Raw genomic sequence first — 55,823 nt, forward strand, 5'->3', positions numbered from 1 at the left:
GCATCGGCCTGCTTGTCGATCTAACACAACGAAAAACCCCGGAACATCGCTCCGGGGTTTCCTCCTTTGAGATCGGCATTCGCTCAAATCTTCCCGGAGCGCTGCAGCGTCATCATGTAGACGTCGTAGCTGTATTCGGCGACCTGGGTGTAGAGATAGTGCTGGCCGCGGAAGCCCTTGATCGATTCCCAGATCTTCTTGAAGGTCGGGTTGTTGGCTTCCATCTCGGCATAGACCTCGTTGGCCTTGTCGAAGCAGGCATTCATGATCTCGGTGCTGAAGGGTCTAAGCTTCGCCCCTTCGGCAACGACCCGCTTGATGGCAGCCGGGTTCAGATAATCGTATTTCTGCAGCATGTTCGCGTCCGTCGCCTGCGCGGCCGTGCGCAGCAGCGATTGATAGGCCTTCGGCAGGCCTTCATAAGCCGCCTTGTTGAACATGACGTGCACGGTCGGGCCACCTTCCCACCAGCCGGGATAATAGTAGTAGGGCGCGACCTTGTAGAAGCCGAGTTTCTCGTCGTCATAGGGGCCGACCCATTCGGCCGCATCGATCGTGCCTTTTTCGAGCGCCGGATAGATGTCGCCGCCGGCGATCTGCTGCGGCACGACACCGAGGCGTTCGACCACCTTGCCGGCAAAGCCGCCAATGCGCATCTTCAGGCCCTTGAGATCAGCAAGCGTGTTGATTTCCTTTCGGAACCAGCCGCCCATCTGCACGCCGGTATTACCGGCCGGGAAGCCGATCAGCCCCTGCGTCGCCAGGAATTCGTTGAAGAGATCGATGCCGCCGCCGTGATATTGCCAGGCATTCATGCCGCGGGCGTTGAGCGCGAAAGGAACGGCAGCTCCCAAGGCCCAGACCGGATCCTTTCCCCAATAATAATAGGCGACCGAATGGCAGGCCTCGACGGTTCCGGCCGAGGTCGCGTCGGCCGCCTGCAGGCCAGGCACGATTTCGCCTGCCGCAAACACCTGGATGTTGAAATTACCGTCTGTGGCCTCCGACACATATTTCGACAGCACTTCGCCGCCGCCATAGATCGTATCGAGCGATTTCGGAAACGACGATGTCAGGCGCCAATTGATCTTCGGATTGCTCTGGGCAATGGCCGGAGCAGCAAGCGTTGCGGCCGCTGCCACCGAACCCGCACCGGCGACGCCGGCCTTGCGCAGAAATGAACGACGATCCATCTATTACTCCCCCCGGATACGAGCGGGCGGGCTCGCCCGCTCTTCGTGATCACGGCTGCAGCTAATCACGCCCCTCGACGCGTTTCAAGCGTATCGGAAGCTCGTGCAACCATTGATTTTTGCTCGAACCCGGAAGAGGGGCGGCCTAGAGGTTTTTGCCTTTCACGATCGTTTCCCGCAGGAAGCTGTAGCCCAGCGGCGGCCGACGCGCGTCGAGGATTCGCGGTCGATGGAGCCGAAATAGGCGATTTCGTCACGGCCGAGCCAGGTCGCGTGACTGCGCACGGCCGGCGTGTCGAAGCCGCCTTCGACGATGCTCTTCGTCTCGCAATCGAATTCGAGCATGCGAATGGGATCGGAGCCGCCATCGGAAAGGCAAAGCAGCACGCGCGTCGGCTCCCAGGGGCAGGTGATGGCGCCGCGCCAGAGCCATTTCCTGTCTTCCTGCGCACAGAAAGCATCGAGATCGAAGATCGGTTCCCACGGCGCATCGGCCAGGGGTGTGCGATCGGCCGGCAGCCGATACCAGCGACCGAGCGGATGATCGGCGCTGCGATGAAAATCGAACAGCCAGTTGCCGCGCCGAGTGGTGGTGATCAGCCGGTCCTCGCGTTCGATCATGTCCTTGATCGCGATGCGATCCGCCTCGAATTCCGGCGTCTTCAGCCGCTCGGAGTCCGCATCCATTTTGGCGACGAATTGCAAGGTTTGCGGATCGTCGTCGCGTTCGAGGTGGAGGTGCATGGCGGCTCCGGATTCTATTGCTGATGGTGATGAGGCATCAACAAACCAAAATACGGGCGCTGAAGCAACCGTGCTTCCCCGCCCCGTATTGGTCATAGATTTTTCGGTATCGACCCGGTTCAGCGGACCATCTTGGTGCCGGCCTGTGCGACGAGATTGGTCGCCGCACCCGGTTCGCGCTTGTATTTCAGCGTGACGACCTTGTAGCCCTCATTCTCCAGCCTGCTCAGGAGAGCAGGCAGCATCCTGACAGTTCGCTGGTGAATGTCGTGCATCAGGACGATACCGCGGCCGCGCTGATGGAGCTGCTTCATGGTGCGATCGACCAACGAGGCGGGCGTCGAGGTGAAGTAATCCTTGCTGTCGATATCCACGTCCATGACGATCATGTCGCGGGCCGCGATGGCGGAGCGCAGGCGCTTGGAGTCGGCGAGATAGGGGAAGCGGAAGAAGGGAACATCCGTGCCGATCGCCTTGGTGACGGCATCCTTGCCGCGGGCGATCTCGGTCATCGCCGCGTCGAAGGTCATCTTGTCGAGATCGGGATGGCGGAAGGTGTGGCTGCCGATCGCATCGCCGTGCGCGAGCACCTCACGCGCCGTCGCCGGATGCGCCTGTGCCATTTCGCCGACCATCATGAATGCCGCCTTGACACCGAATTTGTCGAGCGTGGCCAGAATGCGTTCCGTCTTGCCGGGAGCCGGGCCATCGTCGAAGGTCAGAATGACCTCCTTGTCGGCGAGCCTGATATCCTTGAGCGAGGAAACTTCCAGCGTGCGGCCGGCGAGATTGTGCGGACCGTTCATGCCGGCCAGGTCATCGCGGGTTTCGAGATCGGCAACGAGCCATTTCTTCGGCTCCATCTCGATGGGATCGTTGGCTTTCAGAGACTTGTGGCGCGGCTCTTCGGCGGCATAGCTGCTCTTCAGCGACGCTTCATTGCCTGGCTTCGTGGCGCATCCTCCGAGAGCCAGGGACACGGCAAGGCCAGCCAGCAACAGACGGTAGTTCATCAGAATCGCTCAACACTATGTCTATGAAAGTTGAGCGCATATTCTGCAGTTATGGTTAATGATCGGTTAGGAGCGACCGCGAATTCCTTAACAAGCAGTCAGCTTCAGCCGGCCATGCCGCTTTCATATTCCGATGAAAGTTCCAGCCACTGCACCTCGGCTGCCGCAAGCTTCTCGGCGGCATCGGCGCGCTGCTTTGCCTTTTCCACAGCCTTTGCCGGCGCCTTCTCGTAGAGGGCGGGGTCCGCAAGTTCTGCATCAAGAGCCTGAATCAATTTCTCAAGCTTGCCGGTCAAGGATTCGATTTCGTTGATCTTCTTCTTGAGCGGCGCCAGCGACGCGCGCCGATCGGCGTTGAGCTTGCGCTGGTCGGCCTTGGAAACGGAATCGTCGATGCCGTTCGGCTTGGTCTTCTCGTCCTTCGACTTCGGGCTGGCGACGACGAGGCTGCGGTATTCTTCAAGATCGCCGTCGAAGGTCGAGACAGTGCCGTCGCGCACCAGCCAGAGACGATCGACGGTGGCTTCGATCAGATGGCGGTCGTGCGAGATCAGGATGACGGCGCCGGAATAATCGTTCAGCGCCTGGATCAGCGCATTGCGGCTGTCGATATCGAGATGGTTCGTCGGTTCGTCGAGGATCAGCAGGTTCGGTGCGTCGAAGGCGGCAAGGCCCATGAGAAGGCGTGCCTTCTCGCCGCCGGAGAGATCCTTGACCTGCGTGTCCATCTTCTCCGTCGCCAAGCCCATCTGCGCGACGCGCGCGCGCACCTTCGCCTCCGGTGTCTCAGGCATGCGGCGGCGGACATGCTCGACGGCCGTCTGGTTCGGAATGAGATCGTCGAGCTGATGCTGAGCAAAGAAGCCGATCTTCAGGTTCGGTGCCAGCCTGACTTCGCCGCTCTCCGCACCCAGTCGGCCTGAAATGAATTTCGCAAAGGTCGATTTGCCGTTGCCGTTGGAGCCGAGCAGGGCGATGCGGTCGTCGGCATCGATGCGCAGGTTCAGGCGCTTGAGGATCGGCTTGCCGGGCTCATAGCCGACAGCGCCGCCGCTGATCGCGACGATCGGCGAGGCAGGCTGCTTTTCGGGTTCCGGAAAGCTGAAGCCCATCACATGGTCTTCGATGACGGCGGCGACGGTACCCATCCGCTCAAGCGCCTTGATGCGCGATTGCGCCTGCCTTGCCTTCGAAGCCTTGGCCTTGAAGCGGTCGATGAAGCTCTGCAAATGCTTGCGCGCTGCGTCGTTCTTCGCCTTCGCCTTCATCTGCAGCTCATCGGCTTCAGCCTTCTGCCGCTCGAACTGGTCATAGGAGCCGCGATAGAAGGTGAGTTTCTTCTGGTCGAGATGCACGATGGAGTTGACGGCCGTGTTCAATAGATCGCGGTCGTGCGAGATGATGATGACCGTGTGAGGGTAGCGGCGAATATAGTCCTCAAGCCAGAGCGTGCCTTCAAGGTCGAGGTAGTTCGTCGGCTCGTCGAGCAGCAGCAGATCAGGCTCGGAAAACAACACGGCCGCAAGAGCCACGCGCATGCGCCATCCGCCGGAGAAGGAGGAGGCGGGGCGCTTCTGCGCTTCGTGGTCGAAGCCGAGGCCGGCGAGGATGCTCGCGGCACGTGCTTCGGCCGAATGCGCATCGATATCGGCAAGCCGCGTCTGGATATCGGCGATGCGGTGCGGATCGGTCGCGGTTTCGGCTTCCGCAAGCAGTGCGGAGCGTTCCTTGTCCGCCGCGAGGACGATATCGATCAGGGGTTCCTCGGTGCCGGGGGCCTCCTGCGCAACCTGGCCAATGCGGGCATTGCGCGGGATCGAGACCGAGCCGCTTTCGGCAGCAAAATCGCCGGTGATGATCCTGAACAGCGTGGATTTGCCAGCACCGTTCTTGCCGACGAGGCCAGCCTTCGTGCCCGCCGGAAGCGTCACGCTGGCATGATCGATGAGAAGGCGGCCGGCAATGCGGGCGGAAAGGTCTGAAATCGAAATCATGGCGCGGTTTTGGCCGAACTCGACGCCGAAGGCAAGAGCGCGAAGTCGCTTAGGCGCCAGCCTTTTGCGAGGGCTTCGCGAGGTTGGCGCAGTTGCGCAGCCGCTCGGTCAGCTCAGTTTCGTAGAGCATGAGATTGCTGAGAGAGGCATTGAGGCTGTCGAGGGCGGGGTTCGCATTCGCTGCCGTTTCGGTCTCGCGGCTAAATCGCTGTTTCTTCATCAGCCCCTTAGCGAGCTGATCTGCGACTTCGCGGAGCATTTCGGCAGCATCGCTTTCCGATTTGCGCGCCACCAGCCCGCAATGGCTGACGAGACGATACTTCAGGCCGATTTCGTCGAGCCCGCTTTGTGAGGGAAGGGGGCCAAGCGCCTCGATTTCTTCGGCAAGACGTCGATCCTGCCCGTAAAGCGCCTCGTGAAAGAGCTGATAGTTGCGCGGCAGGTTCTTGACCTTGAGCCGCGTCATGAAGCGGCCGATGATCTCAAGCTCGGTTTCCGTTTCATCATTATCGATGGAATATGCCGAAACGCTTGTTTGCGAGTTCTTCATGCCTGCTTCTGACCGTGAGCTGATATATCTTATCAATCTGCAGGTCGGCAGGTTAAGGGAACATGAACAAAATGCCTTATTCACGCTGCGTCGCAATAAAATGAGGCAGGTGCTCAACGCTTTGGCGAAAGCGGAAAACAGCAATTCGCTTTTCGTTCACATCCAGCGTGTTCCTTCACTGCGCAGGAAGTTCAGCAGGTCCAGCACCAGCGACGGCTTGCCCATGGATGTGAGGATGGTATGGCACTGACCGCGGTGGTGAGTGTGGTGGTTGAACATATGTGCTACCGCCGCATGGAGGGGAACGGTGATGGCGCCCGGTCGAAGGATCGAGGTATAGGTGAGATCGACGGCAAGCGCGTCGGCATCGAGTGTTTCCAGCCAGGTGATGATATTTCGATCTTCCACCTCCCGTAAGCTGTAGAGTCCTTTAAGCGTGTCGTGAAGGACGGTCTCGAGTGACGCCGGCACCCCGCCGGTGCCGTTGAAACGGTGCATCCACAGCCGATCCGTGACAAGCAGATGGTTCAGCGTTCCGTGGAGCGAACCGAAGAACGCGCCGCGATCCTCGTGGAATTCCGCGTCGCTGAGGTCTGCCGCGGCGTTGTAGACCTGAACATTGGCCCAACGATTGTAGTCGGCAAGCATCCTGAAATGTTTGAGCATATGACCTCTCCTCAATGGTGCGGCGATGTTGCCGCCGAGTTTGCGAATAAACCGTCGCAATGCCATCGGTCGATTGCGAATCGGATGCCTGGACTGTGACAGCGGCGTGAAATTGGCCCATCCCCCTTGTTTTCGGGCCTTGGGGCAGGTAAAGACCGCCCACTTTTCTCTGATTACAAGGAACGGACCCATGGCGATTGAACGTACTTTCTCGATGATCAAGCCGGACGCGACGAAGCGCAACCTGACCGGCGCCATCACCAAGGTTTTTGAAGACAACGGCCTGCGCGTCATCGCCTCCAAGCGTGTCTGGATGAGCAAGCGCGAAGCTGAAGGCTTCTACGCCGTTCACAAGGAACGGCCGTTCTTCGGCGAACTCGTTGAAGGCATGACCTCGGGCCCGACCATCGTTCAGGTTCTCGAAGGCGAAAACGCCATCCTGAAGAACCGCGAAATCATGGGCGCGACCAACCCGGCCAACGCTGACGAGGGCACGATCCGCAAGACCTTCGCTCTGTCGATCGGCGAAAACTCCGTTCACGGTTCGGACGCTCCGGAAACGGCTGCCGTCGAAATCGCCTACTGGTTCTCCGAAACCGAAATCGTCGGCTGATTTAGCCTTTCAGCTTCAGCGCTGAACGATTTGAAATGACTCATGAAAGCCGGGACCTCGCGTCCCGGCTTTTTTCATGCCGGGCAGGCGGCATCATGTCCATAATCGGCGCTGCCATCGCCCTTGAAGACATCTGGATTGGCGGTATAGACCGGGCCGACGACCAGTGGCTTCGTCGGCAGCACGGTCTGGTCCAGATCGGATTTGACCTCGGTCTTGATCGTCTGGATCGTCTTGTCGCTGGCATCGACCAGCTTGATCGAGACGGAGTAAGGGCGGTCCTTGCGGACGCAATGGAGATCCGGACTTTCCAGCGTGATCTTGTCCCAGAATGTATAGATCTTCTGGTTGACGACAAGCGGATCGCCGCCGGCTGGGTTTTCGAATTCCGCGATCGCCTTTGTTCCCTCGGGGATCGGGGCGATCTTCTTGAGCGTGATCATGTAGCTCGCGCTCGCCACCCGGTAGTTGAAGATGAAGAGACGGCCGGTGAGCTGGGTCGGGCCTTCGTCTTCCTTCCTCTGGCAGCCGGCCAGCGCCAGGCCGGCGATGATCCCGACACTTATCGTCGTCAGCATAACCCTTCTTATTGTCATGGCGCAGTCTCCTCCTTCTTGCGCCGGTAGTGCCGGCTGGCTTTGGCCCGGTTGCCGCAGACTGCCATGTCGCACCAGGCGCGGCTCTTGTTCTTGCTGCGGTCGATAAAAAGCCAGCCGCAGTTGCGGCATATTTTCATTCGTTCCGGATCGGGCATGGCGATGAGGCGCAGCGTCGAATGCACGGTTGCGGCATCGAGCCCATCGGAGGACGCGCGCTTCAGGACCCCAGCCAATGCCGCAAGCAGATCGGCGAGCAGCAGATCGGCAGCCTCCCCAAGGACGCGTGCCCGGAAATAACGATCGATCAATTCGCGGAGTGCGATGAAATCGGTTCGGTTTTCCCGCTTCACCGGCAGGATATCGCCGAAGAGAGCCCGTTCGGCGCAGAAATTGGCTGCCGCCTTCGGAAAGCTATCCATCTGTCCTGCCGCCTCGAAACGGTCGATCCGGCGCTCGTCGTCATGGCGCAGGATCACGCTGTTGGCGACATCGAGCGCAAGCGCGCCACCGGAAAAGCGATGTGGGGTCCAGGTAAAGCTCATAACAAAAATTATAACTGGTAAAATGATTTTTGCCAGTTACTATTTGCTGGTTCTTCGGAGGGGTGGAATGGCCTATCTTCTGCAGCAATTGGCGAATGCCGTTCCGCTCGCTGCACTTTATGCGACGCTGGCCTTCGGCTATTCCATTGCCTTCGGGGTCATGAAGCGGGCCGATATCACCTATGGCGCGCTCTTCGCCTTTGCCGGCCAGATGCTCGTGCTCTTCACGGACGTCGGTTATACGAAGATGTATCTCATCCTGCCGGCTGCCTTTGCTTTCGGGGCCGTGATCGCCGTCGGCTATACGATCGGCACCAGCTTTCTGGTCGGTCGGGCGATCATGCTACCGCTATCGCGCAAATCGCCGAACACGGTCATCGTCGCAGCACTCGGCATGATGATCATCCTGATGGAAACGGCGCGGCTTGCCTCGAACACGCGCGGCATCTGGCTGCCGCCCTTCCTGAACGATGCCGTCGTCTTCTGGGATAGCGGCGATTTCCGCGTGACGCTGACGGAAATCCAGCTGCTCAACACCGTGCTGATGATCCTCGTTATCTTTATAGGTGCCTATGTCCTCAAATGCACCGGATGGGGCCGCATCTGGCGGGCCGTTACAGATGACGCGCTTGCAGCCGAACTGTGCGGCGCCAGCGCCAGCCGTGTCTTTTTGACGGCCTATGTCGCCTCCGCTATGGTCGCGACCATCTGCGGTCTGCTCGCCACTTCCTACTACGGAACCATGGATTTCGGCGCAGGGCTGATGTTCGGGCTGAAGGTGCTGATGATTGCGGCGGTCGGCGGCTATTCCGAGCCGCTGAAGTCGGCCGGCGGGGCTGCGCTCCTCGGCCTGACGGAGACGATGTGGGGAGCTTACGGTCCGTTCCTTTGGCGCGATTTCGTCATCTTCTCGTTGCTGGTGCTGCTGCTGGTGTTGAGCCGCCGTGAACGAGTGGTGCCCTGAAGCCTACTTGTTACCAGCCCACTTGGCCCGCGCGGCATCGTCGGCATCCTTGGCGGAAACCCAACCGCCTTGCGTGCCATCCTTGCCGTGTTCCTTCTTCCAGAATGGCGCGGAGGTTTTCAGGAAATCCATGACGAAATTGGCGCCGTCGAAGGCGGCCTGGCGATGCGGTGCCGCGGCAATGACGAGCACGATGTTCTCGCCGGGCGCGATCTTGCCGTAGCGATGGATAGCGGTGAGGCCGAGAAGTTCGAAACGCTCGATGGCGAGCTTGGCGATGCGGGTGATCTCCGCTTCCGCCATGCCGGGATAATGTTCGAGTTCGAGGGCACCGAGCGCGCCCCCTTCGTCACGACAGAGGCCCGAGAAGGTCACGACAGCGCCGATATCGCGCCGCCCGTCGGTCAGCCGATCGATCTCCGCCTGGAGATCGAAATCCTCGCGCTGAACGCGGACTACCGGCTGAATAGCCATCGACTTATCCCCCTGTCATCGGCGGAAAGAGCCCGATCTCCCGCGCTCCGGCGATCGGCTCATCGTGCTCGGCGTGCTCCATATTGATCGCGACGCGGATCGCCTGGGGGAATTGAAGTGCCGCCTCGTATTCTTCGCCCAAGCCCTTCAAATGACTCAGGAGATCGCCGACGGTAACGACATCGGCGGGCAGGGAAATCTCTTCCTCCGCTTTGCCGATCCGCTCGCGCACCCAGGCGAAATAGACGAGCTTCGTCATCATTCCTCATCCACGACATGCTTCAGCCCGGCCCGGAAATAATCGTAGCCGGTATAGATGGTCAAAAGCGCTGCGACCCAGAGCAGGACGATGCCAATTTCCGTCGTATAGGGTAGCACCTTGTCGCCTGCCGGCCCAGCCAGAAGGAAAGCGATGGCAACGAGTTGGGCGGTTGTCTTCCATTTCGCGATCCGCGTCACGGGAACGCTGACCTTCAATGCCGCCAGATATTCGCGCAGGCCGGAGACGAGGATTTCGCGGCAGAGAATGATGATGGCGGCCCAGAGCGACCAGCCGGCAATGGTGCCGTCGGCAGCGACCAGAAGCAGGATCGCCGAGACCAGCAGTTTGTCGGCAATCGGATCGAGCATGCGGCCGATATTGGAGGTCTGGTTCCAGATGCGTGCAAGATAACCATCGAGGAAATCGGTGATCGAGGCGATGACGAAGATCCAGAGCGCGACCCAGCGGGCGAAATCGGAACCCTCCAGCTTGCCTTCGACGAAGAAGCAAAGAACGATCAGAGGAACGCAAAGGATGCGGCCGTAGGTGAGCAGGTTGGGGATGCTGTAAGCGCGCGAAGCCATGGAAATCGTTTCGTTTCGGTTGTCTCGGCGGATCGCGATGAGCCTCGATTTCGGGTTTCATCGCGCTCCGAGCATTTGATTTTCTTGATCTTCTCCAAAAACCGCTTCGCACTTTTTGGGATCAAGTCATAGATGATGGTTGGGCGACCTTATCGTCAATATTGTTTCTGTTTTTTCACCGCCATTGCGTGGAATTTGCGACCGGCATTGCTTATTTCGCGGCGTCCTCGTGGAAATGGTTGTAGACCTGCCGCGCCACGGTTTCCGATATGCCCTCCACCGCCATCAGATCCGATAGCGCTGCCCGCGATACGGCTTTGGCGGTGCCGAAATGCTGCAGCAGCGCGCGCTTGCGCGAAGGGCCGATGCCGCCGATCTCGTCCAGCGGATTTCTAACCATCTCCTTCTTGCGCCGGGCACGATGCGAGCCGATCGCGAAGCGGTGCGCCTCGTCGCGCATGCGCTGGATGAAATAGAGCACGGGATCGCGCGGCGGCAGCGAGAAACTTTCGCGCGCTGGAGCGAAGAAGCGCTCGCGCCCGGCCTCGCGGTCGACGCCCTTGGCGACGCCGATGGCGATGACGCTGTCGGTGATCCCGAGCTCCTCGAGAATGGCGCGTACGGCCGTCATCTGCCCCTGGCCGCCATCAATGAGGATGACATCTGGCCAGGCCGGGAAGGGCTGGTCGGCTGCATCGGTGCCGGATGCTTCTGCGGCAGCTGTCCGCTCAGGCTTTCCTTCCTCCTTCAGGAGGCGTGAGAACCGGCGGGTCATGACCTCGCGCATCATGCCGAAGTCGTCGCCCGGCGTGATGTCGGTCGATTTGATGTTGAATTTGCGGTACTGGTTTTTGACGAAGCCTTCCGGCCCGGCCACCACCATGCCGCCAACCGCATTCGTGCCCATGATATGGGAGTTGTCGTAGATCTCGATGCGCTGCGGCACATAGGGAAGCTTGAATGTTTCCTTGAAACCTTCGAGCAGCCGCGATTGCGAGGCGGTTTCCGCCAGCTTGCGGCCATGCGCCTCGCGCGCATTGGCGATGACATGCTCGACCAGATCGCGCTTTTCGCCGCGCTGCGGCACGAGGATCGCGACCTTGTGGCCGGCTTTCTCGGTAAGCGCTGCCGCCAAAAGTTCCATTTCCTCGATGGTCTCCGACAGCAGGATCTGCCGCGGCACGGGCTTGTCATCATAGAATTGCGCAAGGAACGCGTTCAGCACTTCGGCGCCCGAGAGCGATGGATCGGCCTTGGGGAAATAAGCGCGATTGCCCCAGTTCTGCCCGGTGCGGAAGAAGAAGACCTGGATGCAGGAAATGCCGCCCTCGTGATGGATGGCGAAGACATCTGCTTCCTCCACTCCGGCCGGATTGATGCCTTGATGGCTCTGCACATGCGAGAGCGCGGCAAGCCGATCGCGAAAGATCGCGGCGCGCTCGAAATCCAGATCTTCGGCGGCGGCATTCATCGCCTCGGCCATATGCGCCTTGACGTTCTGGCTCTTGCCGGAAAGGAAGTCCTTCGCTTCCTGTACTAGTTCCGCATAGCCTGCATCGCTGATCTCATGGGTGCAGGGGCCGGAACAGCGCTTGATCTGATAGAGCAGACAGGGCCGCGTGCGCGTCTCGAAGACGCTATCGGTACAGGTGCGGATCAGAAAGGCGCGCTGCAGCGAATTGATGGTGCGCCCGACCGCACCAGCCGAAGCGAAGGGCCCGAAATAATCCCCCTTACGGGCGCGGGCGCCGCGATGCTTGAAGATCGCTGGCGCGCGATGATCGCCCGTGATCAGAATATAGGGGAAGGATTTGTCGTCCCGCAGCAGCACGTTAAAGCGCGGGCGCAAGCGTTTGATGAGATTCGCTTCCAGCAGCAGCGCTTCCGTCTCCGTGCGCGTGGTGACGAATTCCATATTGGCGGTTTCGCGCACCATACGGGCGATGCGGTTGGAGTGCACCTTGCCCAGAGCGTAGTTGGAAACGCGCTTCTTCAGGTTTCGCGCCTTGCCGACGTAGAGTACGTCGCCGGCTTCGTTGAACATGCGATAAACGCCGGGATTGTTCGGCAGCCGCTTGACGAATTCGGCGATCAGTTCGGCGCCGCGAAGCCCGGTCTCGTTCTTGCCGCCTTCATTCCAATCGACAGGCGCAACAGGGGAGGCGGCGGCATCGCCCTCCACCTCGATGTCGTCTTCGATATCCTCTGATTCGTCATAGAGAACGCCGCCATCGGGCAGCTTTCTTCCATTCATTCCGCACTCTCCGACACGTCTGGCGTTTCCCAGGCAAGGTGCTGGCCGCCATCGAGCGCTATCATTTGGCCCGTGATCGAGGGCGTGTCAAAAAGAAAGCGGATGGTCCGGCCGAATTCTTCGAGCCTCGGCGCCGCCTTCAATATGAGGCCGTCGATCTGCGCTTGAAAGTCCTCCTCGCTCTGCCGCACGCTGCGCACCGTCGGACCTGGGCCGATCGCATTGACGCGGATACGCGGCGCAAAGCTCTGCGCCATCGTCTGGGTTGCGGTCCAGAGAGCAGCTTTCGACAGCGTATAGGAATAGAAGCGGGGATTAAGCGCCCAGACCCGCTGATCGACCATGTTGACGATCAGGCCCGGATAGGGTTCGGGAAGCTGCCGGACGAAATCGGCAGCCAGAATGGATGGCGCGCGCACGTGCACGGCGAAGTGCGCCTCGAAGGCTTCGGCGTCGAAATGATCGGCGGAATCACCGAGGAAAGCCGAGGCGTTGTTGACCAGAAGATCGAGCGGACCAAGAGCATCCGCGGCCCTTTCGACAAGGGTTGACGTCTCGGCCAAATCTCGCAGATCGGCCTTGATCGCAATCGCCTTTCGGCCCGCTTGCCGCAGTTTCGCCGCAATTTCTTCCGCCTCGGCAAGGGACTGATGGGCATGCAACGCCACCGCGAAGCCATGAGCCGATAAATCCTCGGCAATTGCCAGACCTATTCTTTTGGACGCGCCGGTTATCAGCGCCGTGCGTAGTTTTTCCTGGCTCAAGAGATCGCCTTCTGCTCGTCGTTACCCGATCGATGTTCATATAGGGCGTCGATACACCATATGAAAAGATGTGTGAGCAAATGACACGCTTCGGAATTTCTTATGTAAAACTTGCGATATATTTAGTTTAAAATAAGTATACATGCTTTAACCATTGGTTATGGTTAATAATTCCTCTGTTGCGATGAAGCAACATCGAAATTCAGCCACCTCTGTGCCACAATGATATCATATTTTGGCTCTTCCAATTCCTCATTTGCATTCCAATTTCAACCTCGATCCGGGAGGGATATGTTTAATTGCTCGTGGCGCTTCACAGTCGAAGACAGTAAGCGAAGCACACGGGCCTGAAAGGAGAAAAGTATGCGTACTCTTATCAAGACCCTCATGGTCTCCACTCTCGCCCTCGGTGGCTACACCGCAGCTCACGCCGCTGACGCTGTCGAGCAGATTCCGCAGCCGCCCGTCGCTCAGGAAGCAGCTCCGGCCGTCAACAACTGGTCCGGCTTCTACATCGGCGGTGCAGGCGACTGGAGCAAAGGTCATTTCAGCCACAATGGCAACGGCTATGGCTTCGGCGGCCAGGCTTTCACCGGCTACAACTGGCAGCAGGGCCAGATCGTATACGGCGTTGAAGCAGACCTCGGCTATGCAGGCATTGACAGCACCCGCAACGGTCTGACCGCCAAGAATGGCGTCAATGGCTCGGTTCGCGGTCGTATCGGCTACGACTTTAACCCGTTCATGCTGTACGGCACGGCCGGTCTGGCGCTCGCTCAGAACAAGCTTGAAGACACTACCTCGTCCGACAGCAAGACGGCTGTTGGTTACACGGTTGGTGCAGGTGCTGAAACCTTCATCACCAACAACATCACCGCTCGCCTTGAGTACCGCTACACGGACTACGGCAAGAAGAATTTCGACCTCGACTCCGGTCGCTTCTCTCGCGGTTACGACGAGCAGAGCGTAAAGGTCGGTATCGGCGTCAAGTTCTAATTATCTGAAGGCATAGCCTGAAGAAAAGGCCGGGGTGAAAACCCCGGCTTTTTTGCATTACGCCTCGGAATGTCTAGGCGGCCTCCTTCGGGAAGTCAGTCGAGACGGCCAGTTCGCGCCAATCGGCCAGCTCTCTGGAGACATATTCGTTCTTGGTCTCGATCGCGCCGACCGTATCCGAGCCGAAAGGCATGCGCAGAGGCGGGTTGGCCGAATGGGCAAGCGTGATCATCGATTTTGCAAGACGTTTGGGATCGCCGGGCTGAGCGTGATTATGGTCGGCCGCGAAATCGCGCATCGCTCCGGCCGGAGTGTCCCTGTAGTCGACAATCGAACTCGGGCTGACTGCAAGCGAGCTTTCATCAAGGAAGTCGGTGCGGAAAAAGCCGGGTTCGACAACGGTGACCTGGATGCCGAGCGGCTGCAACTCCGCTGCCATCGCTTCGGATAGGCCTTCGATGGCGAACTTTGTCGAGCAATAGACGCCCCAGCCGGCAAAGCTCTGATAACCGCCGACCGAGGACATGTTGATGACATGGCCCGAACGCTGCCGGCGCATGTGCGGCAGGACGGCGCGCGTGACCTTCAGCAGGCCGAAGACGTTGGTCGCATAGAGCTTTTCGATTTCCTCGGCAGTTGCTTCCTCCACGGCACCCAGAAGCCCGTAGCCGGCATTATTGACAAGGACGTCGATCTTGCCGAAACGCTTGACGGCGATCTCGGCGGCTTCATGGGCCTGCGCCTCGCTCCATACGTCGAGGGCGACGGATAGGAGGTTCGGGTGATTGCCGAACTTCTCCGCCAGCCCAACGGGATTGCGAGCTGTAGCGACAACGGCGTCGCCGGCGGTGAGGGCTTCTTGAGTGATAAGGGCACCGAACCCGCGGGATGCACCCGTAATGAACCAAACACGCATGGCTTTCTCCTTCGTGAGTTTGCAATTCCATAGGTGGAATTCGCTTGCAGGAGAAAGGTAGCTTGATGGTATCGCTGAGATAATCTACTTTCTCTTCCATGAAGAGCTGAGAAAATCTCACCAATGCGACGCATCCGTTCGATAGATCTGGCGATCTTCCTTGCAATTGCCGAACACCGTAGCTTTCGCAAAGCGGCGGTGGAATTGGGGGTGACTCCCTCCGCGCTCAGCCATTCGTTGCGCGCCATCGAGGAGCGGCTGGATGTGCGGCTGGTCAATCGCACCACCCGTGGCGTCGGCTTGACGGAAGCCGGCGAACGCCTGTTCGATCGCATCCGCCCGGCGTTTCTCGATATCGACGATGCGCTGGAGGATCTCGATAAATTCCGCGGCCAGCCCTATGGCAAGCTGCGCATCAATGCCCCGCGTCCTGCAGCCAGGATGGTATTGCTGCCGATCGTGTCGCGGTTCCTGAGGACTTACCCCGCCATCGAAGTCGAAATCGTAGTGGACGATGCGCTCGTGGATACGGTTGCCTCCGGTTTCGACGCCGGCATACGGTTCGGCGAACGCATCGCCGCCGACATGATCGCTGTCCCCATCGGGCCTCGCCAGCGGACGGCGATCGTCGGCTCGCCCGAACATTTTCAGCGTTTTCCCAAACCGCTCACGCCCCACGATCTGAAGGATCACCCCTGCATCCGCTACCGTTTCGCGAGCGGCACCTATTATCGCTGGGAGTTCGAGCGCGGGGGCATCGAGCTGGAGATCGAGGTGCAGGGGCCGCTCACGCTTGGCGATCTCGATATCATGCTGGATGCCGCTATCAATGGCTCCGGTCTTGCCTTCGTATTTGAAGATCACGCGCTACCGGCCTTGCGGGATGGCCGGCTGATCCGCGTGCTTGAGGACTGGTGTCCTTATTATCCCGGATTCTTTCTCTATTATCCGAGCCGCAGGCAGTTGCCGACGGCTCTGCGCGCCTTCGTCGATTTCGTAAAGGCCGACGCTGCCCGCCAGGGCTGAGTCGACGGCGTCAGACTTGCGGCTTCATCGCCGGAAAATCGGGGAAATGCTTCTCGAACTTGCGTGCCCAGTCCGTCAATCCCGCATAGTCCCCTTCCCATTGCCCTTCGAAGCGGAGCTGCAGATAGCCGATGAGGGAGGCAAGCGCGAAGTGACCCGCATGCAGCTTCTTGCCGATCTTCGGCGGCTCGGCGTCGAGATGGGTGAGGGCGCGGCTGACCTTTGTCCACTGGCGGTCGATCCAGGGCTGATGCTGCTTCTCGGGTTCGCGAAGGCGCCGCTCGTAGACGATCGACAGCAGGCACTCGTTGGTGCCGTCGATCAGCGCTTCCAGAACCTCAATTTCGGTGCGTTTACCCCTCTTCGAAGGATAGAGCCCGCCCTCGCGCCGGTCGAAATAATGCATGATGGCGCGGCTGTCGAAAATGGCCTCACCGTCGCCGATCAGCAATGTCGGGATCTTGCCGAGCGGGTTGTTGTCGATCAGCAGTGTTGGACCGGCATTCGTGTCGACGTGGATTTCCTCGAGCTTGATGCCGAGATGGCGGGCCGCCATGCGCACCTTGCTGGAGAAGGGGGAGGTGGGCGAGCAAAGAAGTCTCATGAAATCACCTGTGGGATATGTATGTGAAAAGTCTCAATGTTCGCCGCGCAGCCAGAAGGCGCGCTGCGAGGCGAAGCGGTCCTGCGCCAGAATATCCTTCAAGGCCGGCAGCAGAGCATGCAGCTCGTCCTTGAGCGTGAAGGGCGGATTGACGATGATGAGGCCGGAGCCGGTAAGCCCGGTGAAGCCGCGATCGCTTTTGACGCTCAGCTCGGCGCAGAGCATTTTCGGAATTTCCAGCGCCTGTAGCGCCTCGTGGAAAGGCTTGATCGGCGCATCCTTCTTGATCGGATACCAGAGGCAATAGGTGCCGCCGGGAAAGCGGCGCCAGGACTTTGCGAGGCCGTCGATCAGTCGCTCATATTCGCCTTCTTCCTCGAAAGGCGGGTCGACGAGCACGATGCCGCGCTTTTCCTTCGGCGGCAGATGCGCGCCGAGCGCCAGCCAGCCGTCGAGTTCGGTGATACGAGCGTGGTGGTCGCCCTCGAAAAGGCGATGCAGCCGCTGGAAATCGTCCGGATGCAGTTCCATCGCCGAAAGCCGGTCCTGCGGGCGAAACAGCATGCGGGCGAGTTTCGGCGAGCCGGGATAGAGCCTGACGCCGCCTTCGGGGTTCAATTCCCGGATGGCGGCAAGATAGGGCTCCAGAAGCTCGGCGACCTGCGGCACGAGTTCCGCCTCCAACACCCTGCCGATGCCATCGCGCCACTCGCCGGTCTTCTGCGCTTCCTCGGAGGAGAGATCGTAAAGTCCGATGCCGGCATGCGTGTCGAGAACTCGAAACGCCTTGTCCTTGTTCTGCATGTAGCGGACGAGGCGCGCGAGAACAACGTGTTTCAAGACATCGGCAAAATTGCCCGCGTGGTAGATGTGCCGATAGTTCATTGTCGGTGAAGTCCGCATGAATTGTTGAGATGGGCCGGATTGTCTCTAGTGGCCGGACATCGCTTGAAATATACAAACATCATGAACATTGCGACCCCCATCCAAGCCAAATCGCGCATCGGCCACACAGCCTGTCCGCATGACTGTCCCTCCACCTGCGCGTTGGAGGTCGATCTGACTGAAGACGGCAGGATCGGCCGGGTTCGCGGGGCAAACGACCATTCCTACACCTCGGGCGTCATTTGCGCCAAGGTCGCGCGCTATGCCGAGCGGCTTTACCATCCTGATCGCCTGATGAAGCCGCTTCGCCGCGCCGGCGCCAAGGGCGAGGGGCGCTGGCAGGAGCTTTCCTGGGACGCGGCACTGGATGAAATCGCCGAGGCCTTCGTGAAGGCGGAAGCGAAAGACGGCAGTGAGGCGATCTGGCCTTATTTCTATGCGGGAACGATGGGCTGGGTGCAGCGCGACTCCATCGAGCGGCTGCGCCATGCCAAGCGCTATTCCGGCTTCTTCTCATCGATATGCACCAATCCGGCCTGGACCGGCTTCACCATGGCGACAGGCGTGCTGCGCGGCCCCGATCCGCGGGAAATGGGCCGCACGGATTGCGTCGTCATATGGGGCACGAATGCCGTGGCGACGCAGGTCAATGTCATGACCCATGCGGTGAAGTCCCGCAAGGAGCGCGGCGCCAAGATCGTCGTCGTCGATATTTACGACAACCCGACGATGAAGCAGGCCGATATGGCCTTGATCGTTAAGCCGGGCACGGATGCGGCCCTTGCGTGCGCCGTCATGCACATCGCCTTCCGCGATGGCTATGCCGACCGCGACTACATGGCCAAATATGCCGACGATCCCGCCGGCCTCGAAGAGCATTTGAAGTCGAAGACCCCGGCATGGGCTGCTGGCATCACCGGCCTTTCGGTTGATGAGATCGAAGCTTTCGCCAAGCTCGTGGGAACGACGAAGAAGACCTACTTCCGCCTCGGCTACGGCTTTACCCGTCAGCGCAATGGCGCGATCGCCATGCATGCGACAGCCTCGATCGCCACAGTTCTCGGTTCCTGGCAATATGAAGGCGGCGGCGCCTTTCATTCGAACAGCGATATCTTCCGCATGGACGCGAGCGAACTCACCGGCCGCGCCATGAAGGATCAGGATATCCGCATGATCGATCAGTCGCAGATCGGCCGCGCTTTGACCGGCGATGCCGTGGCGCTGCGCCATCGCGGCCCGGTGACCGCGATGCTTATCCAGAACACCAATCCGGTGAATATTGCGCCGGAGCAGCGGCTGGTGAAGCGCGGCTTTGCCCGCTCTGACCTCTTCGTGGCGGTACACGAGCAGTTCATGACCGATACGGCCGAGATGGCGGATATCGTCATCCCCGCCACCATGTTCGTCGAGCATGACGACATCTACCGCGCCGGCGGGCAGAACCACATCCTGCTCGGTCCCAAGCTTGTCGAGCCGCCGCCGACCGTTCGCAGCAATCTCTTCGTCATCGAGGAGCTCGCCAAACGCCTCGGCGTCGCGGATCGCCCCGGTTTCGGCTTCTCCGCCCGCGAGATGATCGACAGGATTCTGTCGAGGAGCGGCCTGCCGGATTACGATTACTTCCTCGAACACAAATGGTTCGACCGCCAGCCGGATTTCGAGGAGGCACATTTCGTCAACGGCTTCGCTCATCCCGACGGCAAGTTCCGCTTTCGCCCCGATTGGACCAATCAGCCGGCGCCGAACCGTCCGCCAGCATCCGTCGGTCTGCTCGGCCCTCACGTCGAACTGCCGGAGTTTCCGGACCAGGTCGATGTGATCGAGGTGGCCGACCCCGAGCATCCTTTCCGGCTCGCGACCTCGCCCTCGCGCAATTTCCTGAATTCAAGTTTCGCGGAAACGAAGACGTCACGGCAGAAGGAAGGCCGCCCCGAGGTGATGATCAATCCGGCCGACGCCGAGCGGCTCGATATCGTCAATGGCGAGCTGATCCGCATCGGCAATAGCCGCGGCGATATCCGCCTCCACGCCCGCGTGACGACGGAAGTGAGACCCGGTGTGCTGATCGCCGAGGGGCTCTGGCCGAACAAGGCTCATGTCGACGGCGAGGGGATCAATGTGCTCACCGGCGCGGACCCGGTCGCGCCCTATGGCGGCGCGGCTGTCCACGACAACAAGGTATGGCTTCGCAAGGACGTGGCATGAGTAAATTCGAAAACGCGAAAGCCGAGATCGTCAGCGAAAAGACGCTGGCGGACCAATGGACGCGGCTGAGTACCTTTGAGGTCGATTACACGGATTCACGAGGCGAAAGACATCGCCTGAAGCGCGAGGTCTATCATCGCACGCCGGCGGCCTGCATCCTCCTCTATGATCCCAAGCGCGAAACCGTGGTGCTCGTTCGGCAATACCGTCTGCCGGCCCGGCTGGTCGGCGAGACGTCCTGGATGATCGAAGTGCCCGCCGGATTGCTCGACGGCGACCAGCCGGAAGCCGCGATCCGCCGCGAGGCTATGGAGGAGACCGGCTTTCGCGTGCGCGACGTCCGCTTCCTGTTCAAGGCGATGACCTCGCCCGGCTCCTCGACGGAGGTCATTCATTTCTTCGCCGCCGTGATTGACACGTCCGACCGTGTTGCCGATGGCGGCGGGCTTGCGGAAGAGCATGAGGATATAGAGGTGCTGGAAGTTCGCCTGCCCGATGCGATTGTCATGATCGAGACCGGCGATATCTGTGACGCCAAGACGATCATGCTGCTGCAATGGGCGGCCTTGAATGTCGCCAGCCTGAAATAGGCGGCTGCGTGGGTGGGAGCTTGCTCTCCCATTCATCACATTGTCACGAATCGAGCTTACCGGGGCGTGCGGCCGAAGACACTCGAATGCTTCCGCCCTTCCTTCGCTTATGGATGTTTCAGGAGAAAGCCGATGTGGCTCAGCAATTTCACGCTCGTTCTTCCTCATGAAGTCATCGAGAAGGGCGCAGTGCGCATTGAGGACGGCGTGATTGCCGAAATCCGCTCGGAGCCGGTGGCGCAGCCAACGTTCGATGGCGGTGGCCGCTTGCTGATGCCGGGCTTCGTCGATCTGCATTGTGACATGGTGGAGCGCGAGATCGCGCCGCGGCCGAATGCGATGATGCCGATCGATTTCGGCATTCACGAGCTGGACAAGAAGCTGGCGGCGGCTGGCGTCACCACGGCCTTTGCGGCGCTCTCCTTTGCGACCGAAAGCGTCTACGGCCATGTCCGTTCGCTCGAAACCACCTCGGCGGTGATCCGCGGCATCGGCAGCCTGCGCGATGAGCTCCTGATCGACCACCGTGTCCATGCACGCTACGAAATCACCAATCTCGGCGCGGCGCCGACCCTGGAGCGGCTGCTGGAAGAAGGCTCCGTCGATATGATTTCGCTCACCGACCACACGCCGGGGCAGGGGCAGTATAACGACATCGAAAGCTATATCCGCAGCATGTCCGAGCGTCGGTCCATGTCGCGCGAGGCGGCCGAGGAGGTTGTGGCAAAGCGCATCGCACAGCGCGAGGACCCTGAGATCGAACGCAAGCTGCATGACGTGGTTGAACTTGCGCTGAAGCACAAGCTATCGCTCGCCTCGCATGACGACGACAGTGCCGAAAAAGTCGCCGCGATGCACGATCTCGGCGTGACGATCAGCGAATTTCCGGTGACGGGACCTGCCGCGGAGGAAGCCTGCCGTCGCGGTCTCTGGACCCTGATGGGCGCGCCGAACGCACTGCGCGGCCAGTCCATGTCCGGCAATCTCAGCGCCCTGAATGCGGCGCGCTCCGGCCTGCTCGGCATCATCGCGGCTGATTATCACCCGGCGGCCTTTGTGCCGGCGATCTTTAAGATCGCCGATGTTGTTGCCGGCGGTCTGCCGGCGGCGGTTGCGACGGCAACCTCCAACGCTGCCCGTTCGGCCGGTCTGACGGATCGCGGTGAGATTGCTGTCGGTCAGCTTGCCGATCTGGTCGCCGTCGAGCCCGGCTCGGTTCACCGCATCCGCGCAACCTTCCGCGGCGGCCGCATCGTCTATAGCGACGGCACGCTGCATCCGCTGATGGCAATTGCGGCTTGAGGAAGGGCGATTGAGAGCGGCGGATGAGGGGGACTGCTTGCCGCCGGAATTCCTTATTTAACCTATGTCCCCAAGCAGTGACAAAACCTGCCGTCCATCGACAGCAGGCGTTTTGCCGAGGCTTATGGCCTTGCCGCCTTCCATCCTGACCTTGCCTTCCGCCAGAAGCCGCAGCGATTGCGGATAGATCTGATGCTCGACTGTAAGTACGCGGGCGGCAAGGCTGTCGGCGGTATCGTCGGTCAAGACAGGCACGGCAGCCTGGCCGACGACAGGACCTTCGTCCATGCCCTCGGTGACGAAATGCACGGTGCAGCCAGCGATGCGCATGCCGGCGTCGATCGCGCGCTGATGCGTGTGCAGGCCGGGAAAAAGCGGCAGCAGCGACGGATGGATATTGATGATCCGGCCCTCATAGGCCTGGATGAAGCGGCCCGAGAGCAGCCGCATATAACCGGCAAGGCAGATGATGTCGGGGGAGAGGGCTTCCAGCTGCGAAAGGATCGCCTCTTCATGGGCTTCCTTGCTGACAAATTCCTTGCGCACGAAAGCGAAGGTCGCAATGCCTTCAGCCGCGGCTTTTGCCAACCCGCCCGCATCCGCCTTGTCGGAGATGACGCCGACGATCTCCGCTGGATAGTCCACTGCCTTGGTGGCTTTCAGAAGAGCCAGCATGTTGGAGCCGCCGCCCGAGATGAAGACGACGACGCGTTTGCGCGGCGTGGTCATAGAGCGAGCGTGCCCTTGTAGACGGTGCCGGGAGCGCCTTCTTCGCGGGCAATCATGCGGCCAAGGGTAACGACCGCTTCGTCTTCAGCTTCAAGCGCGGCCTTCACGGCGTCGACATTTTCCTGAGCGACGACCACGATCATGCCGATGCCGCAGTTGAAGGTGCGCAACATTTCCTTGGCCTCGACGCCGCCCGTCTTGGCAAGCCAGGAGAAGACCGGCGGCACCTTGACGGCGGCCAGATCGATCTCGGCGGCGAGATGCTTCGGCAGTACGCGCGGAATATTCTCCGGGAACCCGCCGCCGGTGATATGGGCGAGAGCCTTGAGGGCATGGGTTTCACGGATCGCCTTGAGTAGTGGCTTTACATAGATGCGCGTCGGCGTCAGCAGCGCTTCGCCGAGCGCCTTGCCTTCGGCGAAGGGAGCCGGCGCATCCCAGCCGAGGCCAGAAAGCTCGACGATCTTGCGCACCAGCGAGAAGCCGTTGGAGTGAACGCCTGATGAGGCGAGGCCAAGAATGATGTCGCCTTCGGCAATATCGCCGGACGGCAGCAGCTGACCGCGTTCGGCCGCACCGACGGCAAAGCCGGCCAGATCGTAATCGCCGTGGGAATACATGCCCGGCATTTCCGCAGTCTCGCCGCCGATCAGCGCACAGCCTGCATCGCGGCAGCCGGCAGCGATGCCGCCGACGATCGCCGCTCCCTGGTCGGGGTCGAGCTTGCCGGTGGCGAAGTAATCGAGGAAGAACAGCGGTTCGGCGCCTTGGACGACCAGATCGTTCACGCACATGGCAACGAGGTCGATGCCGACGGTGTCGTGATAGTTGGCGTCGATCGCGATCTTCAGCTTGGTGCCAACGCCATCATTGGCGGCGACCAGTACCGGATCGGTAAAGCCGGCGGCCTTGAGGTCGAACAGGCCGCCGAAGCCGCCGATCTCGCCATCGGCACCCGGCCGGCGCGTCGAACGGACGGCAGGCTTGATCTTCTCGACCAGCAGGTTGCCGGCGTCGATATCGACACCCGCGTCGCTATAGGTCAGACCGTTTTTTCCAGACTGGCTCATGCTTCCGCCTCCGATGGCCGCCCGTCCATTATGACAGGGCTTTGATCGGGTCGCCATTGCATGATAGGGGCCTTTATGCAAGGCGCAAGCGCCGCAAACCCTTCGATTTTCCCCGCTTCCCATTGCTCAGGGCAGATTTCCGGCCGCAGACTTGACCATAATTGCGGCATCATCCTATGTCCTAAGCACACGGCAAACGGGCGCGGAGTAACGGGGAAGACGATGGAGCAAAAGGTCAGCGGGGCGAGCCTCAAGCGTCAAGTCACCTTCTGGGTGATCGTGCTCGTCGTTTTCATCGCCTTTATCTATATCTTCAGCACGATCCTGCTGCCGTTCATCGCCGGCATGGCGGTCGCCTATTTCCTCGATCCGGTCGCCGACCGGCTGGAACGGATCGGCCTCAGCCGCCTTATGGCAACGGTGGTGATCCTCGTCTCCTTCGTGCTGGTCTTCGCACTGGCTCTGACGATCTTCATCCCGATCATCGTCAATCAGTTCAACGATTTCATCCAGCACATTCCGACCTATGTGCAGCAGATCCAGCAGCTGATCGCCAAGGCGCAGACCATGGTGCTGCCGGACTGGATCCGCAACCAGCTCGGCGCGATCAAGGACAATTTCTCCAGCATCATGTCCGAAGGTCTGAGCTTTGTCGGCGGTCTGTTCGCGCAGCTCTGGAGCTCCGGCAAGGCGCTGGTCAACATCCTCTCGCTGATGGTCGTCACACCCGTCGTCGCCTTCTATATGCTGCTCGACTGGGATCGGATGGTCGCCAAGGTAGACGACTGGATCCCGCGCGATCATGTTGCCACCGTTCGCGAAATCGCCCGCGAGATCGATCAGGCGATCGCCGGCTTCATCCGCGGGCAGGGCTCGCTTTGCATTATTCTCGGCGTCTACTACGGCGTCGGTCTGTCGCTGGTCGGCCTGAATTTTGGCCTGTTGATCGGCCTCTTTGCCGGCATGATCAGCTTCATTCCCTATGTCGGCTCGATGGTTGGCCTCGTTCTGGCCGTCGGCGTCGCGCTCGTTCAGTTCTGGCCGGACTATCTCTGGGTCGGTCTGACGCTCGTCGTCTTCTTCACCGGCCAGTTCCTGGAAGGCAATGTGCTGCAGCCGAAGCTCGTCGGCGAAAGCGTCGGCCTGCATCCGGTCTGGCTGATGTTCGCGCTTTTCGCCTTTGGCGCGCTCTTCGGCTTCGTCGGGCTGCTGATCGCCGTTCCTGCCGCTGCAGCCTGCGGCGTTCTTGTCCGCTTCGCCCTTTCGCGCTACCTTCAGAGCGATCTCTATTACGGACGCTCGGAAGCGGGCAAGGCGCGCAGAGCCAAGGCCGGCAAGATCGAGAATAGCTAGACATGACCGACGCAAAGAACGCTGATCTAAGGCGCAAGGCCGCCGAGCAGCTGCCCTTGGCCTTTACGCATGACCCCGCAAACGGGCGCGACGATCTGCTCGTCGCCGATCCCTTGAGCGCGGCGGTGAGGATCATCGATTCCTGGCCACACTGGCCGTCGCCGGTGGTGATCCTGGCGGGGCCTGTCGGTTCGGGCAAATCGCATCTCGCCAGCATCTGGACCGAGCGGTGCGGCGCCGTCCACATTCATCCTGTCTCCGGCTCCGATGCGGCAGTCGCAGCGGCGAACGGCCCCGTCATCTTCGAAGACGTGGATCGCATCGGCTTTGACGACACCGCACTCTTCCATGTCATCAACAGCGTTCGCGAAAACGGCACCAGTCTTTTGATGACGAGCAGGCTTTGGCCGATGTCCTGGCCGGTGACACTGCCCGATCTGCGCTCCCGCCTGAAGGCGGCAACGGTGGTCGAGATCGGCGAACCGGACGAGGAATTGCTGTCGCAGGTGATCGTCAAGCTCTTCGCCGACCGCCAGCTTTATATCGATGACAAACTCGTCCTTTATATCGTCAATCGCATGGAGCGTTCCTTAAACGCGGCGCAGCTGATTGTCGACAGGCTGGACCGGCTGGCGCTTGGACGGGGAACAAGGATCACGCGCCTGTTGGCCGCCGAGGTCCTGAACGAGCTGGGCAGTTCCGGCCAGCCGGATTGAGCTGGCCGCGGCTGTCACAGTTCCGTCGTCAAACTGATATAGGTGGCACAAGATTGGAAAGAGGGTAGGTGGAACATGGACTCGGCACTCACGGAACATCAGGACGCCAACCAGGAAAATCCAGAGGCGGCACCTGCGGTCAGCGAATTGATGACCAGCCCCGAGCGCTTCATCAATCGCGAATTTTCCTGGCTGCAGTTCAACCGCCGCGTCCTTGAGGAGACGCTGAACACCGCTCACCCGCTGCTGGAACGTGTCCGCTTTCTCTCGATTTCCGCCGCCAACCTCGATGAATTCTTCATGGTGCGCGTCGCCGGCCTCGAAGGCCAGGTGCGCCAGAAGATCCTCGTGCGCACTCCAGACGGCAAAACACCCGCCGAACAGCTCGATGATATCCTGCGCGAGATCGACAATCTGCAGATGGAGCAGCAGGCCTCGCTGGCTGTCCTGCAGCAATATCTCGCCAAGGAAGATATTCTGATCGTCCGGCCGGCTGCCCTTTCCGATGCCGATCGCCAGTGGCTGCACACCGAGTTCGAGCAGGCGATCTTCCCGGTCCTGACGCCGCTCTCCATCGACCCGGCCCATCCGTTCCCGTTCATTCCGAACCTGGGTTTCTCGATTGCGCTGCAGCTCAAAAGCATGAACGGCCGCGAACCGATGACGGCGCTGCTGCGCCTGCCGCCGGCGCTGGACCGCTTCGTGCGCCTGCCGGACGCCAGCAACGTCATCCGCTACATCACGCTGGAAGATGTGGTGAACATCTTCATCCATCGGCTCTATCCGGGCTACGAGGTTCAGGGCTCGGGTACCTTCCGCATCATCCGCGACAGCGATATCGAAGTCGAGGAAGAAGCCGAAGACCTGGTGCGCTTCTTCGAAACCGCGCTGAAGCGCCGCCGCCGCGGTTCCGTGATCCGCATTGAGACCGACTCCGAAATGCCGCTCGAGCTCCGCCAGTTCGTGGTGGAGTCGCTGAACGTCCCGGGAAACCGCATCGCGGTTCTGCCCGGCCTGCTGGCGCTCAACACGCTCTCCGAAATCTGCAAGGCGCCGCGTGACGATCTTCGTTTCGAGCCCTATAATGCCCGATTTCCTGAGCGCGTCCGCGAACATGCCGGCGATTGCTTCGCCGCGATCCGTGAAAAGGACATGGTCGTCCACCACCCCTACGAGTCCTTCGACGTGGTGGTCCAATTCCTTCTCCAGGCTGCTAGGGATCCTGATGTTCTGGCGATAAAGCAGACGCTTTACCGCACCTCCAACGACAGCCCGATCGTTCGCGCGCTGATCGATGCAGCCGATCTCGGCAAATCGGTTACGGCGCTGGTGGAACTGAAGGCGCGCTTCGACGAAGAAGCCAACATCCGCTGGGCGCGCGATCTGGAACGCGCCGGTGTGCAGGTCGTCTTCGGCTTCATCGAGCTCAAGACCCATTCGAAGATGTCGATGGTCGTCCGTCGCGAGGACGGCAAGCTGCGCACCTATTGCCATCTCGGCACCGGCAACTACCATCCGGTCACCGCCAAGATCTACACCGATCTTTCCTACTTCACCTGCGATCCGAAGATCGCCCACGACATGGCGAATATCTTCAACTTCATCACCGGCTATGGCGAGCCGGAACACGACATGAAGATCGCGGTCTCGCCCTATACGCTGCGTCCCCGCATCCTCCAGCATATCGAAGGCGAGATCGAGCACGCCAAGAACGGCCATCCTGCCGCGATCTGGATGAAGATGAACTCGCTTGTCGATCCCGACATCATCGACGCGCTCTATCGCGCCAGCAATGCCGGCGTCGAGATCGATCTGGTGGTGCGTGGCATCTGCTGCCTGCGTCCGCAGGTACCGGGTCTATCGGAAAATATCCGCGTCAAGTCGATCATCGGCCGCTTCCTCGAGCACAGCCGCATCTTCTGCTTCGGCAATGGTCAGGGCCTGCCGTCGGACAAGGCGCTGGTCTATATCGGCTCCGCCGACATGATGCCGAGAAACCTCGACCGCCGCGTCGAAACCCTCGTGCCGCTCACCAACAAGACCGTGCATGAACAGGTGCTTTCACAGATCATGCTGGGCAATATCATTGACAATCAGCAAAGCTACGAGATATTGCCGGACGGGACTTCACGGCGCATGGAAGTGCGTCAGGGAAAAGAGCCATTCAATGCGCAGCAATATTTCATGACCAATCCCAGCCTGTCTGGCCGTGGTGAAGCCTTGAAATCCAGCGCTCCGAAACTCATCGCTGGACTGCTGTCGGGCCGCAACAAATAAATTGGACCTGCATGGTTGAATCAGAAGCCCAGGGGCGTCTTCCGGGCATCGCCCCTGTCTCCGTTGTCGATATCGGGTCGAACTCGGTCCGTCTTGTCGTCTATGAAGGCCACTCGCGGTCGCCAACCATCCTCTTCAACGAAAAAGTGCTGTGCGGCCTCGGCAAGGGCATAGCGCTGACGGGGAAGATGGACGAGGAAAGCGTGGCGCGGGCGCTTGCAGCCCTGCATCGCTTCAAGGCGCTGTCGGATCAGGCGCGTGCCTCCACCATATACGTCCTGGCAACGGCCGCGGCACGCGAAGCCAGCAACGGTCCGCAGTTCATCCATCAGGCCGAAGCCATCCTCCAGCGCAAAGTGCGCGTGCTGTCTGGCGAAGAAGAGGCACGTTTCTCCGCGCTCGGCATCATCAGCGGCTTCTTCCATCCCGATGGCATTGCCGGGGATCTTGGCGGCGGCTCGCTGGAGCTGATCGACATCAAGGACCACGAGATCGGCAAGGGCATCACGCTGCCGCTCGGCGGCCTGCGCCTGTCCGAATATGCCGGCGGCTCGATCGATAAGGCGCGCAGCTTCGCGCGCAAGCATGTCAAGACCGCGAAACTATTGAGCAAGGGCGAGGGCCGCACGTTCTATGCGGTCGGCGGTACATGGCGAAGCGTCGCCAAGCTGCACATGGAAATCCGCAAATATCCGCTCCACATGATGCAGGGCTACGAAGTGCCGCTCGATGAGATGCTGCGGTTCCTGGATCAGATCGTCGAAGCGAAGGATTCAAAGGATCCGGCATTTCAGGCGGTGTCCAAGCATCGCCGTTCGCTGCTGCCTTTCGGCGCAGTCGCCATGCGCGAAGTGCTGACGGCCATGACGCCGTCCGTCATCTCCTTCTCCGCCCAGGGTGTTCGTGAAGGTTATCTCTATTCGCTGCTGACCGAGGCCGAGCGCAACAGCGACCCGCTGCTCACCGCCGCCGGCGAGCTTGCCATCCTGCGTGCGCGCTCGCCGGAACATGCCCGCGAGCTTGCCGATTGGACCGGACGAATGATGCCCTTCTTCGGGATCACCGAGACTGACGAGGAAAGCCGCTATCGTCAGGCAGCCTGTCTGCTTGCCGATATCAGCTGGCGCGCCCATCCGGATTATCGCGGCCTGCAGGCGCTGAACATCATCGCCCACACGTCCTTTGTCGGTATCACCCATGCCGGCCGCGCCTTCATCGCACTTGCCAATTACTATCGCTTCGAGGGCTTGAACGACGACGGTGCGACCGAGCCGCTGGCAACGATCGCTACGCCGCTTTACATCGAACGCGCCAAGCTGCTCGGCGGCCTGCTGCGTGTCGTCTATCTCTTCTCGGCGTCGATGCCCGGTATCGTGCGCAATCTGTCGTTCCGCCGTTCGACAAAGCCTGATCTCGATCTCGAATTCGTCGTTCCCTCTGAATATCACGACTTTGCCGGCGAGAGGCTGGACGGCCGCCTGCAGCAGCTCGGCAAGCTCACCAACCGTCGCCTGGCTTTCTGCTTCGAATAGGCTTTGTGTTGCATGGGATTGAAGCCTCTCCCTGTACGGCAGGGAGAGGCGGTTTCATTGTGCTTACTTCGCGTTCAGGAAATCGGCGACTTCGAGCAGGCTGAATTCATTGTCGTCAGCCTTGTTGACCGCGCGGCCTGCGGAGAAGGGCAGGTTATTGTCGTTGCCGATGACGATATGCGTGGCATCGACGCGGTCGACATTCTCGATGGTGACGAAGGGCATGTCGTAGAAGCCTTCACCGCCGCCCTGGCGACGCTTGTGGTCCGGATCTTCGATGCGCATCAGATCGATGTAGCCGATCTTGCGGACGGACTTGCCGACATTGGCGTCGCTGAATTCGATCTTGTAGACGCGCTTCAGCTCTGCCGGGGCCTCGAAGCAATCCGGCTTCGGCTGCTTGGGATCGGCGCAGGCCTTGTCCTTCGTGCCGGCGCCATTGTCGCGTTCGATGACGAGGGCAGTCTTTTCATCGAGCATGTTGAAATCGCCGATCGACACACCCTTGTCCGCGAAGGGATAGAGCCAGCTGCGGCCAGTCCAGCTCTTCGAGGTGACGTCGAATTCGATGACACGGATGGCCGTCTTGCCATCGACGCTCTCCATCTGGCCGTCATCCTTGTAGATCGGGCCCTCCAGCAGGCCGTAGAGCTTGGAGCCGTCCTTGGACATGGCGAGACCTTCGAAGCCGCCCGAGCGCTTCAGATTGAAGGCCGGCATCTTCTGCGTGGGGTTACCCGGCAGCTGGATCAGCGGATTGTCGGGCGACATGACCGGCTTACCGTCGAGCGTCGTTGCGAAGACGTCGGTCAGTTGGCCATCGGTGTCGAATTTCAGCAGGTAAGGACCGAACTCGTCGCCGATCCAGAAGCCGTCGGCAACCGGCTGGATCGATTCGATGTCGAAGTCGGCGCCCGTCAGGTAACGCTTTTCGGCACCTTCCATGACGATCGGGAAGGGGGCCTTCTTGTTCGGGTCGGACAGGAACAGGTTCTTGACGACCTCGATTTTGCCGCTGTCCCAGTCGAGCTTCAGCTGATGCAGGAAAAGCATCGCGTCCGACGAGTTCTGCTTGGAGCCGAAGCCGTTGTCGGAGAGTGTCCAGAAGGTGCCGTCGGGCATGGTCTTGATGCCAGAGAACCCCTGGATCGGCTGGCCGGCGAAGGGCAGCTTCAGGTCGGTGACGCGGGCGCCATCCTTGCCCGGCACGGTGCCGAGAGCGTCCGTGCGCTTGCGATCCGGCGTGGTGAACTTGCCTGAAGTCTTCAGGAAATCTGGTGCATCGGCAGGAGCGGCAGTGATGGTGTTGGCCGGCAGGATCGCCTGGCCGACGAGCTTTGCCTTGAACTGCTGCTCGTCTGCCTGGGCCGAGCCGGCAAGCAGAATGAAGAGTGCCGCGGAAGCGGAAAGGATTCGGGTCATCGTGTCACCTTGTGGTGGAGAGTGGCAAAAACAACTCCGCTTAACAGGCGACCCATATCTGCAAATTAACGCTTAGGTGAAGATTTGGTGACTGTGGACAACCCATAGGCTGTGAAGCCCAGGCGTGCATCAATATCGAAATGCAGCCTAAAATTCGTATTGCTTACGATCTGCCGCGAACGGTCTTCAACGCTTGCCGGTCCTGCGTATGAAGGGCGATGACGCCAAGGTGCTGATCGCGGCCGCGAACGGCATGTTCGCCGAGCTCTTCCTTGATGATCCCTTCGGGAAGCTCCATCCGTCTGGCAAGGTCGCTGGAAATCAGCACCTGGCGCTCCAGTGTTTTGCAGAGAGACTCCAGCCTTGCGGTCGTATTCACCGTATCGCCGAAATAGGCGATCTTGTGGTGCTCGACGCCGATTTCCGCCGTCACGATGCTGCCGCCATGGAGAGCGGCTCTAAGACGCGGCACCCTGCCGTAAGATTTCAGCCATGCTTCGGCGTTTCTTTCGATATCGTCGAGGATATTGAAGACGCAGCGGACGCAATTGGCATTCTTGACACCGCGTCGAAGCGGCCAGGTGATGATCGCGGCATCGCCGATATAATCGTCTATCGCGCCCTTGTGCCGCCGTACGGGTTCAGCCATGGCGGCGAACACTGCGCCCAGGAATTCCTGTGTTTTCAGGTCGCCATGCTCCTCGGCGAAGGCAGTCGAGCCAACGAGATCGACGAAGAGGAACACGCGCTCTTCCTGTACCGGATTGCGGTACCGGCCGGTCAGCAGGCTGAGAAAGACGTCGCGGCCGAGCAGTTCCCGCACGCGGCCGATGAAGATGATGATGGCGGTCACAACGACAGCATAGAGATAGACGTCGATCTTCAGCAGCGTGAGATCTTCCCAGGAGCCGTCGACCAGGCCCAGCAGTTTCATGAGGCTGCCGGCCGTGGCATAGCCGACGCTCATCAGCAGGAAATCGACGATGAGAGCCGAAGGGATGAAGGCCGGCGTTGGCAGGAGATGCATCCAGACGTTCAGCCGCGGCAGGATCATTCGACGCTCGAAGGCCAGTAGCGGCATACCGCAGAACAGGGCGAAGATCGCACCGATATACATTGGCGCTTGCGGGAAGAATATCTTGCCGTAGATGACGCCAGTCGAGGCGACAAGCAGCGATATCAGGATCCAGTTGCGTATCGAATGGAGAATACCCATTCACTTTTCCGCCGAGAAACGACGCCTGTCATCGACGCGGGATTGCGCCAGCAAACTGGAACGTCATCGAATAGAACGATTACACAGGACGTTCATTCCACGAGATTTGCGGCGCAATCGTGATGCGGCGGGCCTCTCGGTTCGCGAATCATACGCAATCGCAACGCGCCGGGAAAGGGGAATCGCGGCTAGAGGGCGACGGTCTCGATCCGCTTGCCGACGAAGCGCAGGGCCACCTGGCCTTGGATCAGTTGCAGGGCCGTCTCGCCGAAGAGATCTCGACGCCAGCCGGTCAGAGCCGCGACATCGGCCTTCTCTCCTTCGGCGGCGATCTTATCGAGATCCTCACTGTTGGCGATGACTTTCGGCGCGACGCCATGCTTTTCGGCAATCAGCTTCAAGAGGACTTTCAACAGTTCGGAGGCCGCTGCGGTACCCTCGGGAGCCTGCTGGTGGCGCGGCGGATGCGGCATTTCGGATTTCGGCAGCGCCAGCGCCGCGTTGATCGCTTCAAGCACCGCCGTACCGGCGGCAGAGCGTTCCCAACCCTTCGGGATGGTGCGCAGCCGCGCAAGCGCCTCGGTGTCCTTCGGTTGCTGCTGGGCGATCTCATAGATCGCATCATCTTTCAGTACGCGTGCCCGCGGGACATTGCGTGCGCGGGCCTCGCGCTCGCGCCAGGCGGCCACAAATTTAAGGACGGCCAGTTCCTGCGGCTTGCGCAGCCGCATCTTCAGCCGCTGCCAGGCATCGTCGGGGTGCAGGTCGTAGGTCTCGCGCGCCTCCAGGATCGCCATCTCCTCCTGCAGCCAGGAGGCGCGTCCTTCGCGCTGCAATTGCTCCTGGAGCGAGAGATAGACGTCGCGCAGATGCGTCACGTCGGCAAGCGCGTAGTCCAGCTGCTTTTCCGAAAGCGGCCGCCGGCTCCAGTCGGTAAATCGCGAGGATTTATCGATATGGACGTTCTTGATGCGGCTGACGAGCTGGTCGTAGGAAACCGAATCGCCGAAGCCGCAAACCATTGCCGCAACTTGCGTATCGAAGATCGGATGCGGAATGAGATTGCCGCGATGGAAGATGATTTCGATATCCTGGCGGGCAGCATGAAACACCTTCAAAACCGATGAGTTGGCCATCAGTTCGAAGAAGGGTGCCAGATCCAGCCCCTTGGCCAGCGGGTCCACCAGCACTTCGGTGGTGGGGCTTGCCATCTGTATCAAACACAGCTCCGGCCAGAAGGTCGTTTCTCGCAGGAATTCCGTATCGATGGTAATGAATTCCGACTTGGCCAGCTCTTGGCAGGCCGCCTCCAATTGGGCGGTAGTTTCGATCATGTCAACACATTCAATGGTAAAATACTTCCTTAACTTCCTTCTCCTTTCAGCCCGATATGTCAATACTTTCGCGGACAAAGCCCTTGCCGCATTTCGCTTTTCGCTGAAATTGCCGGGGACTGCGGCAGCTTCCATTGAAACCGCATGCAATTGGGGTGGCTTACGATCGGCTATGCCACCCGCACGTAACTCGTCATGCCCGTCTTCTGGTGCTCGATGATATGGCAATGCAGCAGCCAATCGCCGGGATTGTCGGCAACGAAGGCAAGCTGCACTTTCTCGTCCGGCTGAATCAGATAGGTATCGGAGACAAAGGGCTGCACCTGCCGAGTCGAAGATGAGAGGACCGTAAAGCTCATCCCGTGCAGGTGGATCGGGTGGCTATGCGGCGTGACGTTTTCCATGTCGATGACATAGCTTTTGCCGAGCTTGAGTTCGGCAAGCGGGGCTGTGGGATCAGGGGTATCGCCTGGCCACGGCACCTTGTTGATAGCCCAGAAGCTGTAGCCGAGCGAGCCGCATATGCTGTTGTCGGCGGTGTTCTCCGCCGTCGAGCTCAGGATCAGCGGAATATGGGTGGCGGAACCGAGGTCTGCCTTCTGCACGGGATTATCTTCGAGCGGCCCCAGATCGCGCACGTCGTGCTTCAATGATGCGCCGACGGCGCGCAGCGTCGCCAGCACTTTCGGATTGGTGCCCTTGATGTCTTCGAGCTTGACGACTGCGCCTTCGCTGTCGGGCATGCGTACGGCAAGCTCGAGCCGTTGTCCGGGGCCGAGCTGCAGAAGATCGAGCGGAAAGCGCTGTGGCACGGGATTGCCGTCGATCGTGATCACTGTCGCCTCGGCGCCGTCCATGCGGAAGGAATAGATGCGCGTGACATCGGTAATGGCAATGCGCAGCCGCACCAGCCCGCCGGAAGGCGCGTCATATTGCGGCTCCTGTTGCCAGTTGGCGGTCCGGACGGTGCCGTAGGTGCCGGATTTCGCGGCATCCCGCGGCCTGAATTGCGCAATGAACTGTCCGTCTCCCCCCAGTCGCCAGTCGCGCAAATTGAGCACGACTTCCGAATCGAACGCCGGATCCTTGGGGTTTTCGACCACGATGACGCCGGTCATGCCGTGGCCCATCTGCTCCAGCGTATTGCAGTGCGGGTGATACCAGAAGGTGCCGGCGTCGGGCGGCGTGAAGGCGTAGTCGAAATGATCGCCGGTATAGACATAGGGTTGGGTGAGAAACGGCACTCCGTCCATGTTGTTGGGAAGCCGGATGCCGTGCCAGTGGATAGTCGTCGGATCGTCTATGCCGTTGATCAGTCTCGCCGCGAAGGGCTCGCCCTTCTTCATGCGCACGACCGGCGGCATGCCGGCATCGCCATAAGTGAGCACATTCCTGGTCTTGCCGCCGTCGGCGAGGCTGGCCTCGATCTTGGCCGTCTTCAGCGTGAGTGGCTCGGCCGCCGCTGCCTTGCCCGCAAACTTACCGGCGATCCCGAGGCCGACGCCATAGGCGCCGGCTACGGCTGAAGCTTTCAGGAGATTGCGGCGGGTGAGGATTGGCATGTCGGGCTCCGGGGGGCGAAGATATACGAGTGCTTGTTTAAAGTTGACTCGAGCATTCAGCAATAGCATCGAAGTAGCCAAACCGCCGCAGCGGCTACTTGCGCATAGTGTGTTGGATATCGACTGAAACAGCTTTAAGCTGACTTCCGGTGTTCGAGCCTTGACAAATCGGGCGCGCCATGCGCTTTTCCGCCCGATTTTCTCGTCGGCAGGCGAGGGGCTTGCATGTCCTTTCGCCGCGGCCCGCCAAGTCCAGGATATATACTATGCATCGCTATCGCAGCCACACATGCGCCGCCCTGCGCAAGTCCGACGTCGGTTCGACCGTCCGTATTGCCGGCTGGGTTCATCGCGTCCGAGATCATGGCGGCGTGCTGTTCATCGACCTGCGCGATCACTACGGCATCACCCAGGTCGTTGTCGACCCTGATTCCCCAGCCTTCAAGCTCGCGGAGACCGTTCGCGGCGAATGGGTCATCCGCATCGACGGCCTGGTGAAGGCACGTACCGAAGACACGATCAACAAGAACATGCCGACCGGCGAGATCGAGCTTTACGCGCAGGAGATCGAAGTGCTCTCCGCCGCCAAGGAGTTGCCGCTGCCCGTTTTCGGCGAGCCGGACTATCCGGAAGACGTTCGCCTGAAGTATCGCTTCCTCGATCTTCGCCGTGAAACGCTGCACCGGAACATCGTCAAGCGCACGCAGGTCATTTCCTCCATGCGCCGCCACATGGGCGAAGTCGGCTTCACCGAGTACACGACCCCGATCCTGACGGCCTCGTCGCCGGAAGGCGCGCGCGACTTCCTCGTGCCGAGCCGTATCCATCCCGGCACCTTCTACGCGCTGCCGCAGGCGCCGCAGCAGTACAAGCAGCTGCTGATGGTTGCCGGCTTCGACCGCTACTTCCAGATCGCTCCGTGCTTCCGCGATGAAGACCCGCGTGCCGACCGTCTGCCCGGCGAATTCTATCAGCTCGACCTCGAGATGAGCTTCGTCACCCAGGAAGACGTCTGGAACACCATGGGTCCGCTGATGACCCAGGTGTTCGAAGAGTTTGCCGAAGGCAAGCCGGTCACGAAGGAATGGCCGCGCATCCCCTATGACGTCGCCATCCGCAAGTACGGCTCCGACAAGCCGGACCTGCGCAATCCGATCGTCATGGAAGCCGTCACCGAGCATTTCGCCGGTTCCGGCTTCAAGGTCTTCGCCAACATGATCGCCTCTAACCCGAAGGTTGAAGTCTGGGCCATCCCGGCCAAGACCGGCGGTTCGCGCGCTTTCTGCGATCGCATGAACGCCTGGGCGCAGAGCCAGGGCCAGCCAGGCCTCGGCTACATCTTCTGGCGCAAGGAAGGTGAGAAGCTCGAAGGTGCAGGTCCGCTCGCCAAAAACATCGGCGAAGAGCGCACCGACGCGATCCGCACCCAGCTCGGCCTCGATGACGGCGACGCTTGCTTCTTCGTCGCCGGCGATCCCGCCAAGTTCTACAAGTTTGCAGGCGAGGCCCGCACCAGGGCTGGCGAGGAGCTGAACCTGGTCGACCGCGACCGTTTCGAGCTGTGCTGGATCGTCGACTTCCCGTTCTTCGAATGGAGCGAGGAAGAAAAGAAGGTCGACTTCGCCCATAACCCGTTCTCGATGCCGCAGGGCGGCCTTGAGGCGCTGCAGACCCAGGACCCGCTGACGATCAAGGCGTTCCAGTACGACGCCGTCTGCAACGGCTTCGAAATCGCTTCGGGCTCGATCCGTAACCAGTCGCCGGAGGCCATGGTCGCCGCTTTCGAAAAGGTTGGCCTCAGCCAGGCTGATGTCGAAGAACGCTTCGGCGGTCTCTATCGCGCCTTCCAGTATGGTGCGCCTCCGCACGGTGGTGCGGCCTTCGGTATCGACCGCATCGTTATGCTCCTGGTCGGCGCCAAGAACCTGCGCGAGATTTCGCTGTTCCCGATGAACCAGCAGGCGCAGGATCTGCTGATGGGTGCTCCCTCGGCCGCAACGCCGACGCAGCTGCGCGAACTGGCGATCCGGCCGGTGCCGCCGGTCAAGAAGGACTAAGTCCTCCAAGGTTTGTCAAAATGCAAAACCCGGCGACCGAGATCGCCGGGTTTTTTGTTTGGGACGCTGATCTCAATCAAATCGCGGCATAGACCGCTTTTGCCAGATCCGTGGTGAACTGACCCCACATACCCTCAAGGGCCGTATTGGTCAGGGCGACCACCGTCAGGCCCTTTTCGGCGTCGACGAACCAGCTATGCCCGTAGACGCCTCCCCATTTGATCGTGCCAGCCGAGAAGGGAACCTGCGCGACCACGGGATCGAGGACAACGGACCAGCCGTAGCCGAACCCGAAACCGGCCTGCTGCGCCTGCATATGCCCGCCCGCCTGATCGGCTATCATGGTTTTCACCGTGTCGGCCGATAGCAGCGGTGCACCGCCCTTCCTGATCGTGTCCAGAATGGCAAGGATGTCGCTTGCCGTTCCGGCCATGCCGGCGCCGCCGGAGTGGTAGGAAGCGGGGTCGAATATCCTGTCGGGTGCAAAACGGATCGTGCCATCGAAGATCGGAACGAGCGCCTCGTCACCCATCCGTTGCGGCTCGGGAGCAGCGTTCACATAGGCGGCCGCCAGGCGGCTGCGGTCGCGCACGTAGAAACCGGTGTCGGAAAGGCCGAGCGGCTTCATGACAAGATCGACAACCGCATCGCCGAGCGGTCCGCCTGTTTCCTTCTCGATGATGCCGCCGAGGACATCCATCGCCAGGGAATACTGCCAGCTTTCACCGGGCGCGAAGAGAAGGGGCGCGCTGGCAAGGCGCTGGAGGTTGTCTGCCAATGATCGGCCCGGCGTGTCCAGACCGTCGGACACGCCTGCGCGGTGATAAGGGCCGTCCTGCGGCTCGGCGAATGTGTAGCCCAACCCGGAGGTATGGGTGAGCAGATGCCGGATGCGGATAACGGCTTCGCCGCCATCGGGCATGCGCGGCCGGAAATCCGGCAGCCACTTGGTGATCGGATCGTCGAGACCGATGCGGCCTTGTTCGACGAGCCGCATGGCGGCGATAGTGACCATCGGCTTGGTGACGGAGGCGAGACGGAAGATGGCATCTTCCCGCATTGCTACCTTGTTTTCGCGATCCGCCAGACCGGCGGAGCGAGCGTAGACCAATTCTCCATCCTGAGCGATCAGAACGACGGTTCCGACTAGCCTTTTGTCCGCGAGAGCGGAATCGATTGCAGCATCGACGCCTTCAGCAAGGCTGCCGTTGCCGAGAGGAACGGAATTTTCCAGGGGAAGACTCATGGCGCAAAACCTTCTATAATCACAATGACCGTTCCTGAATAAACCAAGTCAGGAAATAATTCTAGAGTGACCATTGTGAAAAATATTGAAGAGAAGGAAAATTCTTCGCCACGCAAGCGCGGGCGCCCGCCTGCCTTCGATCGCGAAACGGTTCTTGCCGCCGCCCGGGATACTTTCTGGCAGCATGGCTATGACGGTTCCTCCATTGCCGATCTGACGGCGGCGATGGGCATCACGCCGCAAAGCCTCTATGCCGCCTTTGGTTCTAAGGCCGAGCTCTATCGCGAGACGCTCGATCAATATCGGCGCATGCCCCGGCCGGAACCCGGCAATCCCTTTCAAGACAAGATCGATACCGTGACTGCCTTCGAGCGCTTTCTGACGAACTCCGCCAAAATCTTCACGGCGCCGGAGCATCCAAAGGGCTGCATGATATCCACGGCGGTGCTGAATTGCGCGGAAGAGAACGAGCCGATCGCCCATCATGTCGCATCCATGCGCCTGCAGACGCTGGATATCTTCACCGCCCGTATCGAACGCGGTATTGCGGAGGGCGATATTCGGCCGGAGGCTAATCCCCGGTCGCTCGCGCGTTTTCTGGGCGCGATCGTGCAGGGCATGTCCGTTCAGGCCCGCGACGGCGCGACCACGGACGAATTGCTCGCCCTCTTGTCTCATGCGCTCAGCGAACTGAAAACCTATCAGGTGCGGCAGGAAGCCTGAGCCAAGGCAAAGAAAAACCCGGCGACCGAGATCGCCGGGTTTCTCGATAGTATCGGGAACGAACGACGGCTTAGTCGTTCGAGGAAACCTTGAGGCCGATAACCTGCGGGATCGTCGTCGGCGCGCCCATGGCAGCGCCGATGATCATCGGCACCGGCACCGGCTTGCCGGGGGCGGCGGTGACGGTCAGGCTCTTCGGATTGTCGAGATAGGCATTGACTGCCGATGAGACGGCGTTCTGCAGTTCCGGAATGTTGAGCTGCGCCATCATGATCGGCGTCATTGCCTTCAGCGTGTCGGCGAGCTGCTTGCCTGTAACGCCCTGCTGCTTGCCGGCGAAATCGAGCGCGCGTGCCGTGATCGACGCATCGTCGAAGCGGATCTGGGCGCTGTTGAAGGTGAGCTGCTGCAGCAGGCCGAGCATGGCGAGGCCGGCGGACTGCTGTGCTTCCTGCTGGTTCGGATTGGAGCGAACCGTCTTCAGCGCATCCTGCAGCGACTTGGCGAAGGCAGGCGTGTAGCCGGAAATGCTGAAGGCGAGGTTCAGCTTGCCAATGTCCCTGAAGTCGAAGGAATATTCGCTGATGTTGATCGTGCCGGGTCCCATATCCCAGCTGCCCTTCATGGAGACAGTGCCGTCGATCTGCTGCAGCTTCAGCGCTTCGATGGCTTCCTTGGTCTTCGCATCGTCGACCTTGCCGAGATCCGCCTTGATGCCATTGATCTTGGCATCGAAATCGAGGCCTGATTTGTCATCGCGCTTCTTCGTGTTGGCGTCGGCGCCCTCGATCGAGAATACCTCGACATCATCCTTGGTCACGGAAACGGCGCCGGCATGGGCACTTTGGTAGTAGAACAGCGAGCTTAGGTCACCCTTGCTCGCGTCGGCCGGGATCTCGACACCGGTCAACTTGAGGTCGGTGGCGGAAACAGAGGCGCCGTCCTTGGTGAAATCGACATCCGCAAAATCGATTTCCTCGATCGTGTAGCCACCGTTGTTTTCCTCGACGCCATCAAGGGTGATGTCGCCGAGCGGAATGCTGTCGTCCATGCCGGCTGCCTTGAAGCTTGCGCCCTTCAGCGTCACTGTGCTGCCGTCGACATCGATGCCGGTAGCGGCAATCGAACCGCCCTGCTGGCCGTAGAGGTCGTTGATCTTCTTCAGCAGATCATTGCCGTCGAGCGCGAAAGCGGAGCTGGCGAAAGACAGCATGGCGGCGCTGCAAAGCATCAGCCGCGTAGTCCGGTAGAAAGTCATTATGGCGTTTCCTCTTTAAGCCGGTGGTATGGGCGGGAGCATACAGATTGAGCGTGTGCTGCGCTGACTTATATTGATCTTTCTCTGAAAATCCAATGACAATGAACGTTGAAGGCAGGCGCGGCAAAAATGTCTCGGTTGTCATTTCGCAAGAGTGCTGAAACGCCTTCATCCACAGGTGCTTTCCACCGATTTCTTGCTGTGAATCGCCATCTCTTATAGTCAAGGATCATGGGAAAAAATCTGACACCGCCGCCCGGTGAAGGCGACGACAATATCCTTCCGGTCGATCTGAAGGCGGCGCTCGAAGAGCGCTACCTGGCCTATGCCTTGTCGACGATTACGCAACGCGCGCTTCCGGATGTTCGCGATGGGCTGAAGCCGGTGCATCGCCGCATCGTCTATGCGATGAGCGAGATGGGGCTGCGCCCCAATGCAGCTTTCCGCAAATGCGCCAAGATCGTCGGCGAGGTGATGGGTAACTATCACCCGCATGGCGACCAATCGATCTATGATGCGCTGGCGCGCCTGGCTCAGGATTTCTCGCAGCGCTACACGCTGGTCAACGGCCAGGGCAATTTCGGCAACATCGACGGCGATAGCCCAGCCGCGATGCGTTACACCGAATCCAAGATGACGGCGGTTTCCGAACTGCTGCTCGAGGGTATCGATCAGGACGCGGTCGATTTCCGCGACACCTATGACGAGTCGAATTCTGAACCGATCGTTCTGCCTGGAGCTTTTCCCAATCTGCTCGCCAACGGCTCTTCGGGTATCGCTGTCGGCATGGCGACCTCTATCCCGCCGCACAATGCTCACGAGCTTTGCGACGCCGCGCTGCATCTGATCAAGGATCGCGATACGACGGTCGAGAAGCTGGTGGAACTCTATATTCCCGGGCCGGACTTCCCGACCGGCGGCATCATTATCGATGATCGCCAGAGCATTATAGAAAGTTACAAGACCGGTCGCGGCGGCTTCCGTGTCCGGTCCAAATGGGAGATCGAGGATCTCGGTCGCGGCGGTTATCAGATCGTTGTCACCGAAATTCCGTTCCAGGTGCAGAAGTCGCGGCTGATCGAAAAGATCGCCGAACTGCTGCTGGCGCGCAAGCTGCCGTTGCTTGAGGATGTCCGTGACGAATCCGCTGAGGATATCCGCGTCGTTCTCGTGCCGAAGAGCCGCACCGTCGACGCGACGATCCTGATGGAATCGATGTTCAAGCTGACGGAGCTGGAAAGCCGGTTCCCGCTCAATATGAACGTTCTGTCCATGGGCCGCATCCCAAAGGTCATGGCGCTGAACGAAGTGTTGAAGGAGTGGCTTGATCATCGCCGCGAGGTGTTGCTGCGCCGCTCCCGCTTCCGCCTGGCCGCCATCGAAAAGCGGCTCGAAATTCTCGGCGGCTTGCTGGTCGCCTATCTCAACATCGATGAGGTCATTGCCATCATCCGCGAGGAGGATGAGCCGAAGCCCGTCATGATGGAGCGGTTCGGCCTGACGGACAATCAGGTCGAAGCTATCCTCAACATGCGGCTGCGCTCTTTGCGCAAGCTGGAAGAGTTCGAGATTCGCAAGGAATTCGACGGCCTGACGAAGGAGAAGGCCGACATCGAAGCACTGCTGGCTTCGGACGAGAAGCAGTGGCAGACGGTTGCCTGGGAAATCGGCGAGGTGAAGAAAAAATTCGCCAAGGCGACCGAGATCGGTCGCCGCCGCACGCAGTTTGCCGAAGCGCCTGAAGCTGATGATGAGGCTATCCAGCAGGCGATGATCGAGAAGGAGCCGATCACCGTCGTCGTCTCGGAAAAGGGGTGGATCCGCGCCCTCAAGGGCCACATTTCCGATACGTCCTCGCTGACCTTCAAGGAGGGCGACGGTCTCAAGGTTGCCTTCCCGGCGCAGACCACGGACAAGATCCTCATCATCACGACGGGCGGCAAGGCCTACACGCTCGGCGGCGACAAGCTGCCCGGCGGCCGCGGTCATGGCGAACCGCTGCGCATCATGGTCGACATGGAAAACGATCAGGATGTGCTGACCGCCTTCGTCCACGATCCCCAGCGTAAGCAGATGATCGCATCGACGGCGGGCAACGGCTTCATCGTTGCCGAGGCGGAACTGGTCGCCAATACCCGCAAGGGCAAGCAGATCATGAACGTCTCCTATCCCGACGAGACCAAGCTTCTCGTCCCGATATCAGGCGATCACGTTGCCGTGGTCGGCGAGAACCGCAAGATGCTCATCTTCCCGCTCGCGCAGGTGCCGGAAATGTCACGCGGCAAGGGCGTGCGCCTTCAGAAATACAAGGATGGCGGCATCGCCGATGTCAGGTGCTTCGCGATTGTCGATGGCCTGACATGGGAAGACAGTGCCGGCCGCACCTTCACCAAGACCAAGGACGAATTGGTGGAATGGCTGGGCGACCGCGCCGGCGCCGGCCGAGCAGTGCCGAAGGGCTTCCCCAGAAGTGGCCGGTTTTCGGGGTGAGGCGCAGTCGGGCAAAGCCCGAGCAATCGGCCCGGCGGGTCGATTGTAGCGATGAACGCCCTGAGCCCTAGCGAAGGGCCGAGTGGTGCGTCGTCTCGACTGCGTCTGGGCGGAACCTTGACGAGGGCGGATCGACGCCTGAGGGCTTCAATCTGTGTAGGGAACGCAGACGTCTCGCAGGAAACGTGTCGCTCCCTCTTCATCGATTTCTCCGGCGGCCACTGCTACGACGAAGCTGTAAAGATTGGCGTCTGTCGTTTGAATACGGTGGCCGTTTTCCATAAGAAAAACTGCTGTCGCCACGATGGCGATGCGCTTGTTGCCATCTATGAAGGCGTGGTTTTTCGCGAGCCCGAATAGATAAGCGGCCGCTAGTTCGATGATATTATCACTGCCGTATTGAGCTTTGTTAATCGGGCCTGCCAAAGCGGATTCAAGGGAGCCCTCGTCTCGTAGACCATAGGAGCCGCCGAACCTTTTGATTTGCATCTTATGCAATTGCTCAATGAGCGGCCTAGTCAGGAAGATAAAGGGCATTATTCTGCCAGCTTCTTCAGTGCAACTTTGTATTGATCCATGAAGCGCTGCGCATGCTCTATCTGGCGTGCAAAATCCGCGTCAGCCGGCTGCATCAGCAATCCGCCATCTTTCAAACTGAGTTCCAAGCTGTCACCGGCTCCGAGACCAAGCTGATCCAAGACTTCTTTCGGAATGATAACGCCTTCGGAATTGCCGATCTTGCGGATGGTGACGTTCATGTCTCAGCTCCAATGTGATAACCTAGTTATAACATTGGAAGAGGACTACCTCAATGCGCAAGGCTCTGTGCGGCGATTGCTGCTCTGGCTTTCACCCGGACCTGCCATAGCGAGTGAGCGGCCAGTGCCAGGATCAGTATCGCGCCGCCGGCTAGCGTCATGTTGGTCGGGGCCTCCGAGAAGATCAGCCAGACCCAGATCGGCGCCAAGATCGTTTCTAGGAGGTAGAACATCGCCACTTCCGGTGCCGAAAGAAAACGCGTGCCCGTCGCAAGGCACCAGAAAGAAAGCGGCATCAGCACGGCGCCGTCAAAAAGGATCCAGCCGGGATGGTCGATGGAAAAGCCCGAGGGTATCATATGATAGAGCCCGACTGCCGCCGGAATGACGGCCGCCAGCAAGGAAGCAAAACCCATATCCCGGCCTGAGGCGCGACTGATCGTGATGGCGCAGGCGATGGAAAGCGATGCGAGCACGGAAAGTGCGTCGCCAAGCAGATGCCCAGCCTCCATGCCGTCACCGACAATCAGACCAACACCGAGGATCATGACAGCCATGGTAATGAAGGTGGAAAGGGCAGGGCGCTCTTTCAGGAAAATCCAGGACAGCAGCGCGGTGAACATCGGGTTGAGCGCGATGATGAAGACCACATTTGCCGCCTTGGTATAATAGACGGCGAGAAGAAAGGTGATGGTGGTCAGCCCATAGAAGAAGCCAACGGGAATTCCGAGCCAGCCCGGCAGTACAGTCTTCAGCGAGCCAGTGACCCGGTGAATGACGAAAAGGGCGGCCAGCGCCACGACGATGGTCGCAAGGCTGCGAGCCGACAGCACCGACCAGACTTCACCGCTGGAAAGCCGTATCAGCGGGATATCCATCGACAGCGCCAGACCGCCGAGCGTCGTCAGCAGCAGGCCCTTCTTATGGTCCGAGAGATGGGAAAACATTCAGCGGAAGGTATCTTTGTCGCCGTCGGCTGCCGGATCGAAACGTTCCCAGCCGCGCGGCGTCAGATGTTCCTGCGGCTGAAAGCGGGTCTTGTAGTCCATCTTGCGCGAGCCCTTGACCCAATAGCCGAGATAGACGTGCGGCAACCCCAGCGCCTTCGTCCGCTTGATATGATCGAGGATCATGAAGGTGCCGAGTGATCGCTCGTCGAGATCGGGATTGAAGTAGGAATAAACCATGGACAGCCCGTCGCTCATCACATCGGTCAGAGCCGCGGCCAGCAGTTCACCCTTCGGACGCTGCTCCAGCCCTGAACCTTCCTCGCGACGGCGATATTCGATGATGCGCGTGTTCACATGCGTGTCCTCGACCATGATCGCATAGTCGAGCACGGTCATGTCGGACATGCCGCCTTGCTGATGACGATAGTCGAGATAGCGGCGGAAGAGCGAATATTGCTCGCTGGAGGGCTGCGCCGGAAATTCGGTGGCGATGATATCGCTGTTGGCCGTCAGCACCCGTTTCATCGATCGGGTGGGCTCGAACTCTTGCGCCAGGATGCGGACCGATATGCAGGCCCGGCACGATTCGCAGGCGGGACGATAGGCGATGTTCTGAGAACGCCTGAAGCCGCCCTGCGTCAGGATATCGTTCATCTCGGCGGCACGAGGCCCCACAAGGTGCGTGAACACCTTGCGTTCCATCTCATGCGGCAAGTACGGGCAGGAAGCCGGTGCCGTCAGATAAAACTGCGGAGATGGCGTCGACTGCGTGTTCATCTGCCGTTGATTGACCTTTCTTTCGGCACCCGTTTTCTACCAGCATGGCCCAAGTTTAGAAAACGTCAACTACGTCCTTCGCTAAAGATCGAAGTTTCCTAATGGACCATGCACAGAAATATCTCCCCGCGGGCCATCAGGCGCGCGGGAAATCATAGGGTGTCCTATGCTTATGCGTTGTTTTAGGCCGTCCGTGCGATGACCGTGCCAAGCAGCAGGTCATGCACCAGCCGGCTGCGGTCGGTGAAAAGGCCCACCAGCAGGATCAGCGGCGTCAGGACGGAGTTCAGAATCCAGAACAGTGCCAGATGGACGATCGCCGTCAGGAAATCCATGCGCCGGCCGTCGACACGAACCATAGTGAGGCCCATGGCGCGCATGCCGAGCGAAGCCTGGTAGGGACCGCCGAGCGTCCAGCCGAAATAGAGACCCGCAACGAGAACGAACAGCACCGGATAAAGGAAGAAGCCGAGCCCCAGCGTCAGGATCGAAACGAAAAACAGCAGTACGGCCGCGGGAATGCACAGTAGCGCGACGATGATGTAGTCGACGATGAATGCAAAGATGCGCCGGCTCAGCACGCCACTATAGGCGCGCCAGTCGTCCGGTGCTGCATAGAGCGGGCTGGGGTTTAGGCTCATTGCTTTCCTCCTTGGGAAACATTCGCCGAAGATATGGTATCAGCTGCGGCAAATACAATAAGCCGGCAGCCCGAAGCTATTTCTTCGCCAGATGTCTCGCCACGTCGACAGCGAAATAGGTGAGGATGCCGTCGCAGCCGGCGCGCTTGAAGGCGAGCAGGGTTTCGAGCATTACCTTCTCGCCGTCGATCCAGCCATTGGCGGCGGCAGCCTTGATCATCGCGTATTCTCCGGAGACCTGATAGGCGAAGGTCGGAAGACCGAAGGCTTCCTTCAGCCGCCAGCAGATGTCGAGATAGGGCAGGCCAGGCTTGACCATCAGCATATCGGCGCCTTCTTCGACGTCGAGCGTGGCGTCGCGCACGGCTTCAGTGCCGTTCGCTGGATCGATGTAATAGGTCTTCTTGTCGCCCTTCAGCAGGCCGCCGGTCGAGATGGCCTCCCGATAGGGGCCATAGAAGGCCGAGCTGAATTTCGTCGCGTAGCTCATGATGCCCACGCTCTGGTGGCCGGCCGCATCGAGCGCCTGGCGGATCGCGCCGATGCGACCGTCCATCATTTCCGAAGGCGCGATGATGTCTGCTCCGGCATCCGCCTGGTAGACCGCGGCACGCGCCACCTGTTCGACCGTCTCGTCATTGACGATTTCATTGCCGCGCAGGATGCCGTCATGGCCGTGGCTGGTGAAAGGGTCGAGAGCGACATCGGTGATGACGCCAATGTTCGGCACGGCCTTCTTGATTGCGGCGGTAGCGAGATTGATGAGATTGTTCTTCTCGAGGCTGTTGGAGCCGGTCTCGTCGCGCAGCTCCATTTCGATGTTGGGGAAGGTGGCAAGCGCGGGGATGCCGAGATCGGCCGCTTCCTTCGCTGCTTCCACCGCCATGTCTACGGTCATGCGGTTGACGCCAGGCATGGCAGGGATCGGCTCGACGATGCCGGTGCCCGGGATCACGAAGATCGGCCAGATGAGATCGTCGACCGTCAGCCGGTTTTCCTGCACGAGACGGCGCGTCCAATCGGCCTTGCGGTTACGCCGCATGCGCCGATGGCCGGTGATCTCGTCAACGAGATGCGTCTTGTTCTCCATGATGCCGCCATCCTTCTTCGTCTATTTATGGCATTCTATATGGGGCGCGTACCTATCACGCCGTCCCCAGGATTCAAAACAAGGCGAAAGGCCGCAGCCATTATATTCTGGCGAGGCACGTGCCTCCTACGTATTGTTCGCGCATGGAACCTGATTCTTCGACCGTACCCAAGAATACGCTGACGGACATCCTGTTCGTGCTGTTCCTGCGGCTGATCGCGATCGCCTGCTTTTGGCTCGGCCTGCAATATTGGGCCATGCTGGTCGGTTACTCGCTGGACGGCCATGCGCGCTTCGATCTACTCGCTCTCCCTTGGAAGGTCGCGGGCGCTGGGCTTGCGGTGGTTTTCCCGGTCGCTGCCCTCGGATTGTGGCTTACTGTCTCCTGGGGGCCGGTCATGTGGGTGGTGGCGGCAGGGGGGCAGGCACTGATGTATGGCGTATGGCCCGAGATATTTGGATCCAATCCGCTGATCATGATCTTGCATGCCTGCGTCGCCGTGATTTATTGCCTTTTCCGCATTCTGTTGTGGCAGGAGAAACGCCGGCGCCGTCAGCAGCAGGTAATGGTTGATTTACCCTGAGACAGCAACACGTCCTGGTAAGGTGCTGTTAAGCCTGCAGTTTAAGTAGAATTTTATGTGTATTCGATAGGGTCTCACTCAAGGCGGGAAGAAAACGACACCGCCAAACAAAACAGAGTGAGGCCAAGTCATGATGAACACGAAAATCAAGCCGCAGGCAGTTGCAAACGCTCGGGATCAGCAGGTTGATGACATCCGGGCTCTCTACATGGAATCCCTTCACCTGGTCGAGCGTCTGCACCGCCGCCTGCTTGATGTTATCAAGGACGAGTTCGACCGTCAGGGTCGCGACGACGTCAACGCCGTCCAGGCGCTGCTCCTTTTCAATATCGGCAATTCCGAGCTGACGGCCGGCGAACTGCGCTCGCGCGGTTTCTACCTCGGCTCCAACGTTTCCTACAACGTCAAGAAGCTGGTCGACCTCGGCTTCATCAACCATCAGCGCTCGCGCATCGACCGCCGCTCGGTCCGCATCAGCCTGACGGAAACCGGCCAGGATATCGCCGAAACCGTTGCCAAGCTCTATGAGCGCCACATCGGCTCGATCGACAAGGTCGGCGGCATCGGCACCGACGAGTTCACCCAGATGAACAAGCTCCTGCAGCGCCTCGACCGCTTCTGGAACGATAGCATCGCTTACCGCATGTAAGTAGCGGTGGCGGATCCATCATAAGACCTTCCGGTAAAAGCAAGCTGGACACGTTCCCTGCGTGTCCGGCTTTAATGCGTTACCGGCGCGGCTGTTGTGCGTTTTTTGCCACGTCCGTGCGTCACCTTCCGTCACATGTGACGTCCAGAGTAGCTAAGCCATTGACGCCGGTTCAAGACGCGCTATGAACCACGCGCAGTTGTGGTATTTTAGCAAATGCGGTTTGGCTTTTCCTCAACGTCGCTCGGCAGTGCAAGTTCCGTGCCGGACGACACGAATTGGCCATATTGCTATGACAGCGGAAACTGACGGCAAGCGGCGTTCTCGAATTTCGATCTTAAGGCCTGAAAGTCTTCGCTTCGCAATATTGTGATAGTTCGTGGCGAAGTTTTTGGTGGTGCGTTAAGGCTGCGGATTGATACTGAGCGGCGTTACTTGGCGCGAGCTAGCGCTATTTACTGCTTCCTCTCTTGGCTGCGCATGATTTGGATCGCAGTGTTGAACGGTTGGGATATGTCGAAGAAAAACGGAATTGAACCCTTTTCGCGCCGCTCTTTCCTGCGGTCGGCCGCAACTCTTGGCGCTGCCGCACTGGCCGCTCCGGCCCTTGCGCAAAACGCAACTCCGCTTGAGGCGTTGATCAACGATCGCTCCCGCGGCAATTGGGACGACCAGTTCGACGCCAAGGCTGCGGCGCGCACCGCCGCCGCCGTCCAGTCGAACGCGCCAATCCTCGGGCCAGATTCCGTACCGAACATTCAGCAGGCGATCGCGCAATATCAGAACATTGCCGCCAACGGCGGATGGCCGCAGATCAATCCGACAAGCCAGCAGGCGCTGCAGCTCGGTGCAACCGATCCGGCCGTACAGTCGCTGCGTCAGCATTTGATGATTACCGGCGACCTGCCGCGTGAGGCGGGTATATCTTCTGCCTTCGACTCCTATGTCGACGGTGCGGTCAAGCGTTTCCAGGCCCGTCACGGACTGCCGGCAGATGGCGTCCTCGGAGATTTCACCCTGAAGGCGATGAACATCCCCGCCAATGTCCGACTGCAGCAGCTCAACACCAATCTCGTCCGCCTCCAGACGTTCCCGTCCGACCTCGGCCGTCGTCACGTCATGGTCAATATCCCGGCGACACGTGTCGAAGCCGTCGAGGACGGTCAGGTGGCGCTGCGCCACCAGGCGATCGTCGGCCGGGAATCGCGGCCGACGCATATCATCAATTCAAAGATCTACGAGGTCATCCTCAATCCATACTGGACGGCACCGCGCTCCATCGTCGTCAAGGACATCGTGCCCTTGATGCGCAAGGATCCGACCTACCTGACGAAGAACAACATTCGCCTTATTGACGGCAAGGGCCAGGAAGTAGCGCCCGAGACGATCGACTGGAATTCGGACAAGGCGCCAGACCTGATGTTCCGTCAGGACCCGGGCAAGACCAACGCCATGGCGTCCACGAAGATCAACTTCCACAACCCCAACAACGAATACATGCACGACACGCCGGAACAGGGCCTGTTCAACAAGTTGATGCGTTTCGATAGCTCAGGCTGCGTGCGCGTTCAGAACGTGCGCGACCTCGCGACCTGGCTGCTGGCCGAAACGCCCGGCTGGCCGCGTCAGCACATCGAGCAGGTCATCTCCACCCGCGTCAATACGCCGATCACCTTGGCGTCGGAAGTGCCTGTCTATTTTGTCTATATTTCGGCCTGGAGCGCCCGCGACGGCATCGTCCAGTTCCGCGACGATATCTATAATCTCGACGGCAATTCCCAGTTGGCGCTCAATACAACCCAGGGCATGGAGCAGCCGGTTCAATAATCGGCATTGTTCGGATCCCATCTGCATGGAAGCCGCATCTCAGGATGCGGCTTTTTCGTTTGCCGGGGTCGCTCTGCGTAGAATGCTTACTGCGCCGCGCGTCCCTGGACGCGCAAAGGACGCAGTAACGCTTTGAAATGGCGCATAATCTTTTCCGAAATCCAGCAGGATTTCGGGATTATGCGCGCAAATGTCGCTGGTCGTATTGCTCTCCGGCGACCCTGACGTTAATACCGTTTGCATTGCCCTTCCGGCCCGTTCAGGAGCTTTCACGATGACCAACGCGTCCACCGAACCCTTCTTCAATCGCTCGCTTGCCGATACCGATCCGGAAATCTTTGGTGCGATCGGCAAGGAACTCGGTCGCCAGCGGCACGAAATCGAACTGATCGCCTCGGAAAACATCGTCTCGCGCGCCGTGCTGGAGGCGCAGGGCTCGATCATGACCAACAAATACGCCGAGGGATATCCGGGCAAGCGCTATTATGGCGGCTGCCAGTATGTCGATATCGCCGAGGAACTCGCCATCGAGCGCGCCAAGAAGCTGTTCGGCGTCAACTTCGCCAACGTTCAGCCGAATTCCGGTTCGCAGATGAACCAGGCCGTGTTCCTGGCGCTCTTGCAGCCCGGCGACACCTTCATGGGTCTCGACCTGAATTCGGGCGGTCACCTGACGCATGGTTCGCCGGTCAATATGTCCGGCAAGTGGTTCAACGTCGTGTCCTACGGCGTGCGCGAAGGTGACAACCTGCTCGATATGGACGAGGTGCAGCGCAAGGCCGAGGAAACCAAGCCGAAGCTCATCATCGCCGGCGGCACGGCCTATTCCCGCATCTGGGACTGGAAGCGCTTCCGCGAGATCGCCGACAGCGTCGGCGCCTATCTGATGGTCGACATGGCCCACATCGCCGGTCTGGTTGCCGGTGGTCAGCATCCGTCGCCGTTCCCGCATTGCCATGTTGCCACCACGACCACGCACAAGTCGCTGCGCGGCCCGCGCGGTGGCATGATCCTCACCAATGACGAGGATCTGGCGAAGAAGTTCAACTCGGCCGTCTTCCCCGGCCTCCAGGGCGGCCCGCTGATGCATGTCATCGCCGCCAAGGCGGTTGCGCTCGGTGAAGCGCTGCAGCCGGAATTCAAGGACTACGCCGCCCAGATCGTCAAGAACGCCAAGGCGCTTGCCGAAACGCTGATCTCCGGCGGCGTCGACGTCGTCTCCGGCGGCACCGACAACCACTTGATGCTGGTCGATCTGCGCAAGAAGAACGCCACCGGCAAGCGCGCGGAAGCCGCCCTCGGCCGCGCCTACGTCACCTGCAACAAGAACGGCATTCCCTTCGACCCCGAGAAGCCCTTCGTCACCTCAGGTGTCCGCCTCGGCACCCCGGCCGGCACGACGCGCGGCTTCAAGGAAGCGGAATTCCGTGAAATCGGCAATCTGATCATCGAAGTGCTCGATGGCCTGAAGGTCGCCAATTCCGACGAAGGCAATGCTGCCGTCGAGGCTGCCGTGCGCGAGAAAGTGGTCAAGCTCACCGACCGCTTCCCGATGTACGGCTACATGGGCTAAGGAGAGCGCATGCGCTGCCCCTATTGCGGCTCAGAAGACACCCAGGTCAAGGACTCGCGCCCGGCGGAGGACAATACGTCCATCCGCCGTCGGCGCATTTGTCCGGATTGCGGCGGCCGCTTCACCACCTTCGAGCGCGTGCAGCTGCGCGAGCTCATGGTTATCAAGAAGACGGGCCGCAAGGTGCCGTTCGATCGCGACAAGCTGGTACGCTCCTTCGAGATCGCGCTGCGCAAACGCCCGGTTGATCGTGACCGGATCGAGCGGGCCGTATCGGGCATCGTGCGCCGCCTCGAAAGCTCGGGCGAGACCGAAATCAGCTCCGAGCAGATCGGCCTGCAGGTGCTGGAAGCGCTGAAGAGCCTTGATGACGTCGCCTTTGTGCGCTACGCCTCCGTCTACCGCGATTTTTCGCATGCGGAGGATTTCGAGCACGTGATCGACGAGATCAACGCCAAGATCGCTCGCGATCCGCTGGACCCTTGACCATGGCGCTGCGGCCCGAGGACGAGCATTTCATGGCCGCGGCCATCCGTCTGTCGCGCCAGCATCTGGGGTTGACTTCCACCAATCCATCCGTCGGCTGCCTTATCGTCAAGGATGGCGTGATTATCGGCAGCGGTGTGACCGCGCTTGGCGGGCGTCCGCATGCCGAGCCTCAGGCGCTGGCCGAGGCAGGTGAGGGGGCCACAGGTGCCACCGCCTACGTGACGCTTGAGCCTTGCTCGCACTACGGCAAGACGCCGCCATGCGCCGAGGCGCTGATCGCTTACGGCGTGGCACGCGTCGTCATCAGCGTCACCGATCCCGACCAGCGCGTCTCCGGGCGCGGCATCACCATGCTGCGCGAGGCCGGCATTGAGGTCGATACCGGTGTTCTGGAGACGGAAGGCAGGCGATCTCTCGCCGGTTATCTCATGCGCCAGACGAGAAACCGCCCCTATGTGACTCTCAAGCTTGCGATTTCCGCCGATGGCATGATTGGCAAGACGGGCGCGGGGCAGGTTCGCATCACCGGCGATGCCGCACGCGCTGAGGTGCAGATGCTGCGAGCCGAAAGCGATGCCATTCTTGTCGGCATAGGTACGGCGATAGCAGATGATCCGGAATTGACCTGCCGGCTCCCCGGCCTGGAGGATCGCACGCCGCTGCGCATCGTCATTGACGACGAGCTGCAGCTTCCCCTTGGCAGCAAGCTGGTCCGCACGGCCCGGCAATATCCGGTGATCGCGGTCGCCGGCCATCCGCCGCCGTTTGACGAGAATACCGACGCCGCATTCCTCGGACGCCGCGCAGCACTGGATGCCGCCGGCGTCGAGGTCTTGCAATCCAATTCGAGCGAGCCGGGCGAGCTACTGGAGGCATTGGGCACCCGTGGTATCTCGTCGCTGCTGGTGGAGGGGGGCGCCAAGACGGCACGGCGCTTCCTCGACGCTGGAATGGTCGACCGTATCCTGCTGTTTCAAGGTCCTGCCGAGATCGGCGAGGGCGGTATTGAATCGCCGGTTCTGAAATCCAATATCCCAGCTGATTTTATTCATGTTGGCCAGAGCCGCTTCGGCGACGATCTCTGCGACGAATACGAAAGAGGTTTTTGATGTTTACCGGAATTATCACCGACGTCGGCACGGTCGAATCCATTTCCCCGTTGAAGGAAGGCATCAAGCTGCGCGTTGCCACCAATTACGATCCCACGACGATCGATATGGGCGCATCTATCTCGCACGCCGGCGTCTGCCTGACGGTTACGGGTCTGCCTGAACAGGGCAGCAACGGACGATGGTTCGAGGTCGAGGCCTGGGAAGAGGCTCTCCGCCTGACGACCATCGGCACCTGGGAAGCAGGCGCCAAGATCAATCTTGAACGCTCGCTGAAGATCGGCGACGAACTCGGCGGTCACATCGTGTCCGGCCATATCGATGGCAAGGCGGAAATCCTGTCGGTAACATCAGAGGGTGAGGCCACGCGCTTCCGTCTGCGCGCGCCGGAACATCTCGCAAGGTTCGTCGCGCCGAAGGGTTCGGTCGCGCTCGACGGCACCTCGCTGACCGTCAATGCCGTCGAGGGTACGGAGTTCGACGTGCTGCTGATCCGCCATTCCCTGGAGGTCACGACCTGGGGCGAGCGCAAGGCTGGCGACTTCGTCAATTTCGAAGTCGATACCATGGCACGCTACGCCGCGCGTCTGGCGGAATTCCCCGCGGTCCGCGAATCCTGAGTTTCGTAAGCTCGCCGCAAGAAGACGTCGATCGACGCCTTTCCGGCCTAAGCAAGTGTTTTTTCCATAAGAAAATTCGACAATATCTGGCCGCGCTTTTCCGCTTGCTGCGCAGCTAAGATGATAAAGCCTCTGCGCTCGAAGAAGGGGCGGGCGGTCAAGCTTGCTTCGGTGAAAATCCGTTGCAAGCCCTGTTCGCGAGCGGCCCTTTCGACTGTCCCTAGTAAAAGGCTGGCGACGCCCTTTCCCTGATAATCCGGCGAAACGAACATCATATCCAGGCATCCATCCGGTTTTAGATCGGTAAAGCCGATGGGGGTAGAACCATCGACAGCAAGCCAGGTCGGCCGGCTTGCCCGATACTGTGCCCAGACTCCGGCATCATCGACCTTTGCCCAAGCAGCGACCTGCTCCGGACTGTAGTCTTTCGATGCGACCTCCCGAATGGCCCGCAGGAAAATCTCGATTGTGGCTCGGGCGTCGCTTGGTTCGTAGCGTTTGACAGAAAACCTTTTCTGCGAAACCGGCACGATGATTCACCCCTGCAACGGCTAACGTTCGAAGATGGCATTGGATCTGTCCTTGAGCATGAGCTCATCGATACGCCGGAAGCCGATCTTTTCGGCAACCCGCAACGACGGTAGGTTCTCAAGGTCTACGATGCAGGTCATGCGCCGTCCTGCGAACTGTCTGTCCGCCCAGGCGATGGCCGCACTCATGGCCTCCGTCGCATAGCCCTTGCCCTGCATCGGTGGCGTGATGCCCCAGCCGGCTTCCAGCGTGCCTTCCGTCATCGGCGTCATGTCGCGATGCAGGTCCAGGAATCCCACCTCACCGATCAACCGGCCGCTTTGGCGTTCCTCCACAGCAAAGAAGCCGAAGCCGAGATGATGCCATAGGCCGGCATAGCGCAGCAGGCGGGCCCACACTTGCTCGCGTGTCGGCATCTCGCCGCCGATGAAGCGGACGATTTCCTTGTGTTTCCAGAGCTCGAGGAATTCGTCGAAATCATCAAGCGTATGGCCGCGCAGCAGAAGCCGGTCGGTCGTCAGTGTCGGTATATGGGTCATCGGATTAAATCTTTGCCGAAAATGTTTTTGGTGATGGTCAGTCGTTCGAGGCGCCGGGCTCGCCGTCCCAGTAGTCGAGATTGGTAGCAGCGGCGCGGCCGATGGCACGGAACGCCGTCTTGCCGTCGCTATAGGTTTTGGCCAGGAACTTGCCGGAATCGGGATATTCGACGATCTCGGTTCGAGCCTTGGTGGAAATGGCGAGGTAGGTGAGCACGCCGGGGCCGACATTGATCAGCTGATGCGCTGTTTCGGGGCCGCCGGCCGGAGCTCCAAGAACATCGCCTTTGCCAACTGCGATGCGCTGGTCGCCGAAGCGATATTCGCCTTCACCGTCGAGAATGACGAACATCTCCTCCTCGACGTGATGATTGTGAAACGGACAGCCGGATTTGCCCGGAGGGACTTCGTTGTAGCTGATGCCGAGCTGCCTCAGCCCGAGCTTCGCCCCGAAGGAGGTGTCGCTGCCGGCAAAGAAGCTGCCTTGCTGCCAGTGTTCCAGCTCGAGTTCGCCGACATTGACGGCGGGTGCGGATTTCTTCGTCATGAACCTCCCCCTTGCAGGCTTCAAATTATTATCGAAGCGGTTGCGTGTGCGGAAGCCACAATTTCCGCGGTGCGCCGATCATTTCCAAATAGGGTCGGAATCGGCGCAGACCATTGAAAAACACTTGCCAAGCGAGGCCCGCCGTGGTTTGACCCGGGCCTAACAAGGTGCCGCGCCCTCTCAAATCGCAGGTGATGTATGACCAGCTCTTCCAACGCTCATATCCTTATCGTCGAAGCCCGCTTCTATGACGATATGGCCGATGCCCTGCTTGATGGCGCCAAGGCAGCTCTCGACGAGGCTGGCGCGACTTATGATATCGTGACAGTGCCCGGCGCGCTGGAGATCCCGGCGGCAATTGCCATGGCGCTTGATGGCGGCGACAATGGTAATGTTGTTTATGACGGCTATGTG

54 protein-coding genes and 1 pseudogene (1 of these 55 only partly in view) are annotated in these 55,823 nt (G+C 60.1%); 22 read left to right on the forward strand and 33 right to left on the reverse strand.

Features of this window, described 5'->3' with window-relative positions:
• Window positions 1–83: 83 nt before the first annotated feature.
• From FHT85_RS11335 to FHT85_RS11360, 6 genes and pseudogenes are all read right to left on the reverse strand, one after another.
• Window positions 84–1,193 carry a TRAP transporter substrate-binding protein gene (locus FHT85_RS11335; RefSeq protein WP_112410665.1) on the reverse strand — a complete coding sequence of 370 codons (1,110 nt, stop codon included), beginning with the start codon at window positions 1,191–1,193 and terminating at the stop codon, window positions 84–86.
• Between the two features lie 201 nt (window positions 1,194–1,394).
• Window positions 1,395–1,937, reverse strand: a pseudogene (locus tag FHT85_RS11340) (S9 family peptidase); the annotation flags it as partial.
• A gap of 119 nt (window positions 1,938–2,056) precedes the next feature.
• Entirely contained in the window at window positions 2,057–2,950 is an 894-nt protein-coding gene (locus FHT85_RS11345; protein ID WP_112410664.1) for a polysaccharide deacetylase family protein, read from the reverse strand.
• Between the two features lie 104 nt (window positions 2,951–3,054).
• Window positions 3,055–4,944, reverse strand: a complete 1,890-nt coding sequence (locus tag FHT85_RS11350) for an ABC-F family ATP-binding cassette domain-containing protein (RefSeq protein ID WP_112410663.1) — start codon at window positions 4,942–4,944, stop codon at window positions 3,055–3,057.
• Window positions 4,945–4,993: 49 nt separating this feature from the next.
• Window positions 4,994–5,494, reverse strand: coding sequence for a hypothetical protein (locus FHT85_RS11355; RefSeq protein ID WP_112337902.1), 501 nt, complete (start codon window positions 5,492–5,494; stop codon window positions 4,994–4,996).
• A gap of 156 nt (window positions 5,495–5,650) precedes the next feature.
• On the reverse strand, window positions 5,651–6,160 hold the full coding sequence (locus FHT85_RS11360) for a DinB family protein (protein ID WP_112410662.1): 510 nt from the start codon (window positions 6,158–6,160) through the stop codon (window positions 5,651–5,653).
• A 190-nt stretch (window positions 6,161–6,350) separates the two neighbouring features.
• Between FHT85_RS11360 and ndk the strand changes: the two genes are divergently transcribed.
• Complete coding sequence (gene ndk, locus FHT85_RS11365; protein WP_004122188.1) at window positions 6,351–6,773, forward strand: nucleoside-diphosphate kinase; 423 nt, start codon at window positions 6,351–6,353, stop codon at window positions 6,771–6,773.
• 74 nt (window positions 6,774–6,847) lie between these two features.
• Here ndk and FHT85_RS11370 read toward each other — a convergent pair whose 3' ends face one another.
• Entirely contained in the window at window positions 6,848–7,369 is a 522-nt protein-coding gene (locus tag FHT85_RS11370; RefSeq protein WP_112410661.1) for a hypothetical protein, read from the reverse strand.
• Window positions 7,366–7,914: a CGNR zinc finger domain-containing protein gene (locus tag FHT85_RS11375; protein ID WP_112337899.1), complete on the reverse strand. Its 549-nt coding sequence runs from the start codon at window positions 7,912–7,914 to the stop codon at window positions 7,366–7,368. Before FHT85_RS11375 ends, FHT85_RS11370 begins: the two co-directional genes overlap by 4 nt.
• Before the next feature lie 67 nt (window positions 7,915–7,981).
• Between FHT85_RS11375 and FHT85_RS11380 the strand changes: the two genes are divergently transcribed.
• Window positions 7,982–8,878 (forward strand): branched-chain amino acid ABC transporter permease, encoded by an 897-nt coding sequence (locus FHT85_RS11380; protein WP_112410660.1) that lies wholly within the window; start codon window positions 7,982–7,984, stop codon window positions 8,876–8,878.
• 3 nt (window positions 8,879–8,881) lie between these two features.
• On the opposite strand, the gene FHT85_RS11385 is transcribed toward FHT85_RS11380, so the two are convergent.
• The 5 genes from FHT85_RS11385 to FHT85_RS11405 all read right to left on the reverse strand — a co-directional run bounded on the left by FHT85_RS11385 (window position 8,882) and on the right by FHT85_RS11405 (window position 13,216).
• Complete coding sequence (locus FHT85_RS11385; protein WP_112410659.1) at window positions 8,882–9,352, reverse strand: molybdenum cofactor biosynthesis protein MoaE; 471 nt, start codon at window positions 9,350–9,352, stop codon at window positions 8,882–8,884.
• A gap of 4 nt (window positions 9,353–9,356) precedes the next feature.
• The gene (gene moaD, locus FHT85_RS11390) at window positions 9,357–9,611 is read right to left on the reverse strand and encodes a molybdopterin converting factor subunit 1 (protein ID WP_069616328.1); all 255 of its coding nucleotides are present in this window, start codon (window positions 9,609–9,611) and stop codon (window positions 9,357–9,359) included.
• On the reverse strand, window positions 9,611–10,198 hold the full coding sequence (gene pgsA / locus FHT85_RS11395; protein ID WP_112410658.1) for a CDP-diacylglycerol--glycerol-3-phosphate 3-phosphatidyltransferase: 588 nt from the start codon (window positions 10,196–10,198) through the stop codon (window positions 9,611–9,613). The genes moaD and pgsA overlap by 1 nt, the downstream gene beginning before the upstream one ends.
• A gap of 211 nt (window positions 10,199–10,409) precedes the next feature.
• Window positions 10,410–12,452, reverse strand: a complete 2,043-nt coding sequence (gene uvrC / locus FHT85_RS11400; RefSeq protein ID WP_112410657.1) for an excinuclease ABC subunit UvrC — start codon at window positions 12,450–12,452, stop codon at window positions 10,410–10,412.
• Window positions 12,449–13,216, reverse strand: coding sequence for an SDR family oxidoreductase (locus tag FHT85_RS11405; protein ID WP_112410656.1), 768 nt, complete (start codon window positions 13,214–13,216; stop codon window positions 12,449–12,451). The genes uvrC and FHT85_RS11405 overlap by 4 nt, the downstream gene beginning before the upstream one ends.
• Before the next feature lie 363 nt (window positions 13,217–13,579).
• Between FHT85_RS11405 and FHT85_RS11410 the strand changes: the two genes are divergently transcribed.
• Window positions 13,580–14,212 carry an outer membrane protein gene (locus FHT85_RS11410; protein WP_112410655.1) on the forward strand — a complete coding sequence of 211 codons (633 nt, stop codon included), beginning with the start codon at window positions 13,580–13,582 and terminating at the stop codon, window positions 14,210–14,212.
• A gap of 73 nt (window positions 14,213–14,285) precedes the next feature.
• Here FHT85_RS11410 and FHT85_RS11415 read toward each other — a convergent pair whose 3' ends face one another.
• Complete coding sequence (locus tag FHT85_RS11415) at window positions 14,286–15,128, reverse strand: SDR family NAD(P)-dependent oxidoreductase (protein ID WP_112410654.1); 843 nt, start codon at window positions 15,126–15,128, stop codon at window positions 14,286–14,288.
• Window positions 15,129–15,251: 123 nt separating this feature from the next.
• Here FHT85_RS11415 and FHT85_RS11420 point away from each other — a divergent pair, with 123 nt between their 5' ends.
• Window positions 15,252–16,154 (forward strand): LysR family transcriptional regulator, encoded by a 903-nt coding sequence (locus FHT85_RS11420; RefSeq protein ID WP_112337892.1) that lies wholly within the window; start codon window positions 15,252–15,254, stop codon window positions 16,152–16,154.
• 10 nt (window positions 16,155–16,164) lie between these two features.
• Here the strand turns inward: FHT85_RS11420 and FHT85_RS11425 are convergent, their stop codons facing one another.
• Window positions 16,165–16,758, reverse strand: coding sequence for a glutathione S-transferase (locus tag FHT85_RS11425; RefSeq protein ID WP_112410653.1), 594 nt, complete (start codon window positions 16,756–16,758; stop codon window positions 16,165–16,167).
• A 33-nt stretch (window positions 16,759–16,791) separates the two neighbouring features.
• Window positions 16,792–17,643 (reverse strand): 23S rRNA (adenine(2030)-N(6))-methyltransferase RlmJ, encoded by an 852-nt coding sequence (locus tag FHT85_RS11430; RefSeq protein ID WP_112410652.1) that lies wholly within the window; start codon window positions 17,641–17,643, stop codon window positions 16,792–16,794.
• Between the two features lie 81 nt (window positions 17,644–17,724).
• Between FHT85_RS11430 and FHT85_RS11435 the strand changes: the two genes are divergently transcribed.
• The 3 genes from FHT85_RS11435 (at window position 17,725) to FHT85_RS11445 (ending at window position 21,740) form a co-directional block, all read left to right on the forward strand.
• The gene (locus FHT85_RS11435) at window positions 17,725–19,848 is read left to right on the forward strand and encodes a molybdopterin-dependent oxidoreductase (RefSeq protein WP_246779959.1); all 2,124 of its coding nucleotides are present in this window, start codon (window positions 17,725–17,727) and stop codon (window positions 19,846–19,848) included.
• Entirely contained in the window at window positions 19,845–20,438 is a 594-nt protein-coding gene (locus tag FHT85_RS11440; protein ID WP_112337888.1) for an NUDIX domain-containing protein, read from the forward strand. The genes FHT85_RS11435 and FHT85_RS11440 overlap by 4 nt, the downstream gene beginning before the upstream one ends.
• Window positions 20,439–20,570: 132 nt before the next feature.
• A complete protein-coding gene (locus FHT85_RS11445; protein ID WP_112410650.1) occupies window positions 20,571–21,740 on the forward strand; it encodes an alpha-D-ribose 1-methylphosphonate 5-triphosphate diphosphatase in 1,170 nt (389 codons plus the stop codon).
• Window positions 21,741–21,797: 57 nt separating this feature from the next.
• Here FHT85_RS11445 and purN read toward each other — a convergent pair whose 3' ends face one another.
• Together purN and purM are read right to left on the reverse strand one after the other, a co-directional pair.
• On the reverse strand, window positions 21,798–22,469 hold the full coding sequence (purN, locus tag FHT85_RS11450) for a phosphoribosylglycinamide formyltransferase (protein WP_112410649.1): 672 nt from the start codon (window positions 22,467–22,469) through the stop codon (window positions 21,798–21,800).
• Window positions 22,466–23,539, reverse strand: a complete 1,074-nt coding sequence (gene purM, locus FHT85_RS11455) for a phosphoribosylformylglycinamidine cyclo-ligase (RefSeq protein ID WP_112410648.1) — start codon at window positions 23,537–23,539, stop codon at window positions 22,466–22,468. The genes purN and purM overlap by 4 nt, the downstream gene beginning before the upstream one ends.
• Before the next feature lie 222 nt (window positions 23,540–23,761).
• Here purM and FHT85_RS11460 point away from each other — a divergent pair, with 222 nt between their 5' ends.
• The 4 genes from FHT85_RS11460 (at window position 23,762) to ppx (ending at window position 29,417) form a co-directional block, all read left to right on the forward strand.
• Window positions 23,762–24,892, forward strand: coding sequence for an AI-2E family transporter (locus tag FHT85_RS11460; RefSeq protein WP_112410647.1), 1,131 nt, complete (start codon window positions 23,762–23,764; stop codon window positions 24,890–24,892).
• A 2-nt stretch (window positions 24,893–24,894) separates the two neighbouring features.
• Window positions 24,895–25,608 (forward strand): DnaA regulatory inactivator HdaA, encoded by a 714-nt coding sequence (hdaA, locus tag FHT85_RS11465; RefSeq protein WP_112337884.1) that lies wholly within the window; start codon window positions 24,895–24,897, stop codon window positions 25,606–25,608.
• 75 nt (window positions 25,609–25,683) lie between these two features.
• Complete coding sequence (locus FHT85_RS11470) at window positions 25,684–27,885, forward strand: RNA degradosome polyphosphate kinase (protein ID WP_112337883.1); 2,202 nt, start codon at window positions 25,684–25,686, stop codon at window positions 27,883–27,885.
• 11 nt (window positions 27,886–27,896) lie between these two features.
• A complete protein-coding gene (gene ppx / locus FHT85_RS11475; protein WP_112410646.1) occupies window positions 27,897–29,417 on the forward strand; it encodes an exopolyphosphatase in 1,521 nt (506 codons plus the stop codon).
• Between the two features lie 63 nt (window positions 29,418–29,480).
• Here the strand turns inward: ppx and FHT85_RS11480 are convergent, their stop codons facing one another.
• The 4 genes from FHT85_RS11480 to FHT85_RS11495 form a co-directional block, all read right to left on the reverse strand.
• A complete protein-coding gene (locus FHT85_RS11480; RefSeq protein WP_112410645.1) occupies window positions 29,481–30,839 on the reverse strand; it encodes an esterase-like activity of phytase family protein in 1,359 nt (452 codons plus the stop codon).
• Between the two features lie 163 nt (window positions 30,840–31,002).
• On the reverse strand, window positions 31,003–32,055 hold the full coding sequence (locus FHT85_RS11485; RefSeq protein WP_112337880.1) for an adenylate/guanylate cyclase domain-containing protein: 1,053 nt from the start codon (window positions 32,053–32,055) through the stop codon (window positions 31,003–31,005).
• Window positions 32,056–32,243: 188 nt separating this feature from the next.
• Window positions 32,244–33,389 carry a ribonuclease D gene (gene rnd / locus FHT85_RS11490; RefSeq protein ID WP_112410644.1) on the reverse strand — a complete coding sequence of 382 codons (1,146 nt, stop codon included), beginning with the start codon at window positions 33,387–33,389 and terminating at the stop codon, window positions 32,244–32,246.
• 170 nt (window positions 33,390–33,559) lie between these two features.
• Window positions 33,560–34,951: a multicopper oxidase family protein gene (locus FHT85_RS11495; RefSeq protein ID WP_112410643.1), complete on the reverse strand. Its 1,392-nt coding sequence runs from the start codon at window positions 34,949–34,951 to the stop codon at window positions 33,560–33,562.
• A 266-nt stretch (window positions 34,952–35,217) separates the two neighbouring features.
• Here FHT85_RS11495 and aspS point away from each other — a divergent pair, with 266 nt between their 5' ends.
• Window positions 35,218–37,008, forward strand: a complete 1,791-nt coding sequence (aspS, locus tag FHT85_RS11500) for an aspartate--tRNA ligase (protein WP_183774080.1) — start codon at window positions 35,218–35,220, stop codon at window positions 37,006–37,008.
• 76 nt (window positions 37,009–37,084) lie between these two features.
• Here aspS and FHT85_RS11505 read toward each other — a convergent pair whose 3' ends face one another.
• Entirely contained in the window at window positions 37,085–38,254 is a 1,170-nt protein-coding gene (locus FHT85_RS11505; protein WP_112410641.1) for a serine hydrolase domain-containing protein, read from the reverse strand.
• Between the two features lie 66 nt (window positions 38,255–38,320).
• Here FHT85_RS11505 and FHT85_RS11510 point away from each other — a divergent pair, with 66 nt between their 5' ends.
• Window positions 38,321–38,977, forward strand: a complete 657-nt coding sequence (locus FHT85_RS11510; RefSeq protein ID WP_181476343.1) for a TetR/AcrR family transcriptional regulator — start codon at window positions 38,321–38,323, stop codon at window positions 38,975–38,977.
• Window positions 38,978–39,047: 70 nt separating this feature from the next.
• Here the strand turns inward: FHT85_RS11510 and FHT85_RS11515 are convergent, their stop codons facing one another.
• Window positions 39,048–40,235, reverse strand: coding sequence for a hypothetical protein (locus FHT85_RS11515; protein WP_112410640.1), 1,188 nt, complete (start codon window positions 40,233–40,235; stop codon window positions 39,048–39,050).
• A 231-nt stretch (window positions 40,236–40,466) separates the two neighbouring features.
• On the opposite strand from FHT85_RS11515, the gene parC reads away from it, so the two are divergent.
• A complete protein-coding gene (gene parC / locus FHT85_RS11520) occupies window positions 40,467–42,725 on the forward strand; it encodes a DNA topoisomerase IV subunit A (protein ID WP_112410639.1) in 2,259 nt (752 codons plus the stop codon).
• A gap of 147 nt (window positions 42,726–42,872) precedes the next feature.
• Here parC and FHT85_RS11525 read toward each other — a convergent pair whose 3' ends face one another.
• From FHT85_RS11525 to hemB, 6 genes are all read right to left on the reverse strand, one after another.
• A complete protein-coding gene (locus tag FHT85_RS11525; RefSeq protein ID WP_112410638.1) occupies window positions 42,873–43,262 on the reverse strand; it encodes a type II toxin-antitoxin system death-on-curing family toxin in 390 nt (129 codons plus the stop codon).
• Window positions 43,262–43,483 (reverse strand): AbrB/MazE/SpoVT family DNA-binding domain-containing protein, encoded by a 222-nt coding sequence (locus tag FHT85_RS11530; protein WP_112337872.1) that lies wholly within the window; start codon window positions 43,481–43,483, stop codon window positions 43,262–43,264. Before FHT85_RS11530 ends, FHT85_RS11525 begins: the two co-directional genes overlap by 1 nt.
• A gap of 50 nt (window positions 43,484–43,533) precedes the next feature.
• Complete coding sequence (locus FHT85_RS11535; protein WP_112410637.1) at window positions 43,534–44,430, reverse strand: DMT family transporter; 897 nt, start codon at window positions 44,428–44,430, stop codon at window positions 43,534–43,536.
• Window positions 44,431–45,210 carry an arginyltransferase gene (locus FHT85_RS11540; RefSeq protein WP_112337870.1) on the reverse strand — a complete coding sequence of 260 codons (780 nt, stop codon included), beginning with the start codon at window positions 45,208–45,210 and terminating at the stop codon, window positions 44,431–44,433.
• Window positions 45,211–45,392: 182 nt separating this feature from the next.
• Window positions 45,393–45,851, reverse strand: coding sequence for an RDD family protein (locus FHT85_RS11545; RefSeq protein WP_075852219.1), 459 nt, complete (start codon window positions 45,849–45,851; stop codon window positions 45,393–45,395).
• A gap of 76 nt (window positions 45,852–45,927) precedes the next feature.
• Window positions 45,928–46,941, reverse strand: coding sequence for a porphobilinogen synthase (gene hemB / locus FHT85_RS11550; protein WP_112410636.1), 1,014 nt, complete (start codon window positions 46,939–46,941; stop codon window positions 45,928–45,930).
• Window positions 46,942–47,084: 143 nt separating this feature from the next.
• Here hemB and FHT85_RS11555 point away from each other — a divergent pair, with 143 nt between their 5' ends.
• The 7 genes from FHT85_RS11555 to FHT85_RS11585 all read left to right on the forward strand — a co-directional run bounded on the left by FHT85_RS11555 (window position 47,085) and on the right by FHT85_RS11585 (window position 53,792).
• Window positions 47,085–47,525: a DUF6163 family protein gene (locus FHT85_RS11555; RefSeq protein ID WP_112337868.1), complete on the forward strand. Its 441-nt coding sequence runs from the start codon at window positions 47,085–47,087 to the stop codon at window positions 47,523–47,525.
• Window positions 47,526–47,658: 133 nt separating this feature from the next.
• Window positions 47,659–48,174, forward strand: a complete 516-nt coding sequence (gene ldtR, locus FHT85_RS11560; RefSeq protein ID WP_041677845.1) for a transcriptional regulator LdtR — start codon at window positions 47,659–47,661, stop codon at window positions 48,172–48,174.
• A 513-nt stretch (window positions 48,175–48,687) separates the two neighbouring features.
• Window positions 48,688–50,001, forward strand: coding sequence for a murein L,D-transpeptidase (locus FHT85_RS11565; protein WP_112337867.1), 1,314 nt, complete (start codon window positions 48,688–48,690; stop codon window positions 49,999–50,001).
• A gap of 274 nt (window positions 50,002–50,275) precedes the next feature.
• On the forward strand, window positions 50,276–51,574 hold the full coding sequence (gene glyA, locus FHT85_RS11570; protein ID WP_015339424.1) for a serine hydroxymethyltransferase: 1,299 nt from the start codon (window positions 50,276–50,278) through the stop codon (window positions 51,572–51,574).
• Window positions 51,575–51,583: 9 nt separating this feature from the next.
• Window positions 51,584–52,060 (forward strand): transcriptional regulator NrdR, encoded by a 477-nt coding sequence (nrdR, locus tag FHT85_RS11575; protein WP_015339425.1) that lies wholly within the window; start codon window positions 51,584–51,586, stop codon window positions 52,058–52,060.
• Window positions 52,061–52,062: 2 nt separating this feature from the next.
• On the forward strand, window positions 52,063–53,172 hold the full coding sequence (ribD, locus tag FHT85_RS11580; RefSeq protein WP_112410635.1) for a bifunctional diaminohydroxyphosphoribosylaminopyrimidine deaminase/5-amino-6-(5-phosphoribosylamino)uracil reductase RibD: 1,110 nt from the start codon (window positions 52,063–52,065) through the stop codon (window positions 53,170–53,172).
• Window positions 53,172–53,792 (forward strand): riboflavin synthase, encoded by a 621-nt coding sequence (locus FHT85_RS11585; protein ID WP_112410634.1) that lies wholly within the window; start codon window positions 53,172–53,174, stop codon window positions 53,790–53,792. Before ribD ends, FHT85_RS11585 begins: the two co-directional genes overlap by 1 nt.
• A 47-nt stretch (window positions 53,793–53,839) precedes the next feature.
• On the opposite strand, the gene FHT85_RS11590 is transcribed toward FHT85_RS11585, so the two are convergent.
• The 3 genes from FHT85_RS11590 to FHT85_RS11600 are packed head-to-tail and all read right to left on the reverse strand — an operon-like array spanning window position 53,840 to window position 55,409.
• Complete coding sequence (locus tag FHT85_RS11590) at window positions 53,840–54,322, reverse strand: GNAT family N-acetyltransferase (protein ID WP_112410633.1); 483 nt, start codon at window positions 54,320–54,322, stop codon at window positions 53,840–53,842.
• A 21-nt stretch (window positions 54,323–54,343) separates the two neighbouring features.
• Entirely contained in the window at window positions 54,344–54,862 is a 519-nt protein-coding gene (locus tag FHT85_RS11595; protein WP_112410632.1) for a GNAT family N-acetyltransferase, read from the reverse strand.
• 37 nt (window positions 54,863–54,899) lie between these two features.
• Complete coding sequence (locus FHT85_RS11600) at window positions 54,900–55,409, reverse strand: cupin domain-containing protein (protein WP_112410631.1); 510 nt, start codon at window positions 55,407–55,409, stop codon at window positions 54,900–54,902.
• Between the two features lie 198 nt (window positions 55,410–55,607).
• On the opposite strand from FHT85_RS11600, the gene ribH reads away from it, so the two are divergent.
• A protein-coding gene (ribH, locus tag FHT85_RS11605) for a 6,7-dimethyl-8-ribityllumazine synthase (RefSeq protein ID WP_112410630.1) crosses the window boundary here: on the forward strand, window positions 55,608–55,823 show its 5' portion. Its footprint extends 240 nt past the window's final position; the window shows 216 of its 456 coding nt (coding positions 1–216); the start codon lies at window positions 55,608–55,610; its stop codon lies off the right edge, out of view.

This window comes from Rhizobium sp. BK312, assembly GCF_014193605.1.
Taxonomy (GTDB): Bacteria; Pseudomonadota; Alphaproteobacteria; order Rhizobiales; family Rhizobiaceae; genus Rhizobium.

What these genes read in the sequence shown, in the direction of transcription:
- FHT85_RS11335 (WP_112410665.1), bottom strand. Translation starts at nt 1,193, where the DNA reads ATGGATCGTCGTTCATTTCTGCGCAAGGCCGGCGTCGCCGGTGCGGGT.
- FHT85_RS11345 (WP_112410664.1), bottom strand. Translation starts at nt 2,950, where the DNA reads ATGAACTACCGTCTGTTGCTGGCTGGCCTTGCCGTGTCCCTGGCTCTC.
- FHT85_RS11350 (WP_112410663.1), bottom strand. Translation starts at nt 4,944, where the DNA reads ATGATTTCGATTTCAGACCTTTCCGCCCGCATTGCCGGCCGCCTTCTC.
- FHT85_RS11355 (WP_112337902.1), bottom strand. Translation starts at nt 5,494, where the DNA reads ATGAAGAACTCGCAAACAAGCGTTTCGGCATATTCCATCGATAATGAT.
- FHT85_RS11360 (WP_112410662.1), bottom strand. Translation starts at nt 6,160, where the DNA reads ATGCTCAAACATTTCAGGATGCTTGCCGACTACAATCGTTGGGCCAAT.
- ndk (WP_004122188.1), top strand. Translation starts at nt 6,351, where the DNA reads ATGGCGATTGAACGTACTTTCTCGATGATCAAGCCGGACGCGACGAAG.
- FHT85_RS11370 (WP_112410661.1), bottom strand. Translation starts at nt 7,369, where the DNA reads ATGACAATAAGAAGGGTTATGCTGACGACGATAAGTGTCGGGATCATC.
- FHT85_RS11375 (WP_112337899.1), bottom strand. Translation starts at nt 7,914, where the DNA reads ATGAGCTTTACCTGGACCCCACATCGCTTTTCCGGTGGCGCGCTTGCG.
- FHT85_RS11380 (WP_112410660.1), top strand. Translation starts at nt 7,982, where the DNA reads ATGGCCTATCTTCTGCAGCAATTGGCGAATGCCGTTCCGCTCGCTGCA.
- FHT85_RS11385 (WP_112410659.1), bottom strand. Translation starts at nt 9,352, where the DNA reads ATGGCTATTCAGCCGGTAGTCCGCGTTCAGCGCGAGGATTTCGATCTC.
- moaD (WP_069616328.1), bottom strand. Translation starts at nt 9,611, where the DNA reads ATGACGAAGCTCGTCTATTTCGCCTGGGTGCGCGAGCGGATCGGCAAA.
- pgsA (WP_112410658.1), bottom strand. Translation starts at nt 10,198, where the DNA reads ATGGCTTCGCGCGCTTACAGCATCCCCAACCTGCTCACCTACGGCCGC.
- uvrC (WP_112410657.1), bottom strand. Translation starts at nt 12,452, where the DNA reads ATGAATGGAAGAAAGCTGCCCGATGGCGGCGTTCTCTATGACGAATCA.
- FHT85_RS11410 (WP_112410655.1), top strand. Translation starts at nt 13,580, where the DNA reads ATGCGTACTCTTATCAAGACCCTCATGGTCTCCACTCTCGCCCTCGGT.
- FHT85_RS11415 (WP_112410654.1), bottom strand. Translation starts at nt 15,128, where the DNA reads ATGCGTGTTTGGTTCATTACGGGTGCATCCCGCGGGTTCGGTGCCCTT.
- FHT85_RS11420 (WP_112337892.1), top strand. Translation starts at nt 15,252, where the DNA reads ATGCGACGCATCCGTTCGATAGATCTGGCGATCTTCCTTGCAATTGCC.
- FHT85_RS11425 (WP_112410653.1), bottom strand. Translation starts at nt 16,758, where the DNA reads ATGAGACTTCTTTGCTCGCCCACCTCCCCCTTCTCCAGCAAGGTGCGC.
- FHT85_RS11430 (WP_112410652.1), bottom strand. Translation starts at nt 17,643, where the DNA reads ATGAACTATCGGCACATCTACCACGCGGGCAATTTTGCCGATGTCTTG.
- FHT85_RS11435 (WP_246779959.1), top strand. Translation starts at nt 17,725, where the DNA reads ATGAACATTGCGACCCCCATCCAAGCCAAATCGCGCATCGGCCACACA.
- FHT85_RS11440 (WP_112337888.1), top strand. Translation starts at nt 19,845, where the DNA reads ATGAGTAAATTCGAAAACGCGAAAGCCGAGATCGTCAGCGAAAAGACG.
- FHT85_RS11445 (WP_112410650.1), top strand. Translation starts at nt 20,571, where the DNA reads ATGTGGCTCAGCAATTTCACGCTCGTTCTTCCTCATGAAGTCATCGAG.
- purN (WP_112410649.1), bottom strand. Translation starts at nt 22,469, where the DNA reads ATGACCACGCCGCGCAAACGCGTCGTCGTCTTCATCTCGGGCGGCGGC.
- purM (WP_112410648.1), bottom strand. Translation starts at nt 23,539, where the DNA reads ATGAGCCAGTCTGGAAAAAACGGTCTGACCTATAGCGACGCGGGTGTC.
- FHT85_RS11460 (WP_112410647.1), top strand. Translation starts at nt 23,762, where the DNA reads ATGGAGCAAAAGGTCAGCGGGGCGAGCCTCAAGCGTCAAGTCACCTTC.
- hdaA (WP_112337884.1), top strand. Translation starts at nt 24,895, where the DNA reads ATGACCGACGCAAAGAACGCTGATCTAAGGCGCAAGGCCGCCGAGCAG.
- FHT85_RS11470 (WP_112337883.1), top strand. Translation starts at nt 25,684, where the DNA reads ATGGACTCGGCACTCACGGAACATCAGGACGCCAACCAGGAAAATCCA.
- ppx (WP_112410646.1), top strand. Translation starts at nt 27,897, where the DNA reads ATGGTTGAATCAGAAGCCCAGGGGCGTCTTCCGGGCATCGCCCCTGTC.
- FHT85_RS11480 (WP_112410645.1), bottom strand. Translation starts at nt 30,839, where the DNA reads ATGACCCGAATCCTTTCCGCTTCCGCGGCACTCTTCATTCTGCTTGCC.
- FHT85_RS11485 (WP_112337880.1), bottom strand. Translation starts at nt 32,055, where the DNA reads ATGGGTATTCTCCATTCGATACGCAACTGGATCCTGATATCGCTGCTT.
- rnd (WP_112410644.1), bottom strand. Translation starts at nt 33,389, where the DNA reads ATGATCGAAACTACCGCCCAATTGGAGGCGGCCTGCCAAGAGCTGGCC.
- FHT85_RS11495 (WP_112410643.1), bottom strand. Translation starts at nt 34,951, where the DNA reads ATGCCAATCCTCACCCGCCGCAATCTCCTGAAAGCTTCAGCCGTAGCC.
- aspS (WP_183774080.1), top strand. Translation starts at nt 35,218, where the DNA reads ATGCATCGCTATCGCAGCCACACATGCGCCGCCCTGCGCAAGTCCGAC.
- FHT85_RS11505 (WP_112410641.1), bottom strand. Translation starts at nt 38,254, where the DNA reads ATGAGTCTTCCCCTGGAAAATTCCGTTCCTCTCGGCAACGGCAGCCTT.
- FHT85_RS11515 (WP_112410640.1), bottom strand. Translation starts at nt 40,235, where the DNA reads ATGACTTTCTACCGGACTACGCGGCTGATGCTTTGCAGCGCCGCCATG.
- parC (WP_112410639.1), top strand. Translation starts at nt 40,467, where the DNA reads ATGGGAAAAAATCTGACACCGCCGCCCGGTGAAGGCGACGACAATATC.
- FHT85_RS11525 (WP_112410638.1), bottom strand. Translation starts at nt 43,262, where the DNA reads ATGCCCTTTATCTTCCTGACTAGGCCGCTCATTGAGCAATTGCATAAG.
- FHT85_RS11530 (WP_112337872.1), bottom strand. Translation starts at nt 43,483, where the DNA reads ATGAACGTCACCATCCGCAAGATCGGCAATTCCGAAGGCGTTATCATT.
- FHT85_RS11535 (WP_112410637.1), bottom strand. Translation starts at nt 44,430, where the DNA reads ATGTTTTCCCATCTCTCGGACCATAAGAAGGGCCTGCTGCTGACGACG.
- FHT85_RS11540 (WP_112337870.1), bottom strand. Translation starts at nt 45,210, where the DNA reads ATGAACACGCAGTCGACGCCATCTCCGCAGTTTTATCTGACGGCACCG.
- FHT85_RS11545 (WP_075852219.1), bottom strand. Translation starts at nt 45,851, where the DNA reads ATGAGCCTAAACCCCAGCCCGCTCTATGCAGCACCGGACGACTGGCGC.
- hemB (WP_112410636.1), bottom strand. Translation starts at nt 46,941, where the DNA reads ATGGAGAACAAGACGCATCTCGTTGACGAGATCACCGGCCATCGGCGC.
- FHT85_RS11555 (WP_112337868.1), top strand. Translation starts at nt 47,085, where the DNA reads ATGGAACCTGATTCTTCGACCGTACCCAAGAATACGCTGACGGACATC.
- ldtR (WP_041677845.1), top strand. Translation starts at nt 47,659, where the DNA reads ATGAACACGAAAATCAAGCCGCAGGCAGTTGCAAACGCTCGGGATCAG.
- FHT85_RS11565 (WP_112337867.1), top strand. Translation starts at nt 48,688, where the DNA reads ATGTCGAAGAAAAACGGAATTGAACCCTTTTCGCGCCGCTCTTTCCTG.
- glyA (WP_015339424.1), top strand. Translation starts at nt 50,276, where the DNA reads ATGACCAACGCGTCCACCGAACCCTTCTTCAATCGCTCGCTTGCCGAT.
- nrdR (WP_015339425.1), top strand. Translation starts at nt 51,584, where the DNA reads ATGCGCTGCCCCTATTGCGGCTCAGAAGACACCCAGGTCAAGGACTCG.
- ribD (WP_112410635.1), top strand. Translation starts at nt 52,063, where the DNA reads ATGGCGCTGCGGCCCGAGGACGAGCATTTCATGGCCGCGGCCATCCGT.
- FHT85_RS11585 (WP_112410634.1), top strand. Translation starts at nt 53,172, where the DNA reads ATGTTTACCGGAATTATCACCGACGTCGGCACGGTCGAATCCATTTCC.
- FHT85_RS11595 (WP_112410632.1), bottom strand. Translation starts at nt 54,862, where the DNA reads ATGACCCATATACCGACACTGACGACCGACCGGCTTCTGCTGCGCGGC.
- FHT85_RS11600 (WP_112410631.1), bottom strand. Translation starts at nt 55,409, where the DNA reads ATGACGAAGAAATCCGCACCCGCCGTCAATGTCGGCGAACTCGAGCTG.